We start from the raw sequence: 57,194 nt of genomic DNA on the forward strand, positions 1-57,194 counted from the left end.
CACAAGCTGGGCTTTCGCCTGTCCATAGACGATTTCGGCACCGCGCATACTTCCCTGGCCAGCCTCAAGGACCTGAAGATAGATGAACTCAAGATAGACCAGAGCTTCATGCGCAGCATGGCAACCGATGCCAACAGCCGTGCCATTGTGCTATCGACGATACAACTTGCACATAACCTCAATCTCAGGGTGGTTGCCGAGGGCGTAGAAAGTGCCAGGGCAGAACAGCAACTGAAGGACATGGGTTGTGACATCGCCCAGGGCTATCATTATTGCAAGCCCATGCCTGCTGATGTCTTCAACCAATGGGCGCGCTCCTGGCAAATTAACCGCAGGGCAGTGTTGTCTGCCTGAGTGCATCTTTTTGCAATCCCCTGTGAAAAGGCTTAGCATGCGGGTTCGTCTTTATTAATCCCTAGCTTCCATGCCTTATTCACTGCAAAAGAAAATCAAACAATTCAGCCTGGGTTTGCTGATCTGCCTCCTGTTCATGGCTGCAGCCATTTCTACCCTGGGTTTGCGTGATCAGATCGTGATGGCAGACTTGGTCGTCGTCCCGGGCAATACGGTTAACCCTGATGGCAAACCATCTGAGCGCTTGCGTGGCCGTCTTGATGTTGCGATGCATTTATTTGCAGCACAAAAATGCAAAGCCATCCTGGTCAGTGGCGGCATGGGCGAAGAAGGCCACGATGAAGCTGCCGTCATGAAAAAATACCTGGTTGATCATGGTGTGCCAGATGCGGCTGTGTTTACCGACAACCAGGGTATCACCACGTTTGCCACGGCAAAAAATACCGCCGCCCTGATGCGGGAGAAAAACTGGAAAACCACGATGCTGGCCAGCCAGTTTTTTCACATTGCACGCTTCCAGCTGGCGATGAAAAAATACGGTGTTGAGACTGTAGGACATGTACATTCCACGCATTACGAAGTGCGTGATGCCTATTCGCTGGCACGCGAGGTGGTTGCATATTTTGAGTATACGTTCAGTAATCCACAGACGCAGTGAGCCTGTTTTGTGCGGATCAGCAAAGTACTGCATTGACAATGAAACTTTCACATTGGCTGTCTTGAAATAATTTCTGTAAGCAGATGGACCAAGGCGGCGACTAATTTATATCTGTCGTATTATTCACGTATAAGCACATACCTTTATAGAAAGTCCCTATCGTGAACAAAACAAAATTACTCAGCGTTCTTACTGCAGCCACGCTGGCTGTGGCCAGTTTTTCTGTGTCCGCACAGGCAGGCAAAGATAGCCAGCAGATGAGTTTTCAAGGGGCTGAGCTGAATGGCAAGAAGCTTGCCATCAGTGATTACGCAGGCAAGACCCTGCTGGTCAGTTTTTTTACGGCGGGTTGCAATCTCTGCGCACGCGACTTGAAGCTCATGCGTGAGTTTTATGTTGGCAATATGAAACGCAATTTTGTCTTGCTGGCGATCAATATTGATGCAGACAAGAAAGATTTTGACTCTTATGTACAACTGATCAATCTGGCCGTGCCTGCAGAACAACGTTTCCCCATCATCTGGCGCAATACACCAGGGTATAAGGATAATTTTGGCACTATCGTCAGCCAGCCTACGCATTTTGTGATTAATCCCAAAGGCCAGCTGGTCTTAAAGCGCGAAGGCAGTTTCCAGCCGAATGACTGGGATAATTTGTGGGAATCGCTGGGTTCCTGATTCTTGGCCAGAGGGGGAAAGGCATGGACATGAAATACGAAGTGAGCATAGTTGATACCAGCCAGGTAGAAAACCTGCGTCAGTGCTACACCGTATTTAGCTACTTGCGGCCCCACCTGGATGAAGAGGAGTTTATCAGCCGGGTGCAAACCCAGGTCGCTGAAGGCTATACCATTGCCTGCATCTGCATCGATGGTGAGGTGGTCGCTGCTGCCGGTTATCGCGTGCAGCATTACCTGGCCTGGGGCAAGATACTCTATCTCGATGACTTGATCACCCACCCGCAAAAGAAAAATGCCGGTTTGGGCTCAGCCTTGATGGAATGGGTAAAACATCAGGCAAAGATATTGAATTGCAGTGAGTTGCATCTCGATACTGGTTACCAAAGGCATGATGCACACAGGCTATACCTGAATAATGGTTTCGACCTGAGTTGTCACCATCTTTCCAGAAAAATAATCTGAGCTTATCGCCTGCATTCAAACTCAAAATTCCAGCGGCAAACTCCAACTGGTAGGTATGACATCATGCCTGACCACGGCGCGCTGTTGCTGGCGGCGTTGCAGGCTGTCGGGACTCCAAGTTTTTTCCCAGCCAGGTGGATAAGCCAGACCTTCACCTTGCCAGTCAGGCAGACGCTGGCGTACAGCGATCACGGGCAGGTGCAATGGCAAGGGCTGCTCTGGGCTATCTGCCCCCAGGCTATAGGCATAATTCGGCAGCAAGGCATCGCAAACCGCCGCAAACCAGGCAGTGTGATCTTCATCCTGACCCAGTGCATTCGCCAGGCCAGCCGGATCAAAGCGCGCCAGGGTCTCTATCAGTTCAGCCGTACTGGCACCGGGTGCATCGCCCCAGCCCATGACAGGGTTGAAATTGTAATCAGCACCTGAACCATACCAGCCTTCACGCCAGGGTCTTTGCATCCAGTTGCGCGGGCCTGTGAATAACTGCCAGCGCCAGTGCAGGCCAGACGCCTTGGGCCAGCTATACAGATAGAGTTTTTGATATCCAGCAGCATGCAAGTCCCTGACCATGGCCATCAAACGCGCATGCGGCATGCGTTCTGGCGGGGTACGGCGAAACAGTATGGGTTCGCCATCGGCATGCTGGACTTCATCTGTCGACAAGTTCAAATCCAGGGTACGTTTTTCATCACCAAAACGCGCTGCCACCCAGCCACTCAGCAAGTTGACGGCAGTCAGCACGCCATAGCCACGATGGCGGTGAAAAATAACGGTTCCGGGGGCAATCGGTTTCATATATCTCTGGTGTATCTGGGATGTATCAACAAGCTGTATGCGATGAAATGCAACAGCTTAGTGTAGCAGTTTTCACTGGCCCCCTATGCGCGTTACAATGTGCCTAATCTAAAAAAATTTTTCAAATTCTTCATCTACAGAGACAAGACCATGACATTGCGCATCATCGCCACTGGCGGCACTTTTGATAAACATTATGATGAACTGGCCGGCAAGCTCAGCTTTGCTGACAGCCACCTGCCCGAAGTGCTGAAACGTGCACGTCTGACGATACCAGTAGAGCTGGAAGTCTGCATGCTGGTGGATTCGCTGGACATGAATGACAGCCACCGCAATACCGTCTTGCAGGCTTGCCAGCAATCGGCAGAAAAGGCGATTGTCATCATTCATGGTACCGACACCATGCGTGAAACGGCAGAAGTTTTGGGTGCTGCCAATCTGGGCAAGACCATCGTGTTTACCGGCGCCATGATCCCTTACGAAATCGCCAATTCCGATGCCTTCTTCAATCTGGGCTTTGCCTGCAGCGCAGCGCAACTCTTGCCAGCTGGTGTGCACGTCGCCATGAATGGCAAGGTCTTCCCCTGGAATGATGTACAAAAAAACCGTGAAGCTGGCGTATTCGTGAATAAGTAAACCCGAAGTAAAATCCGCTAAGACTGGGTAAGGCTAATAGAGACGAATTGAGACCACCATGAAACTGCTGCTGGCGACATTATTGCTGTGTTTTTCCACCCTGACGCAGGCAGCAGAAACGCGTTTTGATTCTGTCTATTTTTTCCAGTCGCAAGCCGAGCTGGAAAAAAAAGGCATCAATGTCGATACTTTCGGCCGTTATACACGTGCCTTGCAAACACAGATTTACAAGGCCCTCAAAAAAGCCAAGATGCCTGAGAGCGCAGGTTACCTGGTCGTGGCTGTACGCTCAGACGGTGAAGTCACCTGCTGGCTCGACATGACCCCCGCAGTGCATGAATATTACGACAACCAGATTTATGAAATCGTCAAAAAAATCCCGCCAGTCGATGTACAAAGTGGCATCCTGGTATTTGGCATGAAGATGGCGATAGACACTGCCGTGCATACCAAAAAACCGTACCCGCCCCTGCCGACTGGGCAGAGGCTAAAAAGAAACTGAATGACCCGAATAATATAGAAGAGCTGGTGTTATCCAGATGGCCTGAGTGAGCACTTTTCAGCCTTGTTTTACCAATAGTTTTAAGGCCGCAAGCAGCGCAGTACTTTCATCATCTGTACCTATGGAAATGCGCAAAAATTCATTGATGCGCGGCAGTTTGAAATGGCGCACGATGATGCCGGACTGGCGCAAACCCAGGGCGATTTCTTCTGCCGCAAAACGAGGGTGACGGGCGAAAATAAAATTCGTCGCTGATGGCAAGACTTCAAAACCCAAATCCCGCATAGCTGCCGCCAGCCTTTCGCGCGTCGCCATCACTGCCTGGCAAGTTTGCAAAAAATAATCCTGGTCTTCAAATGCCGCAATCGCGCCGGCTACTGCCAGCCTGTCCAGCGGGTAAGCATTGAAACTGTTTTTGACGCGGTTCAAACCTGCAATCAAATCTGCATGCCCTGCCGCGAAACCTACCCGCAAACCAGCCAGGGAGCGGGATTTTGACAGGGTGTGAACGACCAGCAAATTGGGGTAGCGCTTAATCAGCGCAATCGCTGTCTCGCCACCAAAATCCACATAAGCTTCATCAATGACGACTACCGTATCGCGATTGTGTTGCAGCAGGAATTCGATTTTTTCCAGCGGCACGACGCAGCCAGTGGGGGCGTTAGGATTGGCAAAAATAATCCCGCCATTTTCTTGCAGATAATCTTCCACATTCAGTTGAAATTCTGCATCCAGTGGCACGCTGCTGTAGGCTATTTCATACAGGCCACAATAAACAGGATAAAAGCTGTAGCTGATATCGGGGAAAAGCAAAGGCCGCTGATGCTTGAGCAGGGCCTGGAACACATGGGCCAGCACTTCATCCGAGCTATTGCCGACAAAAACCTGGTCTGCCTGCAGGCCATGATAATTGGCGATCACGCTACGCAAATGATCTGAACCGGGATCAGGATAGAGACGCAAATCAGCATTGGTGGCTTGCTGTATCGCCGCCAGAACACGGGGTGAAGGCGGGTAAGGGTTTTCGTTGGTATTGAGTTTGATGAGCCTGGCCATCTTTGGTTGCTCACCAGGGGTATAAGGATTCAGCTTGTGGACAACTTCACTCCAGTATTTACTCATGATCTGACAATTCTGCTTTAAGGAAAAAATCTTTAAGATCCGGTGTTCAGATTAACTTGAACTCTTCGCAAGAGTTGCAATAACTCTTGCTGCTCATTGCTGGCCATATCTTTCAATGCCAGGGTATTCAGACGTTTGGCCTGTTGGCGTAATGTTGTCAATACGCTTTGCCCATCTATAGTCAAAGTCAGCCTGACATTGCGCTTGTCTGCTTCATCGGCAACGGCATCAAGCAAGCCCTGGTCACGCAAGCCCTTGATGAGTCTTGCCAGTTGCGCCTTGTCGCGGCCACTATGCTTGGCCAGCTCACTCTGGGTAGCACCGGGATGATGGCCAAAAAAACTCAATACCTTGCCTTCCATGTGGGTGATGTCATGCGGGCCATCGCGCAGGGCCTGGTATTGCTTGGAGCGGTATTGATGCATGACCGTATGGATAAGGTCCAGCACCCCATCCTCATTATTTTCTTGAGAATGGTTGACATTGTCATTTGTTTTGCGCATTATAGTAGATATTGTCAACTAATTTGATGGGTGAATAAATGAGTATAGCCTCTGAAACCAGCCGCGTACAACGCATACGCCATGAAATCAAACGCCGTAATCTGCAAGTTGTCCGTGTTGAAAGCCCGACCCCGCACTTCCGCCGCATCACTCTCAGTGGTGCTGACCTGCCGGGTTTTATCAGTGCCTCCTTTGATGATCATCTTAAACTGATACTGGGTGCTGACAGTGACAATGTTGTCATGCGTGATTACACACCCAGGCATTACGATGCCGCCAAAGGCGAGCTGGTGCTGGAATTTTCCATACACGGTGATGGCCCCGCTGCCGCCTGGGCCAGCCAGGCAGATGTTGGCCATGGAGTCACTGTCGCCGGGCCGCGTGGTTCTTTAGTCATTCCCACCGACTATGAATGGCATTTGCTGGCCGGTGATGAAACCGCCTTACCAGCGATATCGCGACGTCTGGAAGAATTGCCAGCCGGGGTGCGCGTCATCGTCATCCTGCAAGTGCCACCAGCCGAGCGCCGTGAATTAAGCAGTGCGGCAGATATCAGTATAGTCTGGGTAGATAGCGCACAAGAGTTTCTGGATACCCTGCGCGCGCTGCCTTTGCCAGCGGGCGATGGCTATGCCTGGTGCGCCGGTGAAGCTGCCACCATGGCTGCAACACGCCGCATACTGGCAGAAGAAAAAGGCCATGCTGGTACTGCCATGAGGGTGGCGGCTTACTGGAAGCGGGGTTTGATTGCGCATCATGAAAACCTGGAAAGCTGATCAATGACGAAATCCGGCTACCACCGGATTCTCATTTGAACTCTTCCACCAAAAAATCAATCAATGCCCTGACCCTGGCAGGTTGCTGGCGGCGGCTCAGGTAATACACATACAGGTCAGCCGCTGGCAAGGTATAGGCGGGTAAGACTATCTGTAGCCTGCCACTCTCCAGGTATTTATTCAAATCCCATTCCGAGCGCACCAGTATGCCGTGGCCATCGAGTGCCCAGTTCAGCACCACGTCCCCATCATTGCTGGACACCGCGCCGCGCACCTTGACCAGTTCTTCCTTGCGTCCTTTTTCCAGTCGCCAGGTGCCATACACATCATCATTTTGCCTGTGCAGGATGCAGCGGTGACGATGCAGATCTGCCGGTGTCTGCGGATGCCCGGCCTGTTTCAGATAGGCGGGTGAGGCGCATAAAAAGCGCCGGTTGCTCATGAGCTTGCGGGCACCCAGGCGCGAATCCGGCAATTCGCCAAAGCGTATCGCCAGGTCATAGGCTGCTTCCACCAGGTCTATCGGACGGTCAGTCAGTTGCAATTGCACTTCGACTTCTGCATGCAGATGGGCAAAGCGTGACACCAGCGGTGCGATGTGAGTACGGCCAAAGCCTGGCGTGGCATTTACCCGCAGCAAGCCCTTGGGTATGCCGCGGCTGCTGGATACCGACTCTTCCATGTCGCGGATACTGTCCAGAATATGTCTGGCTTGCACCAGATAGGACTCACCTTCACTGGTCAGGCTGAGGCGGCGTGTGGTGCGGTTAACCAGACGCACGCCCAGGCGTTGTTCCATCAGCATCAGGCGCTTGGTCACCGCAGGCGGGGTGATACCCAGTTCGCGCGCCGTCGCCGACAAACTGCCCAGCTTGGCCAGCAGCACGAAAAAAGTCAGTTCAGGGGCAATATCAATATTCACTTGAAGTAAATAATGGTTTCAATATGAGTGAATTATATCTCTTAAAATGAAGAGTAAGCTTTGGACCATACAGCTTCCCTTTTACACCTGTCAGGACAAAGCCAAATGAAAATCGTAGAAATCCGCGAACAAACCGTTCCCATCAGTTCACCCATACGCAATGCCTATATTGATTTCAGCAAGATGACGCTGAGCCTGGTCGCTGTCGTGACGGATGTGGTCAGAGATGGCAAGCGCGTCATCGGTTACGGTTTCAATTCCAATGGCCGCTATGGTCAAGGCAAGCTCATGCGCGAACGCTTCATCCCACGTGTGCTGGAAGCTGAACCAGAAAGCCTCATCAATGAGGCAGGCGACAACCTCGACCCGCACAAGATATGGAACTGCATGTTCACCAATGAAAAACCCGGTGGTCATGGTGAACGCTCGGTGGCTATCGGTACTATCGATATGGCAGTCTGGGATGCTGTCGCCAAGATAGAGGGCAAGCCGCTATTCCAGTTACTGGCAGAGCGCTATGGCAACGGTACGCCAGACCGCAATATCTTTGTCTACGCAGCAGGTGGTTATTACTACCCCGGCCAGAACCACGACAAACTCAAGGATGAAATGCGCAGCTATATTGACCGTGGTTACACCGTGGTCAAGAAAAAGATAGGTGGCGCCTCGCTCGATGAAGACTTGCGCCGCATTGACTCCATCCTCAGCGTACTCGGCGATGGTCAGAAGCTGGCGGTGGATGCGAATGGTCGTTTCGATCTCGACACTGCTATACAGTATGCCAAGGCGCTGTCGCAATACGACCTGTTCTGGTATGAGGAACCGGGTGACCCGCTGGATTTTGAATTGCAGGCCACGCTGCGCAATTACTACCCCAATCCCATGGCGACGGGAGAAGACCTGTTCTCCATGCAGGATGCCCGCAATCTCATACGCTATGGTGGCATGCGTGCTGACCGCGACTGGCTGCAATTCGATTGCGCCCTCAGCTACGGTCTTGTCGAATATCTGCGCACGCTGGACATGTTGCGCGAACATGGTTGGTCAGCCAAACGCTGCATCCCCCACGGCGGCCACCAGATGTCGCTGAATATCGCCGCAGGCCTTGGCCTGGGTGGCAATGAATCCTACCCTGACTTGTTCCAGCCCTATGGCGGTTTCCCGGATGGTGTCAAGGTTGTCAACGGCCACATCATGCTGCCAGAATTGCCTGGCATAGGCTTTGAAGGTAAGACAGATTTGTATGCAGAGATGCGCAAGCTGGCAGAGTAGTGGGTTGAGGCGGGCGACACAAATTTAACGACTGGGTTCTGTTGCTGTATAGTGGCGCACCGCATTTTATTTGGCTTCAGCATGTACAAATCCAAGCTTTTTTCACCCGCAGGAAGCAGGCGATTGCTCACTCTATTAGTGTTGCCCTTACTCCCAGCTTCTGTTTTCGCAGGCGACATCCTCAGCTGCAAAGATGAAAATGGCAAAACCATCTACACAGACAGCGCGGCGAAGTGCGAAGGGCAGGTGCAAAAATTTCAGGGACATGATTCTGCCACTTCGGGCAAGGCAAATTTTAGCTCGCCCCGCCGCAGCTACCAAACCATCGCTGGCGACTGGAAGATACTGGTCGAGCAGGATATGGCCGCCGCTGATCCCAAGCTCACTACTGCTGCAAGCAACAAATTACAGCAAGCACTGACTGAGATTCTGGGCAAATTGCCCACAGCATCACACCAGCATGTCAAGTCGCTTAATTTTTACCTGATGTGGGGTGAAAAATCTCCTAAAGGAGGAGAGAAATCAGGTATGCGTGCCGTAAAGCGGGTCGATCCTCTTAGGTTGCCTTTGTACGATCCTGCCTGGAAGGATGCAGTGATCATTTACAGCGCAACAAATCTGATGTCACTGGATGAGCTGTGGACTAAAAAAGCCCTGACCCACGAGATAAGTCATTCCTGGCATTTGCGCGACTGGCCAGCCAAACATCCGGAAATCACCGATATCTGGGAAGCGGCAAAACGTGCCAGTTTGTATAAGAATGTGGAAACCTATAAAGGCAAGACGCTGGCCACTGCTTACGCACTCACCAATGAGCGTGAGTATTTTGCCGAATTGAGTGCGATGTATTTTGTCGGTGGTGACTACCAACCCTATGACAAGGCTGGCTTGAAAAATTATGACCCTCTGGGTTACAGGATGGTAGAACAGTATTGGGGTCTACGCTGAGATTTATCTGGCAGCTCAGCAATACCAGCGCCAGGCTGCCAACATCTGACGGGCGTCTGCACTGCCAGCCAGTAGCTTATCCAGGTCACGAGTGACTTGCTCACGTGCGGCGGCTGTCAATTCATAGGTGTCATCAAAAGCCTGCTCATCCAGTTCTCGCATGGTATTTGCGACGCAGGCGATGGCGGCAAAGGCTGTCAGCAAGTCCGGTGCAAACAACTGAAAGTCAGGTTTGCCACCGGCCAGGGCAAAATACACTTGCCCTGATATGGTATCAAGCATGAAGGGATTGCTGCCTTCGGTCGCTATCACCAGCCAATGCTCTTGCCACTCAGGCAAACGCTCGCCAGTATTGCCATGCCAGCGATAGCAAGCCTGGCGGGACCAGAGGTTTTTGAGTATCGGTATATCAACAGGATTACCGCCAGCACTCAGTGATAGACCAGTAGGCCCGACTTTTTCGTGGACTATTTCACCCCAGGGACCCAGCTGTTCATAGAAGCTGGCAAGAACCGCTGGCAGGGCTATTTCGCCCTGCCAGTCACTTGCTGCTTGCGGGCGCAATTCTCCCCAGGGTGACAGCAAGTCACGCAAGACAGCAATAGTGATCGTGCTTATTTTGTCACCCCATCTTCCTTGAACATGGTTTTCAAACCACGCAAGGCCTGGCGTATGCGCGACTCATTTTCAATTAAGGCAAAGCGCACATATTCATCGCCATATTCACCAAAGCCTATGCCGGGTGAAACGCAGAGCTTGGCTTTTTCCAGCACCTGTTTGGAAAATTCCAGCGAACCCAAATGGCGATAATGCTCAGGGATGTGTGCCCAGATATACATCGAGGCCTTTGGTTTTTCCACCATCCAGCCCAGTTCATGCAAGCCTTTGACAAGCACATCACGACGGCGCTGGTACTGGTCACGGATTTCATTGACACAGCTCTGGTCACCTTCCAGTGCGGCAATCGCCGCCACCTGCACAGGTGTGAAGCTGCCATAGTCGTGGTAACTCTTGATACGGGCGAGTGCTGCGACCAGTTCCTTGTTACCGACCATGAAGCCTATGCGCCAGCCGGCCATGTTGTAACTCTTGGACATCGTGAAAAACTCGACGGCAACATCGCGCGCCCCAGGCACCTGCATGATGGACGGGGCTTTCCAGCCATCATAGGTGATGTCGGCATAGGCCAGATCATGCACCACCAGGATATTGTGTTCCTTGGCCAGCTTGACTACCCGCTCGAAAAATTCCAGTTCCACACATTGCGCGGTGGGGTTGGATGGGAAGCCAAAGATCATCATCTTCGGCTTGGGATAAGTTTCGCGTATCGCTCTTTCGAGTTCGGCAAAAAAATCCACGCCCGGGCTCATGCGTATGGAGCGTATATCGGCACCGGCGATCACTGCGCCATAGATGTGGATGGGGTAGCTGGGATTCGGCACCAGCACCGTGTCGCCCTTGTCCAGCGTCGCCAGCATCAAATGCGCCAGACCTTCTTTCGAACCTATGGTGACGATGGCTTCGCTGTCAGGATTAATATCGACTTCGTAACGGGTCTTGTACCAGTGCGCAATCGCGCGGCGCAAACGTGGAATGCCCTTGGAGGCAGAATAACCGTGGGTGTCAGGGCGTTGTGCCACTTCGACCAGTTTTTCTACGATGTGCGCAGGAGTTGCACCATCGGGATTACCCATGGACATATCAATGATATCTTCGCCACGACGGCGCGCGGCCATCTTCAGCTCGGCAGTGATATTGAATACGTAAGGGGGAAGGCGGTTGATACGAGCGAAAGAGAACTTTGTTGCAGGCGTAGAAGAGCCTTCAACAGCAGAACCCCGGCCCGGCGGAGTAGTTGTATTTGTCATCATCTGAATTGTACGTAGCCCTTGTAGTCCATACAGACTGCAAGAACGGGCGCCCGGAACCGTCCGAGCGACGTTGAAGCGATTTGCTTCGCGTTTGATTGTAGCGAGCAATCTCAAAAATAACAAGCTGCGGTGTTGCAGGATTCCAGCGATACTTCAATATAATACGATTTGAAAAAATCCGGCACCGCGACGGCACTTTTTGTCGAATCGCATCTTTGCCGGAATCAGAAATATCGCTGCCCATGCTTATACAAACAAGAAATCTGGTTTTGCGTGACTTCTCCGCGAAAGATATGGCACCGTATACGGCATTGCGCAGCCATCCAGAATTTCAGCGTTATTACAGCGAAGCAGATGTCACTACCGAAAAATCGGTTTTCCTGCTTGAACTTTTTATTCGGCAAAGCCAGGAAATCCCAAGGAAAAAATTCCAACTTGCTATTTGCAGCAAGGAAGAGGTACTCATGGGTTCTTGCGGCATCAGGCTGGAGGCACCAGGGTTGGCATCCCTGGGCTTTGAATTGGGCGTGGCATGGCAGGGTAAGGGCATGGCCAGAGAGGCAGCGCAGGCCATGCTGGAATTTGCTTTTCGTAAATTGCAGGTACAAAGAGTGTATGCCGAAACCCTGCTTGAAAATCAGGGAGCAACTACTTTGTGCAAATCGCTCGGTATGCGTGTTTCTGAAGCAGAAATCGGAAGGACATATTTCAAGGGCCGCAATTGGCAAACTGTAGTTTTTGAAATTTATGCGCAAGACTTTATTTCAAACGCGTCTCATCCCCGTGATGGAACGCGTTCTGGCAAGCAATGATAGCTTTAATTAATCGGGAGCAGTACATGAACTTATTCCAGGAAGGCATATTGCAGGCAGTCCCTGCCCATGCCGTTTATCTCAGTCTGAATATTAAGGCAGGTGCTAATGCCGTAACTGTCAGGAAGGTAGTACACGATCTTGCAGACAAGACTGATGGTCAGAATCTGGTCATCGGTTTCGGTGCCAGCCTCTTGCAGTTATTGGGCAGTGAGATCACAGGCATGAAAGAATTCCATGGCATAGAGGGTAGCCGCATGCGCCTGCCTGCGACACCTGCCGCATTGTGGTGCTGGTTGCGTCAGCATGAACGCGGTGATCTGGTGCGCCAGTTACACCAACTTCTGTCTTTGCTGGCACCGGCATTTGAAGTACAACAGCAGGTCGATGCCTTCAAATACAAGGAAGGCCGAGACCTCAGCGGTTATGAAGATGGTACCGAGAATCCGCATGACGATGCCGCCATCGCTGCTGCTTTTGTGGCGGGTGATACGCCTGGTTTGGCAGGTTCGAGTTTTGTCGCCATCCAGCAATGGGCACACAAATTTGATCGCTTTGATGCCATGGCAACAGCAGACCAGGACAATGCCATAGGCCGCCGCCGCAGTGATAATGAAGAACTCGAAGATGCGCCAGAATCAGCCCACGTCAAACGTACTGCGCAGGAAGATTTCACGCCTGAGGCCTTCATGCTCAGGCGTTCCATGCCCTGGTCTGCGCAGGACAAGGCTGGCTTGTATTTTGTCGCCTTTGCCAATTCCTTCTACCCGTTTGAAGTGCAGTTGAAACGCATGTCGGGTGCTGAAGATGGTGTCACTGATGCCCTGTTCCAGTTCACTGTGCCGCAGACGGGCAGCTATTTCTGGTGCCCGCCCATGCAGGATGGCAAGCCCGATCTGCGCTTATTGAACCTGGTCTGACTCCGGCGCTTTTAACAAGGCGAGGAAGCCTTCCAGTGGCAAGGGTTTGGAGAAGTAATAACCCTGGAAGGCATAGCAATTATGCGCAATCAAAAATGCCCGCTGGGCACTGGTTTCCACCCCTTCGGCAATCACATTCAAACCCAGGTTAACGCCCAATGAAATAATCGCGCGGACGATGGTCGCATCGTTTTCATCGTGGCTGAGATCGCGCACAAAAGACTGGTCTATCTTCAACTGGTTCAGCGGCAGGCGTTGCAAATAGGCCAGTGAAGAATAGCCAGTGCCAAAATCATCCATGGAAAAAGCAATACCGAGTTTTTTCAATTCATGCATTTTTTCGGTCGTGGCATCGACATTGTCGAGCACGGTACTCTCCGTCAATTCTATTTTCAGGCGGGTTGGGTCTATCTTGTGACGCCGGATGATTTCACTGAGGGTATCAACAAAATCGACTTGCTGGAATTGCTTGGCGCTGACATTCACCGCCAGGGTCAGGTGACGGGTTTCCTTGCTGCCTTCCCATTGCTTGATCTGGGCGCAAGCAGTTTCCAGTACCCATAAACCTATGGGTATAATCAGGCCGGTTTCTTCAGCCAGCGGGATGAAATCTGCCGGTGAAATAAAACCACGGTCAGGATGTATCCAGCGCAGCAGGGCTTCTGCACCGATGAGCTTGCCTTCGGAATTGACTTGCACCTGGTAGTACAACTGGAATTGATTATTCGCCAGTGCCACGCGCAAATTCGATTCCAGCAGCATGCGCACTACGAGTATGGCTTGCATGGCCGGGTCAAAAAAGCGCACCGCATTGCGGCCTGCGGTCTTGGCTTCATACATGGCCGTATCGGCGCGCTTGAACAAATCCTTGACCGTGATATCACCCCCCTGGAACAGGCAGACACCTATACTGCTAGACCCATGATGTTCAAAGTCGGTGATCTGATAGGGCTCGCTCAGCAACTTGCGTATTTTTTCGGCAATGCGGTCAGCCTGGCGCAGAGCATCTTCTTTTTCTACACTCAGTTCTTCGAGCACCACGACAAATTCATCGCCACCGAGGCGTGCCACGGTGTCACTGTCGCGTACACAGGTTTGCAGGCGGCTGGCAGTTTCTATCAAGAGCAGATCGCCAGCATCATGACCACGGGTATCGTTGAGGGTCTTGAAATTATCAAGGTCAATGAAAAGGATGGCGCTATGATTGTCCTTGCGGTTGCTGACCGAGATCAGGTGTTGCAACCTGTCCATCAGCAAACGGCGGTTCGGTAATTGCGTCAGCGGATCATAAAAAGCCAGATTGCGTATCTCGGCTTCATAACCTTTGTGGCGGCTGATGTCATTGAAAGAACCTATGTAATTGCTGACTTCGCCACGGCTATCGGTGATCGCTGTCAGAGTCACCATTTGCGGATAAATTTCCCCATTCTTGCGGCGGCTCCATAGTTCGCCATGCCAGTAGCGGTGTTCTGCCAGTGAGAGATTGATCTGCTCAAAAAAATCCCTGTCCTGTTGCTTGGTCTTGTGCAGGGGCGGGCGCCTGCCTACCAGGTCTGCTGTCGTATAGCCAGAAATACGGGTGAAAGCCTGGTTCAGTCTCAGCATGATCCAGTTGGCATCCGTGACGAAAATACCTTCCTGTGACTCAAAGGTACAGGCAGCAATGCGCAAATCCTGTTCGGCCTGTTTGCGGTCGGTGATGTCGGTGATAAAGCAATGCCATAACATCGAACCGCCGGGCTCGGGCTCAGGCAAGCCATCGAGATACAGCCAGCGTACCGTACCATCCTTGCGATGCATGCGGAATTCGCTTTGCCATGGTGCCAGGTTGCGCATGGCTTCACGTATCAGTTCAGTGCCCTTTTCTATATCCTGCGGGTCTATGCGATTAAACAAATGCAGGGCATCGTCCCTGACTTCTTCATGCGTGACTTCAAACATCTGCACGATGGCATCGCTGGCAAAAGGGATGCTCGCACTATGGTCAGGCCGTATGCGGTATTGCATGACCAGGCCAGGCAGGCGCGAAGCGACTTTATTGATACGTTGATAAGCTTCCTGTATCTGACGGGTGGCGTCTATGCTTTCTGACTGCAGGGCAGTGATGATCAGGGTGATCAGCACCATGGTCGTCATATAGGCCCACAATATCAGCAGGTTGGCCTGGCCACCGTCATAAAACGGCCCCATGCTGTGCGATGTTGCCCAGGCCGAGAACAAAGACGTGATCAGCACTGCGCAAGAGGCACCGGTAATGCCAAAGCGCATGGCTGCCCAGATCATGATGCCCACCATGATGAAGGTCAGGTGCAGGTGGCTGTAAGGGGACGCAAAGATCAGCCAGTTGGCCAGTGCAAACAAGAGCAGAAAGCCAAAGATTTCCTTCCTGCGTCTGGAAAAGCCAGACAAGGATTTCAGTGAAAAAGACAACAACAGTGGTGCTGCCAGCAAGGCACCTACAGTGTCCCCTGCCCACCAGGTCAGCCAGACCGCCGCCGGATCAACGTTCAGGCCATGCAGCCACAGCGTGAGCGTACCACCGGTCGCCGAGATGCACATGCCCAGCATGACAGCCACGCCAAAGCCGATAACGTCACGCCGTCTTGAAAAATCACGCCTGAAACCCTGTTTGCGCAATAACCATTTACTCAGCACAGGCCCCAACGTATTCCCTATCGCCAGACTGCCAGCCACCAGCACACTGAAACCTGCCGACATTTCCAGCAGCCAGGCCGCGATGAACACCGCTGCCGAGGCCAGCTTGCCATAGCGCAGCAAGCCAGTGATGGCAATGCCGGTTGGCAGCCAGATCAGGCTGACATTCGGGTTGACGTAGGGAATGGACAAACCTATGCGACCGGCACCAAAGTAGGCCAGCATGATCAATAGAAAATGCCCCAGCCTTAGTTCCTGGCGAAAGTTTCTTGTATTGGCAAATTGCTCTGATTTATGCATGGATGAGGACTATAAATGGCTTGAGCAATTATGCGGCAAAGGCAGGGACGCATTGGTTAACTTTTGATAAGTCAACATTCCATATCAAAAAGTCGCGGGCTGGCAAAACCCCATGCAGCAGCCTTTGCTTAACTTTAGATCAATATCCATCGTTCTTCCAGGCTGAGATGGAAAACGCCCACCCTGGCAAATTTTTACATCTTGTTTACGCCGCCCATTTAAGTCTTTACGAAGTTTTTACATGCTTCTGGCTATGCTTCAACGTGTAAAAACGAGGAGCGAAGCATGGAATATCTGATGGAATTTTTATATCTCGCAGGCATGGGAATGTTCTTCCTGCTGATCTGGGCTTTGGTGCTGGCCTGCGACACTTTGGGAGCAAAAGCATGAATCCCTTCTACATCCTGGGCACGGTGGTGGCTGCCGCCCTGTTCGTCTATCTGATCGCAGCCTTGTTGAATGCCGAGGAGCTGTGATGACTACGCAAGCAATTGTTTTATTGGTATTGTTCCTGGCCGTATTATTGATACTTTCTTATCCTTTAGGCCGTTATATCTCCAGGATAGCCGATGACAAGGCGAATGTACCCGGCATGGGCTGCTTGCGCTGGCTGGAAAAAGGCCTGTACCGTGTCGCAGGTGTTAAAGCAGAAACCGGCATGGGTTGGAAGCAATATGCGATAGCCCTGCTGATCTTTAATACCCTGGGTGCGTTGCTGGTGTATGCAGTGCAGCGCCTGCAAGTCTGGCTGCCTTTGAATCCGCAAAACATGGCGAATGTCAGCATGGATTCTTCCTTTAATACGGCGGTCAGCTTTGTCGCCAATACCAACTGGCAAGGCTATACCGGTGAAGCCACCATGAGTTACCTGACCCAGATGCTGGTGCTGGCCGGGCAAAACTTCTTTTCCGCAGCGACCGGCATAGCAGTCGTGTTTGCGCTGATACGCGGGTTCAGCCGTCATTCAGCCACATCCATAGGCAATTTCTGGACTGATATCACTCGTTCTACCCTGTATTTGCTGTTGCCATTGTCGGTAATATTCGCAGTCTTCCTCATGGGCCAGGGCGTGCTCCAGAATTTCTCTGGCTATAAAGATGTGCAACTGATCGACCCTGTGACTTATAGCCAGCCCAAGCTCGGTCCTGATGCGCAGCCTTTGAAGGATGACAAGGGTGCACCCATCATGGAAACCCTGACGGCAACTACCCAAACCCTGCCCATGGGCCCGGTGGCTTCGCAAGAGGCGATCAAGATGCTGGGTACCAATGGTGGTGGCTTTTTCAATGCCAACTCGGCACATCCTTATGAAAACCCCAGCTACCTGAGCAATTTCATGCAGATGATCGCCATCTTCCTGATCCCTGCTGCGCTGTGCTTTGCCTTTGGTCACATGGTCGGTGATATGCGCCAGGGCTGGGCAGTCTTGACGGCAATGACAGTCTTGTTCGTGGCCATGACGCTGACGGTGATGTTGTCTGAACAGCAGACCCATCCTGTGCTGGCCAGCATGAATATCGACCAGGCCACTTCAGCCCTGCAAGCCGGTGGCAATATGGAAGGCAAGGAAACCCGCTTCGGTATCAGCGCCTCCAGCCTGTTTGTGGCTGTGACTACCGCAGCATCTTGCGGTGCGGTGAATGCCATGCATGATTCCCTCATGCCTATTGGCGGTCTGGTACCTATCGTACTCATGCAGTTTGGTGAAGTGGTGTTTGGTGGCGTAGGCAGTGGTCTGTACGGCATGTTGATCTTCGCGATACTGGCCGTGTTTATCGCTGGCCTGATGATAGGCCGCACACCAGAATACCTGGGCAAGAAAATCCAGGCGTATGAAATGAAGATGACTTCCATCGCCATCCTGGTGACACCGGTCCTGGTGCTGGCAGGCACGGCCATTGCAGTGATGTCAGAAGCAGGCAAGGCTGGCATCCTTAACCCCGGCGCCCATGGTTTTTCTGAAGTGCTGTATGCCTTTACTTCAGCCGCCAACAACAATGGCAGTGCCTTTGCTGGCCTGAGTGCGAATACACCTTTCTACAACATCATGCTGGCAATCGCCATGTGGTTTGGTCGCTTTGCCATGATCGTGCCTGTGCTGGCGATAGCCGGTTCACTGGCAGGCAAGAAAAGGCTGGAAGCCAATGCTGGCACCATGCCCACCCATGGCCCCATGTTCATCGCCTTGCTGGTGGGTACGGTGGTGCTGATCAGTGTGCTCAATTATGTGCCTGCCCTGGCCCTGGGCCCGGTGGTTGAACATCTGCAACTGATAGCGAAATAACGCACGAAATAATTTGGGAAACTTGAATGAGGCCATGCCTGATGGCGCATGCTCATTCAGACCCACTCGTAGTTTAAGGGGATTAACATGTCTAGTACCAGTATACAAAAGTCGATAGACAGCAAAGTCAATACAGCCGCCAAACCTGGCGCTGGACAAGCTGGCGACTCCATATCAGGCAGCAAGCCACGCTTGTCGCTGTTTGACAGCAGCCTGATCATGCCTGCCGTCATCGATTCATTCAAAAAACTCAGCCCACGCACGCAATTGCGTAGCCCGGTGATGTTTGTCGTGTATGTAGGCAGCATCATCACCAGCATGCTGTTCGTGCAATCCCTGATGGGTCAGGGTGAAGCCAGCCCTGGCTTTATCCTGGCGATTTCCATCTGGTTATGGTTCACCGTCCTGTTTGCCAATTTTGCCGAAGCGCTGGCAGAAGGCCGCAGCAAGGCCCAGGCCGCTTCCCTGCGCGCATTGAAGCAAACCGTGATGGCCAAAAAACTGACCATACCAAAACATGGCACGACCTGGCTGCCAGCCCAGGCCAATGACTTGCGCAAGGGCGATGTGGTACTGGTGGAAGCCAATGATGTTATCCCTATCGATGGCGAAGTCATAGAAGGCGTGGCGACGGTGGACGAAAGCGCCATCACCGGTGAATCAGCACCCGTGATACGTGAATCTGGCGGTGACTTTTCTGCCGTCACCGGCGGTACCCGCGTCTTGTCTGACTGGCTGGTGATGCGTGTGACATCCAACCCAGGTGAAGCCTTCATCGACCGCATGATCGCCATGGTAGAAGGCGCGAAACGCCAGAAGACCCCGAATGAAGTCGCCCTGACCATTTTGCTGGTGGCCCTGACCATCATCTTCCTGGTAGTGACTGTGACCTTGTTGCCGTTCTCCCTGTTCAGCGTTGATGCCGCCAAGGCTGCGGGTTTTGCTTCTGCGCCTATCTCTATCACGGTGCTGATCGCCTTGCTGGTTTGCCTGATCCCCACCACCATAGGCGGCTTGTTGTCTGCCATTGGTGTAGCTGGCATGAGCCGCATGATGCAGGCGAATGTCATCGCCACGTCTGGCCGTGCGGTGGAAGCTGCGGGTGACGTTGATGTATTGATGCTTGATAAAACCGGCACTATCACCCTGGGTAACCGCCAGGCATCTGACTTTTTCCCTGCACCTGGTGTGAGCCTGCCACAACTGGCTGACTCTGCCCAACTGGCTTCCCTCGCAGATGAAACACCAGAAGGCCGCAGCATCGTTATCTTTGCCAAGCAAAAATATAATTTGCGTGAACGTGAGATGGCCAGCCTGAACGCGACTTTCGTACAATTCACCGCACAAACCCGCATGAGTGGTGTCGATATCGGCAATCGCCAGATACGCAAGGGCGCTGCAGATTCCGTCAAGAAGTTCGTGGAATCGCTCGGTCGCCCCTTCCCTGCTGAACTCAGTAAAACCGTGGATGATATTTCACGCCGCGGCAGCACGCCATTGGTCGTCGTCGATGATGGCAAGGTCATGGGTGCGATAGAGCTCAAAGATATCGTCAAGGGCGGCATCAAGGAAAGGTTTGCCGAGCTGCGCCGCATGGGCATCAAAACCATCATGATCACCGGTGATAACCGCCTGACTGCCGCAGCGATTGCCGCCGAGGCCGGTGTCGATGACTTTCTGGCAGAAGCCACGCCAGAAGATAAACTCAAGCTGATACGCAGCCATCAGGCTGAAGGCCGCCTGGTTGCCATGACGGGTGACGGCACCAATGATGCACCGGCACTGGCACAGGCTGACGTGGCAGTCGCCATGGCATCCGGCACACAGGCGGCAAAAGAGGCAGGCAATATGGTGGACCTGGATTCCAACCCTACCAAACTGCTGGAAATCGTCGAGATAGGCAAACAGATGCTGATGACACGCGGTTCGCTGACGACGTTCTCGATTGCGAATGATATCGCCAAGTATTTTGCGATTATCCCGGCAGCCTTTGTCGCCACTTATCCACAGCTCAAGGCGCTGGACATCATGCACCTGACCAGTCCTTCATCGGCCATCATGTCTGCGGTGATCTTTAATGCCCTGATCATCGTTTTCCTGATCCCGCTGGCTTTGAAGGGCGTCAAATATCGCGCCATTGGTGCATCGCTGCTGTTGCGCCGTAATTTGCTGATCTATGGCCTGGGTGGCATCGTCCTGCCTTTTGTTGGCATCAAGCTCATTGATGTCATCCTGGCCGTGTTGCATCTTGCCTGAATTTATATCGCTCAATAAGGAATCATCATGAGTACTATTACAAACAATGATACGGGCAATTCTATCTTCCGCCCTGCCATCGTCCTGCTCGCCGGGCTGACACTGGTGGTTGGGGTCTTCTATCCCTATGCCATGACAGGCGTTGGCAAGGTGCTTTTTAGCGATCAGGCAGAAGGCAGCTTGATTACGCAGAATGGCAAGACCGTTGGTTCTTCCCTGATAGGTCAGGCTTTCACGTCACCCAAGTATTTTTGGGGCAGGCCATCTGCGACTGGCCCCATGCCAAATAACGCTGGTGCGTCCAGTGGTTCTAACTTCGGTCCGACTAACGCGGCGCAAATAGATGCCATCAAGGGCAGGGTCGAGGCACTGAAGGCGGCTGACCCTGGCAATACGGCAAAAATCCCTGTCGATCTGGTGACAGCATCAGCCAGTGGGCTTGATCCTGAAATCAGCCTGGCGGCTGCCAATTACCAGTTGGCCAGGGTGGCACGCGAACGCAAGCTGCAAGAGTCGCAAGTCAAGGCTATCATAGACCAGTTGGCGCAACATCCTGCCCTGGGTTTGCTGGGTGAGGCCAGGGTCAATGTGCTGGCTTTGAATCTGGCACTGGACAAGCTCGGCAAGTAGTTTAAAAATAAGATCAATATGGCCACTAATAGCGAACAACGCCCTGACCCTGATGTCTTGCTTGCCCATGTGCAGGAGCAAGAACGCCGGGCCACGCGTGGCAAGCTGCGTATCTATTTTGGTGCATCCGCTGGCGTAGGCAAGACCTACGCCATGCTGACTGCCGCACGCAAGCTGGTGGCCGAAGGCCAGCAAGTGTTAGTTGGCGTTATAGAAACCCATGGCCGTGATGAAACCGCCGCCCTGGTCGATGGTCTCGAAGTCTTGCCACCCAAGGCCATTGCTTACCGCGACAAGACCCTCAGTGAATTCGACATAGACACAGCGCTGGAGCGCCATCCACCCTTGATACTGATGGATGAACTGGCGCATTCCAATGCTGCCGGTTCACGCCACCCCAAGCGCTGGCAAGACGTCGATGAATTGCTGAGTGCCGGTATCGATGTTTACACTACCGTCAATGTCCAACATCTGGAAAGCCTGAATGACGTAGTTGGTGGCATTACCGGCATACGCGTCAATGAAACCCTGCCAGACAAGGTGTTTGATGAGGCTGATGAAGTTGTGCTGGTGGATATTCCGGCTGACGAATTGCTGGCCAGGCTCAAATCTGGCCGGGTTTATAAAGTACAGCAGGCAGAACGGGCTGCCAAGAATTTTTTCCGCAAAGGTAATCTGATCGCTTTGCGCGAACTGGCCCTGCGCCGCACCGCCGACAGGGTCGAAGATGATGTACAGGCCTATCGCATAGAAAAGTCCATAGGCACGATCTGGAAGACTGATGCCGCCCTGCTGGCCTGCATAGGCCCACATGGTGATGCCGACCACCTGGTACGCAGCGCTGCCCGCCTGGCCAGCCAGATGAATTCTGAATGGCATGCCGTGTATGTAGAGACGCCGCAATTGCAAAGGCTGCCATCGGCGCAGCGCGAACGCATTTTAAAAACCCTGAAGCTGGCGCAAGACCTGGGTGCAACCACGGCTGTGCTGACTGGTAAGGATATTGCGCTGGCGATAGTTGATTATGCGCACAGCCATAATTTTTCGCGCGTGGTGCTGGGGCGGAGTAAGGCAAGCAAATGGCGACTTGCCTGGTATCAAACGACACATCTGAAAGACATAGGGAGCTATGCACCTGATCTGGACGTGATCGAGGTTGGACAAAGCCGCTCCGGTGCTGCAGAGAATGAGAATAGAAAAAACGCGTCTGATGGCACAGCTGACTTGCCCAGTCCACGAGTACCAGCACGGCATTGGCGATATTTTTATGCGCTACTGGCCAGTATAGCCACCGGCCTGATAGCTACACCTCTCTTTGAGATATTCAATCTCGTCAATATTGCCATGCTGTTTTTATTGACGGTGGTGCTGGTGGCGGTCAAATTTGGGCGCGGCCCTTCGGTGCTATCTACCATCGTTGGTATTGCCGTATTCGATTTCTTCTTTGTACCACCGCGTTTTTCGTTTGCGGTCAGCGATTTGCAGTATTTGCTGACCTTTGCCGTCATGCTTTTGGTGGGGCTGATCACCGGTCATCTGACTGCTGATCTGCGGTATCAGGCCAGGGTGGCATCGCACAGGGAATCGCGGGCGCGTGCCTTGTATGAATTCGCCCGTGACTTATCCGGTGTTTTATTGGCCGAACAGATTTCAGAAACCACTCAGCTCATCATACAAAGGGCTTTCCGCGCCCAGGCAACCCTGTTATTACCGGATGATAACGGCCGTTTGCAACCACCTGCCGCTGCAGTAAGCGGCCTGGACATGGGCATTGCGCAATGGGCTTTCGACAAGGTAGAAGCCGCAGGCATAGGCACCGATACCCTGCCCGCCAGTAACTTCTTTTACCTGCCGCTGGTGGCACCCATGCGCACCCGTGGCTTGCTGGCGATACAGCCAGAGAGCAAGCGCTGGATCATGATCCCTGAGCAAAGGCAGCAACTCGATACCTTTGCCGCCCTGGCAGCGATAGCATTGGAGCGTGTGCACTATATCGAAGTCGCACAAGATGCCCTGATCCACATGGAATCTGAACGCCTGCGTAACTCCCTGCTGGCTGCGCTGTCACATGACTTGCGCACGCCGCTGACTTCGCTGGTAGGCATCTCGGAATCCCTGGCTATGTCCAGACCCGCACTGGCAGATGCGCAACTGCACATGGCGCAGGCCCTGCGTGACGAGACCCTGCGCCTGTCTGCCCTGGTGACCAACCTGCTCGACATGGCGAGGATAGAAAGTGGTGAAGTCAAACTGAATCTCCAATGGCAAACTTTTGAAGAAGTGGTCGGCACTTCCCTGCGCATCTGCAGCGCGCAACTGCAAACACATCAAGTGGAAACCAGGCTGGAAGCTGCTTTGCCTCTCATCAATTTTGATGCCGTACTGATAGAGCGGGTGCTGTGCAACCTGCTGGAAAATGCCTGCAAATACACGCCAGAAAATTCACTCATCACGATCTCGGCAGAACTCAATGGCAGCATGCTGGAAGCCAAGGTCTACGACAATGGGCCGGGTTTGCCAGCCGGGCGTGAAGAAGCCATATTTGAAAAATTTACCCGGGGTGAACGTGAATCTGCCCTGCCCGGCGTTGGCCTGGGGCTGGCAATTTGCCGTGCCATTATCACGGCCCACAAGGGCAGCATGCATGCAGCGCAGTCGCCCAATGGTGGAGCCTGCTTTGTATTTACCCTGCCTTTAGGCACGCCACCGGCGATGCCTGATCTTGAAGAATAAGCACACGATGACTACTGCTACTCAAACAACACCAGTCGCCTTGCTGGTTGAAGATGAACCACAGATACGCCGCTTCGTGCGCAATGCGCTTGAAGAAGAGCAATGGCAAGTCCATGAATCAGTCAACTTGCAACGTGGTCTCGTCGATGCCGGTACACGCCAGCCTGACCTCATCATCCTTGACCTGGGTCTGCCAGATGGCGACGGCATCGATTTCATCCTCGATGTACGCAAATGGTCTAACGTACCCATCATCGTCTTGTCTGCCCGCGTCAGTGAACAGGACAAGATCAGGGCGCTGGATGCCGGAGCAGATGATTACCTCAGCAAGCCTTTTGGTGTCGGCGAATTGCTGGCACGCGTACGCGCGACCTTCCGGCGTCAGCGCCAGCCTGGTGTCAATCTGGATGGCATAGTCCAGTTCGGTGATGTCAAGGTCGATATGAAAGCCCGCCTGGTGACCAAGGCCGGGGCGATGGTGAAGCTGACACCGACAGAATTCCGGCTGCTGATGGTGCTGGTCACCAATGTTGGCAGGGTCGTCACCAACCCGCAATTACTGCGTGAAGTCTGGGGCCCCAGCCACTCCGAAAGCGGCCATTACCTGCGCATCTACATGGGGCATTTGCGACAGAAACTCGAAGATGACCCGGCACAGCCGCGTTATCTCTTGACGGAAACAGCGATAGGCTACCGCCTCTTGCTCCCAACTTAAAACCACGTAGCAATATGAATAACCGGCAGCTTCCTGGCTCGCCGGTGGGACTTTTGCATCCTTAAATTTTGCAAATACTTTTTTGAGAGGACTCAAATGAAAAAACTCATCATGGCAGCAGCCATCAGCACTGTCTTTTTTGCCACATACGCCAGCGCAGAAGATGCCAAACCTGAACATGAAGTCAGCTTCAATGCAGCAGTGACTTCTGACTATCGTTATCGCGGCATTTCGCAAACACGTCTGCAAGCTGCATTGCAGGGTGGGGCTGACTATACCCATAACCCCAGCGGCTTTTACGCTGGCACCTGGGCATCCACCATCAAATGGACCAAGGATGCCGGTGGTGGTGGCGATGTGGAAATTGATCTGTACGCAGGCAAGCGTGGCGAGCTCAGCAAGGACATCAGTTATGATGTTGGCGTACTCAGCTACGTTTATCCGTCGAATGGCCTGGCTGTGAGCGCCAACACTACAGAGATTTATGGCCAGCTTTCCTACGGCCCGGCCTATGCCAAATATTCACACTCTGTCACCAACCTGTTCGGTTTTGCTGACAGTAAAAACAGTGGTTACCTGGACCTGGGCGCGAATGTGGAAATGGCCGCTGGCCTGACACTGAACCTGCATGCCGGTCACCAGCAAGTCAAGAACAATGGCGCTTACAGTTATACAGACTGGAAGCTGGGTCTGACAAAAGACTTTGGTATCGTTACAGGTGCTGTGGCCGTCATCGGCACCAATGCCGGTGAAGTGGCTTATGCATCGCCAGCCAATGGCAAGTTCCTGGGCAAGACAGCACTGGTCGTCACGGTTAGCAAGACATTCTGAATAAGTCCTGATTAGCATCGTAGGGTACGCATGGCGCACCCTACAAAACTCAGATCTCTTTTTTTACTAGGTTTATTTTTGAATATGGAACAAGGCAATCACGGCAAATAGATTGCCCTGTAAAGCTGTGTCATCGGCATATCATTTGCTGCATCGAGGTAAATAAATTTGATATGCGAAAGTTGCTGCGACAACTGGCTGACAAATTTCTGGCTCTGCATACAAGCGATTCTATCTATTGTGATCAGCACTGGTAAATCCTTATTTTTACTGCGTGCCAATCTGATGCATTTATAGAGTTTCGCCTGTTTTTCTTTATCCCATGTCTCCAGTTCTGTATGGCATATCAGCAAATCACAGCAAGATAAAGCAGTGGCTGCATTTGCATAAAATGGTTTCGGAATATCCATCACAATATCGTGAAAATCTGTATGTTCAGACACCAGCTCTTTGGTCATGGCATCGGTGGAAAGTAAACTGGATATGGCACCCGCTTTTATCTCCAGGCGTGACCAGGCAATATTTTCAGCTTCATTCCGGTATTGGTTCGCCTGCTTTCTCTCGCAATTTTGTTTGAGCAGCAAGACGTTCCTGCCTGAATGTGCCCGGCGTTCAGCCAGCCTGGTTGCAGTGCTAGAAGTTGCTGCTGCAAAGTCTGCAGTCACTATTGCGACTATCATGGCAAGTGCACTCCTGAAGAAAAATGCACATGCATGCCAGTCAGCAGTTCCTGTGTTGCCAGCATGATTATTATCAGGGCCAATAATTTTTGAAAACTGATGAGTAGCAGCGCGTAATTGTTTTGACGGGGTCGCTGCTGACCCGGGAGTGCCACCACTATCTGTATGAAACTGGTAAAGACAAGCATCAGCATAGCTTCTATCAACCAGCTCTCGGTATTCGTTTGATACATTGCGATTGAAGACAGAGATGCTGTGGCCACCAAGCAAATTGAGATGCCAAAACCCTGCTCAGTTTCTTTATTCTTTTGCTTGATCCCCATGAAGATGCAGATAGCAGTTGCGAGCAGTATCAATCCAGCAATTATCTGTAATCTCAGGTCTTGTATCTGTAAATAGGCAAGCACTGCAAAGCCAGACAAAGTCATGCTGCTGTATGCAGCCAGCGCAATAAGCAGGCGTTTCATTACGTGCGGTATATATCTCAGTGATTGGCAAAAACCTCGCTGGATAATGCCTGCATGGCCTTGATCGTCATGGGATGGGCAGCAGGGTATTCACAGACTGACAAGCCATGCTGATAGGCCTGATGGAAACTGCCACCGCAGAATAAGGGATAGGGAAATAACTCAGCAGCGTCCAGCTTGCTGACAAAATCCTTTACCCTGTTCACTTTATCGGCGGTAGCCTGTACGTCACTGCAACTCATGACGACCAGGGTGCGCATGCGCGGGTTTTCTGCCTGTGCAAACTGTATGCGCATACTCAGTTCCTGCTCTTGTAATTGCGCGAGTTGATCAAGGTCAATCACCAGTATCGTGACATGAGCCGCTTGCAGGGCGCTGCGGCTGCCCATGCAGTCGCGTGCTTCTGCATCGATGACGATATCCTGGTAATGAAAACCGAGGTTTTCCAGTTCTGCCTGCATGCCCTTGCCGCTGACCCTGCGTACCGTGACTGGTGTGCAATCCATACTGCGGCGGCGGGCGCGGCTCCAGTCCAGTGATGAATGACGGGCATCGTTATCGAGCAAGATAAGTTTGCTGCCTGATAGTGTACGCAAGGTAGCGAGATTGTCGGCCACGATGGATTTGGCGCAATCTCCCGCGCCATGTGCAATGGTGATGATCATGTTGTATATTGATGAGAGTATTCAGCGCACCATGCGCAGGGTACGGACATTGTGGATGACAGGAGCAGGCAAGCTCCTGGCTTTGACAGGCAGGGGCAAGTCTGCCAGTCTCTCCAGCTCTTGTGCGAGTTTGATTTTCCCTGCAAGCGACATGGCTGTCATGGGCAGGCGCATTTCTTCCTGTATCAGACCCTGCATTGCCAGGGCTGCCTTGACGGGTGCCGGATTGGATTCAGAAAACAGCAGGCGTACGAGATTTTGCATTTCGGCAAACAGAGCCTGTGCTTCAGGAAAATAATCGGCGCGCATGAGTTCATACAATTGCACGAACAGATCAGGCCGCACATGCGCCGCCGCAGAAATAGCACCCTGGCCACCCATGCTCAAGGTATCCATCAACATGGCATCATCACCGCATAAAACCTTCAGGTGGCTGCAATTTACCAGACCCATCATTTGCGTCAGATTGCCACTGCTCTCTTTGATAGCGACGATATTCTTTTGCTTTTCCAGTGCAATGACGGTGCTCAGGTCTATATTGACGCCGGTTCTGGCTGGCACGTTATACAGGACGATATCTTTCTCAGTCGCCCTGGCGATAGTCTCTAAATGCAGGCGCACACCTTCTTGTGAAGGACGCAGATAAGATGGTGCGCTGACCAGAAAACCTTGCAGATGCTGGTCATCATAAGCTTGTACTTTTTCTGCCAGCGAACGTGTATCGCTACCGCTGATACCCATCAGTACAGGACAAGAATTTTTCGTCACTTCCAGCACGGCAGCCAGCAACTGTTTTTGCTCATGCTCAGTCAGTATCGCCGCTTCCCCAGTCGTGCCACAGACCACCAGGCCATGTATGCCTGCTGCCATCAATTGCGTAGCAAGTTGCTGTATTTTATCGAGCTCAGGTTTGCCATTCTTAAATGGCGTGACAAGCGGAACCCAGATGCCTTCATAGATAGACATAGTGTGATCTCTCTTTAAAAATGGGAGTGAATGTGGTGTTGTAAATCAGACCGCCAGCAGTGGTGTGATTTTCCCGAATTCAGCTTGCGGCAAGGCGCGCATGATGTGACTGATGACAGTATCGACTGAGGACTTACTCAGACACAGCCATACCTTCATTTTACTCGCATGGTCTATCGGTTTGACGCGCATGACGAAATCATTTTGTACTAATTTCGCTGGCGTCTTATAGATAACCAGGGGTTGCTGTAGCGCATAGGCGCTTTTGCGTTGACGATGATTTTCAAATAAAAATTTCTCGCGTTTGCAGGACTTTAATACGTCTGAATAATTTTCAGAGCTGTGGCCGGGATGATGATTCATCGTAATCTCGTGTTGTTTGACACAAAACAAGATTAGCAGCCACGGCGTAAAGATTCTCTAAAAAATGAGGGTGAAAATCGTAAACAGCATGTAAATTCTTTGCATCCCTATCTTATTAATTATTCTTACTCTTTCGTCTCGCTCAGTAATTGTTTGAGGTTCAGATGCAGGTTTTCTGCCTGTATGGGTTTGTGCATCAAGGTCAGCGCTGCCGTCTTGGCAGCTTCTGACAACTGTGGAGAGATATTGCCGGTGATGAGTATGGCGGGTATCTGCAGATTGAATTCTTCACGCAGCTTGGCAACCAGGTCTATGCCGTTTTCATTGGAACCGAGGCGGTAATCACAGATCAGCAAATCAGGAATCTTGATTTCTTCACTGCACAGTGCCATCGCCTCTTTGCCGGACGTGGCGGTAATGACGCGGGCGTCCCAGAGTTCCAGCAAGGCACGCATGGCCGTTAATATGCTCTCGTCATCATCGATGACGACAATCAGGGCTTGCAGCAGGGAGGCGCTGTTGCTGGCCTTGCTGCGGCCATGTTTGTCTGTTACATCCTGGCTGGCAGCCAGGGGCAGACTGATTGCAAATGTCGAGCCCTGGCCAGGCTGTGATTGCAATTTGATGGGGATGTTTAAAAGTCGCACCAGTCTTTGTACGATGGCCAGGCCCAGCCCCATGCCTGCGGTGCTGTGTCGGGATTCAGATGCTGACCCTACCTGGAAAAATTCTTCAAAGATGGTTTCCTGGTCATGTTTCGAAATACCTATGCCGGTATCTTCCACGGCGATATGCAACTGCTGGTCAAACTCCAGGCACTTGACCACGACCTGGCCTTTTGGGGTGTAACGCAGGGCATTGGCAATCAGGTTGCGCAGTATCTGTTCGACCAGGTCGGCGTCGCTATTGACGATGGCCATGCTGTGGTGGATTTCAAAATGCAGACCCTTGGCGATTGCCTGGGGTGTGAATTCCACATCGAGTTTTCCCAGCACTTCGGCAATCGCAAATTCCTGCAATTGCGGTTCGACGATTTGCGCATCCAGGCGTGACAGGTCGAGCAGATTTGCAAACATGTCATCCATGGTACGTGCGCAGTTTCTGAGATTGTTCACGACAGGGCGCACAGCGGCTGGCAGTTCAAAACTGAACAGTGCACCGAGATAGAGATTCAGCGCATGCATGGGCTGGCGCAGATCATGGCTGGCAACGGCCAGAAAGCGTGTCAGTTCGCTTTGTTGCGCTTCTTGCCGTTTATTCACTTTCAGCAAGGTCTGGTTGATTTTTTCGAGTTCTTCTTTTTGCGCCTGTATTTCCGCAGTCCTGAGCCTGATTTCAGTTTCCAGTGCCCGCTTCTGCCGTTTCAGAGCGCGCACGTGCCAGGTATAAGCCGCAGTAATGATAGCCAGTGCCACCAGGGTCAGGGTCAGCCAGAACCAGATGTCTTGCCCGTGGGGTGATGTCAGGTCAGCGGCAGGCGCGGCTGCTCCGGCCACTTGCCAGGGATAAGCCAGCATGGCAAAAACTGTCAGCAGGCAGTTGCGGAAATTAAACATCTTGAGGGCATGCGAGGCAAATAAGATGAAATAAGGCTTCAGTATACAGCCTGGAGCAAAATTCCTGCCTTGAATGCAAAAAAGCCCCACATTGTTGTCCAATGCGGGGCTGTCTTCGGCTATGAACGGTTTTTAATACAGCCAGAGCTTGTCGGCATCAAGTTGCAAATAATACTCACCCGGATTCAGCTTGAATGGAGAGTATGCACGCAAGCCATCTTCGGCGTGACCGAACAGGCATTCCCAGCGGTCACCAAGATACATGCAGGTCGTCAGCGGCAGTTTGATGGCGTTGTCGCTCTGGCTGTCAGTGATCTTGACTTTTTCCAGACGGATGATGGCAGTCGCTTCTTCACCGACATTCTTGCCACGCACAGTCGCTTTCAATTGCGCGCCATTGACACTGATGGTTGCGGTGTCGCCATTGCGCTGGACTACCTTGCCTTTGAGCTTGTTATTGCTGCCCATGAATTCAGCTGTGAACAAGGTGTCCGGCGTTTCATACATGCTTTGTGGTGTGCCCTGCTGTTCTATGACACCGTTGTTCAATAACAGGATACGGTCAGAGATTGCCATCGCCTCACCCTGGTCATGCGTGACCATCAGAGCCGACAGATTCAACCTGACGATCAGTTCACGCAAGAAGGCACGTGCTTCTTCACGCAGCTTGGCATCGAGATTGGACAGCGGTTCATCCAGCAGGATGACCGGCGGGTTATATACCAGTGCCCGCGCAATCGCCACGCGCTGTTGCTGGCCACCTGACAGTTGATGCGGGAAACGCTCACCCAGATGACCCAGCCCCAACTGGCCCAATACATCCTTGACCTTGTCACTGATTTCGCTGCTGCCCAGCTTGCGCAACTTCAGGCCGTAGGCGACATTGTCGAATACGGTCTTGTGTGGCCACAGGGCATAGGACTGGAATACCAGACCCAGGTTGCGCTGTTCTGCAGGTACTTCCAGGCCTTTGCTGCCATCAAAAATGGCGCGTTCACCCAGGGTGATGGTGCCGGTCTTCGGTGATTCCAGCCCAGCTACGGCGCGCAGCAGTGTGGTTTTGCCGCTACCCGAAGGGCCCAGCAGGGCGACCACTTCGCCACGCTGCAAATTCATCGACACCCCTTTGAGGATGGGGTTGGCAGTCGCACCGGAACCGTATTCCAGGGTCAGATCTTTTACGCTTAATTCAGACATAGTGTGCTCTCGTATAATTTTTTAGGGCTATGTAATGTTTTTGTTCTTGCCGCGCTATCAATGGCTGGTTTAGTGGCTGGCTCAGTGACTCAGTTTCACGCCAAAGCGCAGGGCCAGACCCAGACCTATGGCAACCAGGGTGATATTGATGAAGGACAACGCCGCCACCAGATCGACAGAACCACCCGCCCACAACGAAACGATAAGCGCACCTATGACCTCAGTACCCGGTGACAGCAGATACACGCCAGTTGAATATTCACGCTCAAAAATCAGGAAGACCATGAGCCAGGCACCGAGCAAACCAAACTTGACGAGGGGCAGGGTTACGTCCCGTGTGACCTGGCCACGGCTGGCACCAACAGCACGCGCCGCTTCTTCGAGTTCAGGGCCAACTTGCAGCAAAGCGGTGGAAATCAAGCGCAAGCCATAGGCCATCCATACGACGGAATAGGCTATCCATACCGAGAAGATGGTCGAACGCAGAGCGCGCATTTGCGGGATGACATTTTCTATGAGCCAGACGCAGAAGGCATTATCGAATCCCTTAAGACCACCTTCGAGCCAGCTGGGCACGAACAGGAACACCCACAGGAAAGAAAGACCAGCCAGCAGACCGGGGACTGCGCGTGGTACCAGCACGCTGTAATCGAGTAGACGGGTAATGCCGTCCGGTTTGCGGTGCATGGCCAGGGCGATACCGGCATAGCAGATCACGGCCAGCGCACCACCGATAATGCCGATCAGCACAGTATTGAAGATACCGCGCATCAGCGAAGGCTGCTCCAGGATGTCCCTGAAATGCTGCAGCGTGATCACGTCAGCCAGTTTGACACCTTCCCCCCAGTAAGAGACAAAGGCACGCAGGACGATGCCGGACAAGGGCAGCACGATAGTAAAGATCAGCCAGGCAGCCAATACAGCAAAGGCCAGCCATTTCCATTTACCCAGCGGCAGCGGTTTTTGGCGCGAGCCCTTGCCCTTGATCGATACATATTTATTTGCTGACTTCAACAACCAGCGCTGCACCATCACCAGCGGCATGGTCACCGCCACCAGGCAGACAGCCGCTGCCGCCATCAGGTGATACGAGGGTGTGCCCAGTTTATTAGTCAGCTTGTACAAATAAGTCGCCAGCACCAGATGGCCTTCAGGATCACCGAGCACCAGCACCAGGCCGAATACTTCAAAACCAAGGAAGAACACCAGCACGGCAGCAAAGGCCAGCGCAGGCATGATCATCGGCAGGGACACATGCATGGCTACCTGGAAAGGTGATGCACCTGCGACACGCGCCGCTTCTTCCACATCCGAGCCCAGGCTCTTCAGCGCAGCAGATGAATACAGATATACGTGTGGCACGTGAGTCAGGCCAGCGATCAGGACGATGCTGAAGAAGGAATAAATATTCCAGGGTTCAACTCCTGTCAATTGCTTGACCCACAGGGTATAAAAGCCGACTGGCCCCATAGCCACGACATAGCCAAAGCCCATGACCATGGGTGAGACAAAGATAGGCACCAGCAGCATCGGCTCTATCCAGCTACGGCCTGGCAAGTCAGTGCGTATCATCAGAAATGCCAGCAAGCCACCGAGAGGAACGGCGATGCCAGCGAGACCGGAGGCGAGGATAAGGCCATTCCAGAAAGCCTGACGGAAGTCAGGGTCGTCAAAAATAAAGCGATACGAATCCAGTCCCAGTTCTTTTACCGGAGAAAAGAAGGGAGCGTTCAGAAAACTCTGGAACAGTATCAGTGATAGCGGCGTAAAAATCGCCAGCAGCGTCAGTATCACAACCAGATAGCGTGGCCAGTTGAATTGTGACAATTTGCCGCGCGCAGGAAGACTCAAGGTGCTCATGCCAGGCCCATTAAAATATTGAAATGCGGTCAGGGTGGAGAAAAGTCCCACCGGGGAAAAAGCGGCAGCCCGGGCAATCAGCCCCGGCTACCGCATCATGCTTATTTTTTACCTGCAGTTTCTTTCCATTGTTTCAGGAAAGCGAGGCGTTTGTTTTGATCAAGATATTGCAACAACATCGGGTTGACTGGCAAAGGTTTGAGGCCGATACCGATGAGTTTTGCCAGATCGGAATAAGTGGTTTCACCCTTGACGTCGGCACGTATGGCATACAGCTTGGCTTCATTCGCAATCATGGTCTGGCCGCGTTTGGACAGGGTGTAATCCAGCCACAGCTTGGCCGCATTCGGGTGTTTGGCTGCCTTGCTGATGAACATCACGCGTGACAGAACCAGGGTGTAATCTTTAGGGATTTGCACGCCTATCGACGGGTCCTTGGCAGCACGTACCAGGGCGTAAGAGCCGAGGATGTTATAACCGAGCAGGTTCTCGCCGGAAGACAGGCGTTCCAGCATGGTGCCGGTAGAAGACTGTACACGCACGCTGGCATTGCCAAAGGCTTTCGCCAGGTCCCAGAACTCCTTGTTCTCACGGCTGTCCTGGGTGATGAACATGAAGCCTACGCCGGATTTTTCTATGTCGTAAGTGGTGACCTTGTTCTTGAATTTATCCAGTTTGCTGTTAATGAGCTTGGCAAATTCGGCATGGGTTTTTGGTACTTCATCTGCTGTTACCAGGCGCTTGTTATAGACGAAGACCGCTGGTTCAAAAGTTGTGCCGTAAGCGGAATTGTTCCAGATCGCCCATTGTGGTATGCCGCTGATTTCTGGTGATGCATATTGCAGGCCATAACCGTCAGATACCAGCTTGGTCTGCAAATCCATGGCAGATGACCACATCAGGTCGGCGCTATTGCCACCAGCAGCCATTTCCGAGATATAGCGGTTATACACTTCGGTGGAATTCATGTCATTGTATTCAACCTGCACGTCCGGGTACATGCTGCGGAAATCCTTGATCAGCGGTTCCACGGCCTTGGTGTCGGTCGCGCTATAGATGACCAGTTTGCCTTCTTTCTTGGCACCGTCGATGATCTTGCTGTAGTCAGCGGGGTAACCGGCTGGTGCCTGCGCTTGGACCGAATCCTGGGCCATCAGCATGACGCTGCCAGTTGCCAGTGCCAGCATGCTCTTGACGAAAATTCTTTTTGTTTGCATTTGTCTTCTCCTGTTATTGTTTGTACTCTAGTACCAAGTGATGAGGGTTATAGGATTTATACGGTTTACTCATGACAGGGCACTAACGCACCATGCCAAATTCTTTTGCCTGCAGACGGTAATTATTGACGGCTTTCTGTATGTAATCGGTCAGTTCCTTGCCTGTCATGGCAAAGGGAAACAGGCCGTGGATTTTTCTTTGTTCATCAAAGGCTGGGGTATTCATGGCTTGCTGGAAGTAATTGACCCACTTTTGATAATCCTTGTCACTGACCTGCGGGCCCATATAGACGCCGCGTATGATGGGCCAGGTCACATCGAAACCCTGTTCGCGCGCGGTAGGCACATTCGCCAAAGGGCCGGGCAGGCGGGCATCGGACAGCACAGCCAGCACACGTATCTTGTCATCCCGCGCATGCAGGCTGGCTTCTGATGCATCACCGGACACTGCCTGTACATGGTCTGCCAGCAGGGCGGTGAAAGATTCGCCACCGCCTTCAAAGGCCACCAGGCGCATGCTCTTGGGGTCTATGCCTGCCTGTTTGCCGACCTGGGCCATTTTCAGCCAGTCCTGGCTGCCAACAGTACCACCAGCACCGATGGCGATATTCGCGGGCTTGCTCTTGATCGCATCCATTAGTTCGCGCAGGTTCTTGTAGGGTGAATCCTTGCGCACCGCGATCATGCCGTAATCAGTACCGATGGCTGCGACCCAGCGTACATGGCTGGCATCGGATTTGCCAAACTTGCCTTCTGCCAGGTTCAGCAGCGAGCCGCCGGAATAGGCAACCAGGGTATTTGCCTCGGCTTTTCTTTGGGTAATGATGGTGGTCCAGGCAATCGCGCCGACGCCGCCAGGCAGGTAATTGATCTGCATGGGCTGGCTCACGGTTGCCTGCTGTGCCAGCTTGCAGGTCAGGTCCATGCCTCCACCGGGTTTGGCCGGGACTATGCAGGTGGCTGCTTCATGCTTTTCTGCTGCTTCCGGCCTGGCGGCAAACGCCTGCAGGCTGGCGAGCAGGCTGCAGAGCAGGAAAGTCAGTTGGGCAGGCCGGATATGCATGTTAAGACCATAGGCTAAGGGTTACATGGATCATACCGAAGTGAAACTTTCAGTAGGCTTTCACGAAATACTGGTATAGCTTATCTTAATATGATGCCATTTTTACCAACAATGGTCAGCTCTACAAAATGTGAGCCATCATGGTCCTTGGGACCATAGCTGACTTCTACCCCGCCCAGATCGACATTGCGCATGCTCTCCAGCGCCTGCAGCAGCTTTTTGGAATCTGGATTATTGCCAGCCCGGCGCAAGGCTTCTGCCATTAATTTTGCAGCAACATAACCCTCCAGTACAGCATAGGACAAAGGCGGAGGATTTTTGACCGATTTCAGTACTTTTTGCAGTTCCCTGACCACAGGTATACCTATGTCACGCGGATAAGGCATAACCTGCATGACGCCTATGCCACGTCCTTCTGCCCCCAGGGATTTGAAGAAATCATCAGAATTGACGTTCGACAGCATCAAAAATTGCGGTCTTTGCCCCAGTTTCTGCATTTGCCGTATGAAGTCGGCGCAGGCGGCTGGGGTACAGGCCATTAATACTGCCTGCGGCGATGCGGCCGCGATACTGGCAACGGCAGCATCGACTTTCATTTCTTTCCTGTCATATTTGGCGATGACGGCGGCACGCATGCTGCGTTTTTCCAGGTTGCTGACAAAACCGTTCAGGCCATCTTTACCAAAGCTGTCATCCTGGTGCAGGATGGCCAGTTTGCTGAGCTTGAGTTCCGCCAGCGAAGCCACCATCCTGGCAGCCTCATCCTGATAGCTGGCACGCAGGTTGAATACCTGGGCATGCAGCGGCTGGTGCAGGCTTTGCGCACCGGAGAAAGGCGCAATCAGCGGTATCGCATGCTTTTCCAGCAGCGGCAGTATGGCTTCTATGGTCGGCGTGCTGCGGTAGCCAAACAGGGCAATCGCATGGTCTTCATTGATGAGTTTCAGGGTATTTTCTTTGGTCAGCGCTGGATCGCGTTTGTCGTCATAGCTGATGAATTCTATGCTTTTTCCATGAATGCCACCCTGGCGGTTTAGCGCATCAAAATACAGTTGCGCCCCTTCGCGGTTCTCTTTTCCGGTGGCCTGGCCGGATAATTCTACCGACTGGCCGATGACGATTTTACCGTCTGCACTGGCGAGGGTGGGGCAGATCAAACAGGCGAGCAGGAAGAAACTGAGGCGTAAGGGCATCATGATGGTAGTCTCCGGAATTTTTTTTGTAAGGGAGCATAGAACCGGGGAGCTTTCAGTTTGCTTGCAATGCTTGGGCTTTTGGGAGATTTGTGATGTTTGGCTATTTGAATGTATGTGCGTATATAAGGGGCATTCTTGTTAACGTCATTCCTGCATGCTTTTGGCAGGAATCCAGCGGCGTTCTTAGCATGCCATGCAACGTATTACATTTATATTTTTAAATACTTTCATACGTAATTTACGAATGCAGGCCGGTGGTAGACCGGCAGCTACTCCCTTTTCTTGTCTCGCCAAGAAAAGGAAGCAAAAGAAGGCGACCCAGGCGTCGTCGCCCCCCTGAAGGGGGTTCCCGTTTGTGCGGTACAAAAAATGGGAAGGTCCGGAACTCGCCTGCGGCCTTGCCCTAAGGAACATGCGCTTGCAAGCGCATGCCGTTACGCAGGCGGACAGCATGCTGTCCGAAACCCCTGCTACACCTCAAACAGCGGCCCCTCTTTTTCCATTTTCTGTACCGCACAAACGGCGTCGACACATGGGAACTGCAAAGTTCAAAAGCAACGTCAATACAAGCTTTACGCATATTTGCTTATGTGCAGTTGTTCAACATGTTAAAAAGGGACGCTTGCGCGTCCCTTGGTTACTTGCAAAGTACCGCTTTCCTACAACTTAAACACACTCACCGTCTGCACCAGTGCCTGCGATTGCTCCTGCAAGCCTTCGGCAGCGGCAGCGGCCTGTTCTACCAGCGCAGCGTTTTGCTGGGTCATTTCATCCATCTGGGTGATCGCGTGGTCGATTTGTTCTATGCCTGTGCTTTGCTCTGCCGTGGCGGTGACGATTTCTGACATGATGCCGGTGATGCGTTTGACGCTGGCGACGATGTCGTTCATGGCCTTGCCTGCGTGACTTGCCAGCTCATTACCGGCATCGACCTGTTCCACGCTGCTGCCTATCAGGTCCTTGATTTCGCGGGCGGCGAGAGCGCTGCGCTGGGCCAGGTTGCGGACTTCGGCAGCGACGACGGCAAAGCCACGGCCCTGTTCACCGGCACGGGCGGCTTCGACGGCGGCGTTCAGGGCCAGGATATTGGTCTGGAAGGCGATGCCGTCAATGACACCGATAATCTCTGAAATCTTGCGCGAGCTGTCATTGATGGCTTCCATAGTATGAATGACCTGGCTGACGATGCCACCGCCATCAGTGGCGGCCTTGCTGGCATCATTGACGAGCTGGTTGGCCTGCCTGGCGCTATCGGAATTCTGTTTGACGGTACCTGTCATCTGTTCCATCGATGAAGCGGTTTCTTCGAGGCTGGATGCCTGGGTTTCCGTACGGGCTGACAAATCCACATTACCCTTGGCGATATCGTGCGTACCATTATTGATGTTTTCTATGCTGTCCCTGACATCGCCGACTATGCCTATCAGGCTCACGCGCATATCCTCCAGTGCCTGCAGCAGGCGTCCGGTTTCATTCTGGCCGCTGACATCGGCCGGGAAACGTAAGTCACCGCTGGCGATATGCTGGGCGATTTCTATCGCATGTTCCAGCGGCACACTGACCGAGCGTGCAATCGCCCTGGCAAACAGGCCAGCCACGCAGATCAGCGCCAGCATGGAAATAATCATGGTCCACCGGAGCTTGTAGAAATCACTGATGCGCTGGTCAAGTATGCTGTGCAATTCCTTGCTGGCGTCAGCATTGAGCTGGAACTGGGTGTCTATCGCACGGGTGGTCACCTGTACGTATTCGACGGATGAAAATTCCAGGGTCTCGGCCTTGGCGATTTTTTCGGTTGCCAGCTTCATCGCATCCATGGCCTGTACGGTCGCTTCTTTCATGACGGCACCGAGTTTTTTCTCTATGTCAGGATTGCTGAGCACCGCCTTGTTGAAGGAATTGTTCATTTGCAGGGTGCGGTCATTCGATCTTGCGATCAGGTCCGAGACGACCATCTTGTCTTCCAGTGTCGCTTCTTTCTTTGCCAGCAGACCAGCTCCCTTGGCACGCATGCGTCCCAGTTCTTCGGTCAGGTAAGGCTGGACATAGTACATGGCCTGTATCAACTGGTAACTGTCTATATTCGGGTCCAGGCTCAGGCCGTAGTAGTCACCAATCAGGTCATTCACCAGCAGCAGCTTGGGTACCAGCGCACTATGGGCCTTATAGCTGTCAGGTACGCTGATGGTGGCTTTCGAGACTTGTTCGCGCAGGGTGTTCCAGTCAGCCTCAGCCTTTTTCCAGGCATCGGTGATGGCTTTGTCATTGATGCTTTTGACCATGGCAGTCATGCTGGCATAAGAGGTATCGGCTTCTTTCTGTTTGGTATCCCGTTTGTCTTTTTCACTGGCGACACCGCCCAGTACCAATGCAGAAAGGCCACGGTGCTGTTGTGTCAGCTGCACGGTCTTGAGTATCTGTGTCATGACAGGCAAGCCCTGTTTCTCTGCCAGGGCTGCATCAAGATTCTTGGATGATTCCAGGTGGTACAGGACTGCGGGAATACCCGCCAAAACCAGAGCAATGGCGCTCAATAAAACAAATTTTTGCCAAAGTAGCAATCTCGCTAGGACGGATGTCATGTTCATTCTACCCTCCCTGTTGTTGAATGCACAAAACTCTCTTGGTTTATGGCAAGCTCATGGATTTATCTTAGGTCAAGCTGATCAGGAATGCGATGTGCTTAAGTGAAAAACAGACAGATTTCATGTGAGAAATAGTTACAGAAATAGTGACGCCTTTGAGTCAGGCTGGTAGCCTAGCGTGTATCCGGAGCAAACAGGCTGTGTATGCGCATACTATTAGTTGAAGACCATATCGAGTTGTCCCATTGGCTGGCCAAGGCTTTGCGGGATGCCCACCTGACCGTGGAAACCGCGATGAACGGGGCAGATGCCGATGCGCTCCTGCATACTCAGGAATATGCGCTGGTCATCCTGGACCTTAGTTTGCCAAAAATGGATGGCATGGAGGTGTTGAAGCGCATGCGTGCGCGTGGCAGCAAGACGCCAGTACTCATTTTGACGGCCCGAGGCGGCCTCAATGACAGGGTGCAAGGTTTGAATTCCGGTGCCGATGATTATCTGCCCAAACCTTTTGAGCTGGCTGAACTCGAAGCGCGTGTCAAAGCCCTGTTGCGCCGTGCCCAGGGTAATGAAGCGGTCACCCTGACTTGTGGTGCCTTGAGTTTTGACACCGTCATACGGCAGTTTCATTATGAAGGCCAGCCCCTGTCACTGACGCCGCGTGAATACGCGGTGCTGGAAACCCTGATCAGCCGCCCTGGTCAGGCAGTATCCAAGGATAAGCTGTTCGATGAAGTGTTTGCCCTCGATGATGATGCCAATCTCGATGCCATAGAAATCTATATCCACCGCCTGCGCAAAAAACTGGATACCGTCAGCACCGGCAAGGTTGTCATCGTTACCCTGCGTGGCATAGGTTATCTGCTGGAAGCACGCTGATGGAGCGGCCTTACCGACTGGGGAGTTTGCGCGGCCAGTTCTTGCGCTGGTTGTTGATACCCCTGGTCCTGCTGGTAGCCCTGAATGCATTTTCGGTTTACCGCAATGCCCTGGATGCGGCTGACCTGGCTTACGACCGCTCCTTGCTGTCGTCGGCCAGGGCGCTGGCAGAAAGAGTACAGATCGTTGATGGCAAGGTGGTGGCGAATGTGCCCTATGTTGCCTTAGACAGTTTTGAAACCGATACCCTGGGGCGTTTGTATTACAAGGTCACCGGCGTCAATGGCGAGTTTGTTTCTGGCTATGAAGACTTACCGGATTTACCGAAGAATGTACCACGTTCAGAAATCTACCCTGCCCTCGTGCATTTCTTCCATGCCGATTACCAGGACCAGCCTGTGCGCATCGCTGCCCTGCACCAGCCTGTGTATGACGACCAGATGCGTGGTATTGCCCTGATAGAGGTCGGTGAAACCCTGGATGCGCGGCGCGGCCTGTCGCGCAAAATCCTCATTGATACACTGCTACGCCAGGCCGCACTGGTGCTGGCGGTGGCACTCATGGTCTGGGTGGCTTTGCGCTTTGTACTGGCCCCCATCATGCAATTGCGCGCTGATGTAGAGGCACGTGAGCCGACTGATTTATCCGGCTTTGACCCGAATGTCGTGCACAAGGAAATACGCCCGCTGGTGAACGCCATGAATGCCTATATGGAAAGGCTGCAGACCCTGATCAACGGGCAAAAACGCTTCATCGCCGATGCCTCGCACCAGTTGCGCACGCCATTGACAGTATTGAAGACCCAGGCCGAGCTGGCGCTGCGTGAAAACGATGTAGCCGCCATGCGCCAGATCGTCACCAGCATTGCCCAGACTACCGATGCCACCGTCCATCTGGCAAACCGCCTGCTGACACTGGCGCGTACTGGCCATGGTGCGGCAGCGGCAGAGCTGGATGACATCTTGCTCAACCAGCTCGCGCAAGAGGTTTGCCTGGAATTGGCCATGCCAGCCGTGCGCAAGCAACTGGATCTGGCGCTGGAGGCAGATCAGGCTGTGCCCTACCGTGGCAACACGCTGCTGCTGCATGAAATGCTCAGCAACCTGCTCGACAATGCCATACGCTATACGCCAGAAGGTGGCCGCATCGTGCTGCATGTATACCAGCAGGATGGTCAGGCGCATATTGATATCCAGGATACCGGGCCGGGCATCACAGAGGCCGAGCGTGAAAAAGTATTCGAACCCTTTTACCGCGCCTCTGCCAGCTCGGTTGCCAATCCCGGCGGCACCGGCCTGGGGCTGTGCATAGTGCATGACATCGTCAAGCTGCATGGCGGCGAGATCAGCCTCGACGATGCCAGCCTGAATACACTAGCCACATCTGAAGCACCGGGCCTGCGTGTGCATATCCGTTTCCCGCTGCCAGCCTGACTGGTGTAGCATACTCGGTAGTAGTATAAGAAGAATACGCAGAGACTTCATCAACATCGCGAAGGAGCATTTTCATGGCAGATACTCCCCCACTGAAGATAGTGCAAGGCACGGCTTTGAACGATCAGCAGAAAAAAGACCTGCTACACCGTCTGGCCAGGGTGGAAGGGCAATTACGCGGCGTGCAAAAACTCATCGCCAAGGCAGCCGTACCGGCTGATTGCGAGGCAGTAGCGCAACAGATGTCCGCCGCCCGCAAGGCACTCGACCGTTCTTTCGTGACCTTGCTGACCAGTGCGGTTGTCACCCATGCAGAAAAGGCCGAGACGACGGAAGAAGCTGTCGCCAGCACGCGGCGCCTGGCGTCCTTGCTGGAAAAATTCGCCTGATGCCGGATTAAACGCAAACAGGTGCCACATGGCCATCCTGGCAAAAACAGTAGCAAGCAAGTATATGCGCAGACTCTGGCAGCCTGTGCGGCTGGGTGTGCGCTTGCTGCTCCTGTCCTCGGCCCTGTTGATTGCCACTCCCGGTTCAGCGACAGAAGCAGCAAAGCAGGACAAACTAGTCTTGCTGATACGTGAGTTGCGTAATGAAGCTGGTGACATCGTTCCGATACGCGATGAAATCCGGCAGTTGCTGAATTATTTTGAGCATCACCTGCAAATCAAATTTGAAATTCGCCGCTATCCGTGGACACGCCTGCTGGTGAATGCCAAAAACGGCGAGGGCATTATCTTTGGTCTTTCAAAAAACCGTGAACGTTTGCAGACCTACCAGTTCTCTGAAGCCATCTATGCAAACTATGTCTGGCTGGTCACGCGCAGTGATTCCAGCTTTAGCTATAACAGCATGCTGGACCTGAAAGGCAAGACCGTCGGTGTCATACGCGGCACCAGCTACGGTGATGAATTTGACAGCCAGCGCAATGTCTTGTTCCAGGTTGAAGAAGATGTAGGTTCACATGGCGCGCGCCTCAAAAAACTCATTAATAAAAGAATGGATGTCATGATCTTCGGTGACCGCCGCGCCCAGACAGACGAGATCGAAAAATTATTGATACGCATACTGCGCAAAGAATCCAATAGCAGCGACAAGGCCCTGGAACAGGCCTTCAAGGTTTTGCCCAAGCCCATGCTGGTCGATGAATTACATTTCGCGGCGGCTGGTGCGCAGTATGAAGAATGGATACGCAAGCTCAATGCCGCGATACTGGCGGGCAGAAAATCAGGCGAGATCAGCCGTATACTGATCAGTGACAAATGAGCGCATGCAAGCACCTGCAAAATGCCGAATACAAATGCCAACTACAGGGAAGACGCCACATTAGTCATGTTTGAAAATATCTCTCGCAACCTGCCAGGCAATCCGCATTGGGAGGGCAGTTTTTATGAGCAGCTCACCGAGTACGGCATATGGGACAAGAAAGAGTTTTGCTTGCTGCACCGCGACCTGATCCTGGCCGCCAATCAATTCAAAGACAGTGCAGCTATAGATAAGCAAGTCGCATGCGCAATTGTCAGGCTACAGTCAAATGTCAACAGATTATTTGCTGCACATTTTAATGAGAATGATGTTTTCAACATCCTCGATTTGAGCAATGATGAATTGCACGCCTGCAAGGAAAGACTGGATGCGGCAGTAGTCAGTGTTTTCTCTGGCGAACTTCTTACAGAAGACGCATTTGAGCTGGCCGATCCATTACGCTAGCCGCTACAGCGAGTACTGACCAGTAGTGCTTTGGCAGAATTACGCATCAAGCCGCCAGATGCCGTGCCTGCCTTTGTGGCAAAGCCTTTGCCACTACTTCCCTGGCAGCTTCTTTCCTGGTCTGTCTTTGTGGTGCAGATGGGTCAGCTTTGTTGCCTTGCCTGTGCATGGCCAGACCGGCATAGTCCTGCGAAGCCGCAGCTTGCACTGCTTCGCTGCTTACGCCATGGACTTCCAGCAGCCACTTGTTGACGAGTGCGGCCAGCTTGTCGAGGGCGATGCGGTGCGTTGCATCGGTATTGGCAAACAGCCAGTCTGACAAGGTCATGAAGTTTTCAAAAGCGGCATCTGCCAGTATCAGCGGCAGGCTGTGAGGGAAGCGTCCTGAATTGGCAATCAGGTCCCAGTAACGGGCGAAGCGTATCAACCTTTGCATGTCACCAAAGGCAATGTCCTTGTTCGCCAGGATGGTGTAAGGTGGTTGCGGATCAAAAGCCAACTGGTAGGCTTCTGTGTGGCGGATAATCGGTGTGCCGCGCAGGCGTTTCAAGATGCCGAACTGTATCTCATGCGGGCCCAGGGCCACCAGTTTGTTAAAGCCTGCGGCAAAACTCTGCATGGTTTCACCCGGCAAGCCAGCGATCAAGTCCACATGCAAATGCGCATGCGAATGTTCACACAGCCAGCGTATGTTCTCGGCTGCTTTGTCATTGTTTTGTTTGCGGCTGATGAGAGCCTGCACGTCGGTATTAAAACTTTGTATGCCTATCTCAAATTGCAGGCTGCCTTCAGGGAATTTTTGTATGCCTTCTTTCAAGGCATCTGGCAAATGATCTGGCACCACCTCAAAATGGGCGAATACCGGGTCATGCGGTGCTGCTTCGAGTTTATCGAGAAAGAACTGCATGATCTTCAAGCTGGTTTTGATATTCAGGTTGAACGTACGATCGACAAACTTGAACAGGCGGGCGCCGCGCTGGTACAGCACTTCCATCTCTTGCAGGAACTGGTCTATGTCAAACGGCCAGGCCGTCTTGTCGAGTGCAGACAGGCAGAATTCGCATTTAAAGGGGCAGCCGCGTGAAGCCTCCACATACAGGGTGCGGTGACGGATGTCCTGGTCGCTATACAGATGGTAAGGCAATTGTATGTCGGCCATAGCTGGTTGCAGGCCCGCATGCACTTTCATCAGTGGTTGCGGACCGTGCAGGATTTGCTGGCACAGCGCAGGGAAGCTGACATCACCCCAGCCGGTAATCACATAGTCAGCCAGGCGTATGATTTCCTGGTCGCCGGTTTCGTGCGACACCTCGGGGCCGCCTAATATTACGATGACATCAGGTGCGACGCGTTTTAGCACAGCGACGATCTGCGTGGTTTCAACGACGTTCCAGATATACACACCAAAGCCGACGATGAATTTTTCACCAGGCTGGCGTAATGCCAAAATTCTTTCGACAATATCGGTACTGCGCGCACCGGTGACAAATTCCTGTATCCGCGTGACTGGCTGCAGCTCCCCCATATTTGCAAGCAAATAACGCAGCCCCAGCGAAGCATGGGTATAGCGGGCGTTCAGGGTGGTCAGCAGGATGGTCATGGTGCGAAAAGGCGGGAGCAGCTAAAAGTAGCTATTGTACGCCTCAACTGCAGGCATCCTGCCATGATTACTGTGCATCGCCGCGCGACGCCAGACGGTCGCGCATATGCTGGTGAAGAAACTTACTTATCTGGCACTGTATGCCTCAGACCTGATTCAGCTATAAATTCGGTCTGTAAATTCAGCCCGTATAGATACTACTTGTGTGCAATTACTAATTACTACTGATGACAGCATCAGACTCAGTCAGTCAGGGCAGCAGTCAACATCACGATAGTTGCCAGTATTTGAGCAAAAACGATAGCGGTGATCATGTTTATTTCCTTGGTTGATTAAAAACAAGTTCATGATACTGGCTGGAAACTTGTTAATCCAATCACATGATCAGATGTCTGTTATATGAAATGTGAATGTCATTGTTAAGTCATATTTCCAATTCACATGGATGTAATATGACATTCCTTATCTATTGACAGGCGAGCAGCCGCCCGTACCTACAGACTTGCGGTCTGATCTTTCTCATCGCTTTCGCATGTCGTGCAGGATATTGCCAGCACTTGTCCAGCTTACCTGAGCCAGCCATTCAGCCCTCTTGCCTGCCGTTTTCCCACATCAAATTCTCCGGCGAAAAAAACGTTGAAGAGGTGTTTTTGACACTTCAATCTCCGTTTCCTGCATTTCGTCGCATGCCCCTCGCGGATTGACAGCGCAAGCTCTAAAGTACACACATCAACCAACCACAAAGAGGAAAACGAAATGAAAAACACTATCAACAACACATTTAAATCTGGCCTGATTCTTTCTACAGCATTGCTGACAGGCGCACTGGCAATCACTGCTGCTTTCACTCAAGGCAAAGCAGAAGCAAGCATGAATATCGCTAGCGTAACGATCTCTGCAAAACGTATGACTGAAGAGCAAAAAATGGCGTATGACGCCACACAAAACGCAATGCAAACTGTGTTGATCAGCGCCAAAAGAATGACTGATGAAGAAAAACTGGCGATGGATGAAGCTGAAAAATTCCAGCGTCAGCAAGTGGCACAAAAAGCCGCTCGCAAAAATATCCAGGGCTGATCAGCATGTGTTTTTTGCGCGATAGTAATCGCCAGAAACGCGCGGGATGCCAGAGTCTGCAAGCGGTTTTTTTCTTGACGACAGCCCGTTTTTAAAACAAAGATTTTCTATATTTTCAGGAAGTTTTTGTTTTGAAAATGGGCCAGGAAAATAAGCTCTAGGCCTCATCCTTCTCCTGTACATGCAGCGCCGTAAAACAGCGCTGCATTTCTGCGTCTGCAGCCAGGTGCAGGTCTTCATCGTCGTCACTGATGACAGCGGCATTCACCAGCAATCTTATTTTGCTGATGTCGCCCGCCTGCTTCAACACCAGGCCCAGATCCTGTAACGGGCCATCATGGCTGACCTGGTCTTTCAGGGCTTGCATGACGGCATCAGGAAAATCCCATTCCTTGGCGATGCGGTAAGACAGGATATGTGCCATGTGTAAAAAGCGCAGGCGAAATTCCGTCGCCAGTGGCATGACCGGTGCCACCATGATCTGATCGAGGCTGCGAAACGCAATGATCAGGCCGATGTTTTGCACCAGACCGGCGAGATAGGCATGAAAGCCATCAAGCCCGCGCTCCTGCGCCAACAGGCGGCAAGCCTGCGCACATTTTTCTGACTGTTCCCAGATCAGCGGTGCAACCACGCAAGTGATACGGCCAGACTGCAGTTGTATCAGCGGGCGGAAAGCCGTGCGCGCCACCAGCAGGCGCAGGCCGTTGATGCCGAGCAGGCGTATCGCATTGTCGAGGCTGCTGATCTTGTCTGCCGGGCTGTAATAAGAGCTGTTGACTTCAGAGATGATCTCGGCGACCAGGCTCACATCCCTGCCAATATGGCTGGCCAGTTCATCACCAGAGACATTTTCATTGCGCAGGCTCTTCAACAACTGCGGCAGCACGCTGGGTACGCGCGGGATATGGCGGGCATCGCTAAAGTCGGCCCTGACCAGGCGTTCCAGTGCAATCAGTAGTGGTTTATCTGAGCCATGTTGTACCTGCTTGCCATAAGCACCGAGCAGCCACGGGTAAAACCGCGAATCGACATCAAAGCCAGCTTGCCAGGCCCCTTCTTCGGCGACGATATCTTCAGGTGCGCTGAAGACAGTGGCTGCCTGCAGTGCTTCTGCATCAGCCGCAGCAGAACCTATGCCCAGCCGCTGGCATAAATTGCGCAGCAAGCCTAGCACCTTGCCTCCTGCTGGCAGTGGCAAACAAAAACGAAGGGGGACAGCAAGACAGTTGTCATCATGTCTGAAGCACTCCTGTAGTGGTTGCCTGCTATATTCGCATAAACCCGGTCTTGCATCCACGCCTGCAACACGTACTTGCCCCGATAATGTTACTTTGCTTTACAAGTTGTTGCATAAATAGACTAGTGCAACTAGCGCCGGATTTTTTAAGATAAGGGCTTATGCTGGTCCCGCCCTGATGTTAAGGAGTTTCATGATGCCCAAGCCTGCCGATATGACCACCCCGCCCCGCTATGCCTTGCAAGCGACAGCCGTTTGCCTGGGCTTTTTGCTCGCCTTGCCCCTTATTGCTTCGACTGCTGCCAACGCTGGCACCCTGCGCGACAAAATCATGGAAAGACGGCAGGAAAGAAAAGAGCAACGGGCTGAGCAGGCGGCAGAAAAAAATGAAATGACTGAGGCAGAAACAACAGACCTGGCACCGCAAGGCCTGCCAGCTGGTACCAAAGTCTTGCGAGATATTGCCTATGGCAGTGACAAGCGCCAGACCATGGACGTATATCTGCCCGCCAATGCTGCCGCGCAAAAATCCATGCCTGTCATTTTCATGGTACATGGTGGCGCTTGGAAAATAGGCAGCAAGACCGCACGTGGCGTGGTCGAGAACAAGGCCGCGCACTGGCTGCCCCAGGGCTATATCTTCGTCTCCATCAATTACCGCATGTTGCCTGACATCAAACCGCTGGAACAGGCTGACGATGTCGCCAAAGCCCTGGCAACAGCGCAAAGCAAGGCGGCAGAATGGGGCGGGTCGGGCAAGCGCTTCATCATCATGGGCCATTCCGCCGGGGCGCACCTGGTTGCCCTGCTGGCCAGCAACCCATCCATTGCTGCCAGGGCAGGCGCCTCTGCCTGGCTGGCGACCATTGCGCTGGACAGCGCCGCTTATGACATCGACAAGATCATGGGACAAAAGCATTACCGCTTCTATGATGAAGCCTTTGGTTCTGATCCCGCTTACTGGCAAGCCAGTTCACCCACCCTGCAATTGAAACAGGCCGCAGCCCCCTTTGTGGCCGTGTGCTCCAGCATCAGGCCAGACAAGCCCTGCGCCCAGGCGGGTGTGTTCATCGACAAGGCCAGGTCACTGGGTATGCAGGCCATGCTGCTGCCGCAAAGCCTGAGTCATGCCGAAATCAATAAAAATCTGGGGCTGGATAATGGGTATACCACCGCTGTTGATAATTTCATCAAGCCGCTCGTTGCGGCGCAGACCATTCCATGACAAACAAGATCAAGCGCGGTGACATTTACTGGGCCAGCCCTGATGAAGAACGCAGTACTATTGCTGGCCTGGCACACCCGCATGTAGTCGTACAGGATGATGTCTTCAATCAGTCGCGCGTCACTACCACCGTCATATGCGCCCTGACCAGCAATCTGAAGCGCGTGACCGAACCGGGTAATGTCATGCTGGAATTGGGCGAAGCTGGTCTGGACAAACAAAGCGTGGTCGTGGTGTCACAGATATCTTCCATCCCTAAAAATCAGCTCGGCGAGTTCATAGGTCATTTGTCTGATGAGCGGGTCATGCAGATACTGGCGGGTATCAGGTTTCAGCAAAGGACTTTTTTCGAAACCTGATTCTGAACCTGGTGCAAAAATATAAAAGGCTCAGCAATGGCTTACGACCTCGTAGTTGGCAAAAGCAGCAAAGTAAAAGACGCACCGGATATCGTAGGTGGGATAGAGTTTGATGAATTGCCGCAGATTGCCCGTTTATTGAAAAGGGCAGATATTTCCTTTTTACACCGCATTTCCAATCTCTTCGAAGACCAGGCATTTTCCGAAGATGAAATAGAACAGGCTTTAAGCTCTTTGTTGCCTTTGCTGCTACTCGACCTGCAAGCAGGTGAAAGGCAATTCCTGCAAAAACTGATTTCTGTCCTGACTTATGCAAAATGGAAACAATCATGTCTGTGTTGTGTTGCAGATTGATTTTTAAATCTTGTTTCTCATTAGGACTTGAATTGTCCTAATACCAGTTTATGCTGGTCTCCACGGCGTTAATCATTTCTGGTTACGCGATTAATTGTCTTGGAGAACAGCAAATGAACACCTCTGCCATTGCCCTGATGGGTGCTGCACTATTGGGAGCAGTCACTACGCCCATCGCTGCTGAAGGGGTTGACAATGACGCCAGCGGTGAATGCTGTAATGTTATAGAGCTGCGCCAGTATGTGACTTACCCAGGCAAACGGGATGTACTGATCTCACTGTTTGAGAAGCACTTCATAGAAAGCCAGGAAGAAACCGGCATACGTGTGCTCGGTCAGTTTCGCGATATTAACGATCCCTATCGTTATACCTGGTTGCGTGGCTTTCCCAATATGGAAGCACGCAAGCAGACGCTGACGGATTTTTATTCAGGCCAGACCTGGCAGACTTACCGCAACGAGGCCAATGCGACCTTGTACGATAACGACGATGTGCTGCTGCTGCGCCCTGCCTCCGCTGGCAGTGGCTTCAAGCCGGGTTCGCGTATCAGGCCTGCACCTGATAGTACAACTCCACGTAACGGCTTCGTGGTGGCAACGGTTTACCATTTCGCGCAGGAAGTGACGCCAGACTTCATCAGCAAATTCAATGAACGCTTGATGCCCATGTTTGAGCGCCATGGGGCACATATCATGGGACGTTTTGTCACTGAAAAAAGCCGCAATACCTTTGAGCGCCTGCCCGTGCGTGAGAATGTGAATGTATTCGTCTGGTTTGCTTCCTATGCAGACCGTGCAGCTTATGAATCCTGTCTGACAAAATTAGCCGGAGACGCGCTGTGGCGGGATCAGGCATTTGCTGACCTGTATAAGTCATTGCAAGGCTGGCCTGAGATCATCATGCTGGAACCAGCGTCGCGTTCGCTTTTGCCTTGATATGTGCATTAATAATGCATCCCACCCGCCAGATCAACTTCTGCAGTCTTTTCATGCAGGTTCTTGTATAGACTGCGCAAGAGGCTGCCCTCTTCATCATCCTGCCCGAGGTGCCAGAACATGGCACCTGCCAATTTGTATTTCTTCAGGTAGGCGACTTTATAAGTGAATGATTGTTCATCGTCATAGCTGATAAAAATTTTCTTATCCGCGTTATAAATCCAGGGCACCTTGGTCTCTTTACTGAAATAGGATTTGTAACCGAGATTGGCAGCCAGCAGTTTTTTGATTTCAGCATAGCCAGGCGTGCGTGGGTCTTTGCGGGCGATACAGGCATCACAGCCTGTGAGTAGCGTCGGGTCGCTTGCATAGACATCGCCTGCCAGTGTCTGATGGCTTTGATACAGGCCATGGCTTTCGCCGGCTTCTACCGCAAAGTAGGCACGGCCATAAAATGGCAGACCCAGCACAAGTTTGCTGGCAGGTACACCGGCACGCAGGTATTGCTGCACCGTCGCATCCACCGTCAGAGCCATAGGTGCAGGAAAGCGCTTTTCCAGTTCTGCTGGCGATAGCGCCGGTTTGAATGTCAGCTTGCGCAAGGGGTTGTCATACATATGCTCAGGTGCGTCACCAAACAGGTGTGCGTTATGGTTGGTCTGCTTTTCCCACGCACCATTGAAGTCATAACTCATGAGATTGACGTAATCAACCTGCGCTGCAATCTGTGGCAGTTGCAGATAAGTGCGCGCCATACTGAAAGCACCACCCGCCACGGCAATAGAAAGTTGATTACTCTGTCTGGCGCCCTTCAACTGCTGGCGTATTTCCTTGAGCAGGGCGACAAAATTCTGCGCATCTTCTGCACGTGGATATTCCCAGTCCAGATCCAGTCCATCGAAGCCATATTCACGCATGAAAGCCACACAGGATTGCGCGAGTTTCTTGCGGCCTTCAACTGTCGCAGCGGCCTGGCGGTAACGCGCTACCGTGGGGCTGTCATCATTGGTATAAGCCCAGCCACCTATGGAAAACTGCAAACGTAAAGCGGGATTATAGTTTTTGAGGCCTTGCAATTCGCGAAATATCTTGCCTGCTGCCTGCAAGTTTGTTCCCTCTTCCAGCGCACATTTGCCATCTTCGCTGAGCGTCAGGAACGAGAAATTCAAATGCGTGAGCATGCGTGCTTTTTCTGGCGTGATCGCAACAACAGGGAATGCAGTTTTGCCCTCGTCATAATGATTGATGTCATCTTTGCCGAGTGCGTAATAAGCCATGACCACAGGCTTGCCTGCATCCTTTGCCTGAACGGCAGGCGCGGAACATAAGACCAGTATGCCTGACAGGCATGACAATAAGAGACGTGATGGGAGTTTGGCAATTTTCATTCGCATAGCATGCAATCAGGGACAAAGCTGGTCAACAGGTTTTTATGCGATATCGAATTGGAACATACCACTTGCACGCTCAGCTTCTCAGACAGACATACCAGTCCACTAAAATACCAGACTGGTATGGCATACTGTAGGCCTGATTTCACAGAAAGCCGCATCATGACGACAGAAGAAAGACTGATAGACCTGGAAATACGCCTGACCCGTCAGGATGATCTGGTCGATACTCTGAATACCCAGGTATATCGCCAGCAAAAGAAAATCGATGAACTTGAAGCGCTGTGTGCAGCGATGGCTGCCCGTCTAAGGGAAGTGGCAGTGGCTGCCAGCCAGCGTACTGCCGTGGTGGATGAGAGGCCGCCGCATTATTGATGCTAATCGCCAGGGTCTTTTAGCTTTATTTCACCAGTAGTTCACCAGCAGCTAAGAAATGCGGGGTGTATTGCAGTGCCATGTAGGTAGTCCATACACTTTGTCTTGCAATACTCCCCTGTGCATGCAAGGGGTTTATTTAAAACTGATCGCCTTGTTCAATTTTGCCATCACTTCGTCAGGCACATTCTTGCTGCAAATAAGATATCTTTCCCCACCGTCAGGCATATCGCTTGCCTTGAACTGGCTGAACTTGTCCTTCGCCATATTGGATTGCTCAATCAGGTAATTTGCTTCTTCTGGTGCTGCAAACATCAGGTCGGCAGATTTGCTGGCAACCAGTTGCAGCATCTGGGTGTTGGTGCCATTGGAAACTACCGTCTGTGGTTTGATCTTTCCCAGTGCCGCATCTATGTAATGGCCGTAAGAAAATTTTTCCTTGATGAGTACCTTGATGCCCGGCATCGTCAATACTTCTTCCAGCTTGGCATTGTCCTTGATCTTGAAACTGCTATTGACGATCATGACAGCAGGTTTATCGCGGTACAGCGCTTTACTGAACTTGGCGAAACCTTCACGTTCTTCGGTTTTATACCAGCCTATGGCACAGGTTTTTTGTGTGTTTTCCTGCACCATGGCAAGCTGGCGGTTGGGAGGCGCCTTGGCCCAGGTGAATGCCACGCCAGCACTTTTGAAGGCATTAGCTGCCGGGCTTGCCGTCAAGCCTGATGCAGAACCATCAGGCTCTTCGACGATATAAGGTGGCCGCACATTGTAGTTAAGAACGATCTTGTCGTCAGCCTGGCTGGTCGTAGCAACAGCCAGCATGGCTAGCGTACAGAATTGAAAAAGAGTTTTGTTGTTCGCTTTGTTGTTCATCCTGGTCTCTCAAATGTGATTTCATTAAAAGTTGCCCGAACAGCTTTTCAATACCTACAAACATCTTCTACATCCTAGCCGACAAAGCCGGATAAATCCATGTGCAGTCTTGCTATTTTATTTCAGCAAATCTTGCAGCGTACGCGCAATGACCTTGGTGGCTTTGCGTAAATCCTCCAGATTCAAACGCTCATCCGCCCGTTTCGCATGGGACTCCAGCACGGTACGTGGCCCAGCACCATAGATAACGCCAGGTATGCCCGCTTCCGAGAACAAACGCACATCGGTATACAAAGGCGTACCCAGCGCAGGAATGGCCTCACCAAATACTGCGCCACCATGTTTTTGTATCGCCTCCACCAAAGGTGTATTACCCGGTAGTGGACGCATGGAATTTGCCAGCAAGATGCGTTTGACATCGACGCTGATGCCAGGCAAATCTGCTGCCGTATCGCTGATGAGTTTGCGCAAAGTCGCTTCGACTTCTGCCGGGTTTTCTTCCGGTATCATGCGGCGGTCCAGCTTGAACGTCACGCGGCCAGGGATGACGTTGGTATTCGTGCCACCTTCTATCGTGCCCACATTCAGGTAAGGATGGGTAATGCCTTCTACTTTCGATGTGACTTGTTTGTAGAGAGTGTTTTGCGCATACAGGGCATTCAATATCTTCACCGCTGCCTGCAATGCATCAACGCCAGAATCAGGGATTGCTGCATGGGCCATCTTGCCATGTACCGTCACTTCCATTTGCAGGCAACCGTTATGCGCCGTGATGACCTGGTAAGAGAAACCTGCGGCTATCATCAGGTCAGGCTTGATCAAGTTGTGTTTCAACATCCAGCCGGGGCCGACTTCGCCACCGAATTCTTCATCATAGGTAAATAACAATTCCAGCGTGCCTGCTGTTGGTTTGGCCACTGCTTCGAGGGCGCGCAGGGCAAAAGTGTAAGTCGAGAAATCGCATTTGCTGACAGCCGTGGCACGGCCATAGATATTGCCGTTTTCTATTTCACCACCGTAAGGGTTCTTGGTCCAGCCTTCGCCAGGTGGCACCACGTCACCATGGGCATTCAGCAGCACAGTCTTGCCCGGGCCATACTGGCGGCGTACCAGCAGGTTGGTGATGCTTTGCAGGCCTGCTTCTTTGACTTCATTGTCTGGTACAGCATGCTTTTCTGCGCTGATACCCATGTCCTGCAACAGATCGGCGGTGCGTTCTGCATGCGGGGTGTTATTGCCGGGTGGCGTATCAGTTGGCACGCGTATCAGTTCTTGCAGGAATTTGACCTGCTCGTCAAAGTGACTGTCTATCCAGGCATCGAGTTGTTCGTAGTTATTCATAGTCTGTTCACTTTCTTGATTTATTTGGCACCAGCCTGGAACCAGGCACCGACGACTGCACGTTCTTCTTCCGTCATTTGCGTCATATTCCCTATAGGCATGGCCTTGAGTTGCACTGCCTGCATATTGACCTTGACCGCATTCTGTTTGATCAGTTCTGGTGTATCAAGCTTGATACCAGCAGGTGCAGTAGCAAAGCCAGGCTGGGTCGGTGCGGCTGAATGGCAAGACGCACAACGCTGCTGGATGATGCCCTGTACTTTAGTGAACTGGGCCTTTTCTGCTTCTGCCGCCGACAGAGCCGGGTCAGGCGCTGCCACTTTCGCTGGTGGCTTGGGGGCAATCGCAATTGCCACTGCCAGCAATAAAGCCACGCCTGCGGATGGATAAGCCCAGTTGGTAATACCCTTGTGGCGCAGGTTGAAAAAGTGACGTATCAAGACACCCGCCGCCATGATGGTCGCCAGCACCAGCCAGTTGTATTCATGGTTATACGTCATTGCATAATGATTGCTGATCATGATGAACAGCACCGGCAGGGTGAAGTAATTATTGTGTACGCTGCGTTGCTTGGCTTTCTGGCCGTGGATGGGGTCAGGCGATTTACCCTGCTGCATGGCTTCGACGAGTTTGCGCTGGCCGGGGATGATGAGCATCAGCACATTACCGACCATCATCGTGCCTATCATGGCACCAACGTGAATATAGGCAGCGCGGCCACTGAGGAATTTCGACAACACAAAAGCTGTCGCCACAATGAACACGAACATGATGATGCCCAGCAGGCCTTCACGCTTGCCCAGCGGTGAGCGGCACAGCAGGTCATACACAGTCCAGCCCACCAGCAGCGTTCCCAGGCCAATACCTATGGCTTGCCAGCTCGTCAGGTCAGCGACGGACTTGTCTATCATCATCGCAGAGGCATTGAAGTAATACACGATGAACAACATCGCAAAGCCAGACAGCCAGGTGACATAGGCTTCCCATTTGAACCAGTGCAGTTCTTCCGGCAATTCCTTGGGGGCGATCAGGTATTTTTGCGGGTTATAAAAGCCGCCGCCATGCACAGCCCACAATTCGCCAGACACACCCTTGTTGGCCAGTTCAGAACCAGGCTTGGGCGGGCGGATATTATTGTCCAGCCAGACGAAGTAGAAAGATGCACCTATCCAGGCGATGCCGGTGATCAGATGCAGCCAGCGGACGATCAGGTTCAGCCACTCAGTGCCATACGCAAGTAAAAAAGCTTCCATGTTTTCTCTCATGTTAGAAGCTCGTCTGCCTCCGCGGGCTCTTCAGACGAGAGGGATATAAAAATATCCCAAAGTGGTCGCGAACCGAAGCTCCGCTGCGACCGGTGTTATTAAGGAATATACCTTCCCATTATTCACGATGTGAGTGCTAAAAAACCACAAAATGCATCCAACTGCTGCAAATGTCTCCCATTACCGCAGTTAGACCAAGGGCAGGTAATGTTGGATCATGAAAGTCCAGCATTAATAGCAAAAAACTTGGTGAAGTCTGGTAACGATAAACTTTTTCCCTACAAACTTCATTGAAAACGAAGTATATTAAAAATACGGATTTCGATATACGTTTGAAGACAGGCATCAGCATGGCACAACTACCCAATCATCTCGATCTGCATCTGATACGCATTTTGTATCTTTTGCTCAGTGAGAAAAACGTCTCCCGCGTGGCTTTGAAGCTTAACCAGCCCCAGCCTTCGATTTCTGCCTCACTACGCAAACTCCGCGAGCTGACTGGTGACCAATTGCTGGTGCGTGGTGGTCGCGGCATGGTGCCTACACCCCATGGTGAAACCCTGCTCAAGCCTGCCAAGCGCATACTCGATGAAACCGAGCTCTTGTTTGAACGCAAAGTCCCTTTCGTAGCCCAGCAAGAGAGCAAGACCTTCCACATCGCTGCACCAGATTCCCTGCACGTGCAATTCCTGCCCAGCGTGGTGGAGCGCCTGCGCCGTGAATCACCCAAAAGCCGTATCGTTATCCATGGCCTGGGGCGGAAGTTGATTATGTGCGCCACCTGTCTGACGGCGATCTTGACCTCGTCATCGCCAACTGGGATGAGCCACCGCAGCATTTGCACCTGTCCAAGCTGTTTGAAGACCCCATCGTCTGCGCCATGCGTGCCGACAGCCCGTATGCCAAGCGCACCGGCACCGACGAGATGACGCTGGAAGACTACCTGAGCCTGCCGCATGTCGCGCCTTCGCAACTCTTGTCCGGCTATCACGGCGTTATCGATGCCCATCTGGAACGCCAGCACCTGCGCCGCAATGTCGTTGTCGAATCGGCCTACTTTGGCCTCATGCCGCATATGCTGACGCAGTCCGACATGGTGCTGACGACAGGCAAGCAATACCTGAGCTTTTATGAGAAAAGCCTGCAACTCAAGACTTTTTCCATCCCCATCAAATTCCCGCCACTGCGTTTTTACCAGCTCTGGCATGAACGCGTGCATCATTCACCAGAACACAGATGGCTGCGCGAGCAGATAGCCCAGGCAGCCAAGTCTTTGATGTCCAAATAATCCTGAGTTATGCAGGGGTTTAGCTACCCCTGTAAGTCGAGTACGCCCATGGCGACACCACCAGTGGCACATGGTAATTCTGGCTGGCATCAGCCACCCCAAAAGCCAGGGTCACGCGGTCTATGAATTTGGGGCTGGGCAGGTCTACGCCCTGCTTGTCGAAATAGTCACCTGCTGCAAACACCAGCTCATACAGACCAGTCTTGAGACTATCGCCTTCCAGTAGAGGCGCATTGCAGCGGCCATCATTATTGGTGGTCTCTGTCTTCAGCAGGGTTTTCTCACCTGCATTGACGGCATATAACTCCACCTGCACACCCACGCCGGGTTTGCCAACGGTGATATCCAGCACATGTGTACTGAGCTTTCCCATATTGATCTCCTATATT

General features: G+C 52.4%; 54 protein-coding genes and 1 pseudogene (1 of these 55 cut by a window edge). 30 read left to right on the plus strand and 25 right to left on the minus strand.

Annotated features, from left to right (window positions below; all coding sequences use genetic code 11):
- From UNDYM_RS28040 to UNDYM_RS28055, 4 genes are all read left to right on the plus strand, one after another.
- Positions 1–354, plus strand: the 3' end of a protein-coding gene (locus UNDYM_RS28040) for a bifunctional diguanylate cyclase/phosphodiesterase (protein WP_162044093.1). The gene continues 459 nt to the left of window position 1, outside the view; the window shows 354 of its 813 coding nt (coding positions 460–813); the start codon falls outside the window, past its left edge; its stop codon occupies positions 352–354.
- A 70-nt stretch (positions 355–424) separates the two neighbouring features.
- Positions 425–1,012, plus strand: a complete 588-nt coding sequence (locus tag UNDYM_RS28045) for a YdcF family protein (protein ID WP_162044094.1) — start codon at positions 425–427, stop codon at positions 1,010–1,012.
- A gap of 161 nt (positions 1,013–1,173) precedes the next feature.
- A complete protein-coding gene (locus UNDYM_RS28050) occupies positions 1,174–1,689 on the plus strand; it encodes a TlpA disulfide reductase family protein (RefSeq protein WP_162044095.1) in 516 nt (171 codons plus the stop codon).
- Positions 1,690–1,712: 23 nt separating this feature from the next.
- The gene (locus UNDYM_RS28055) at positions 1,713–2,153 is read left to right on the plus strand and encodes a GNAT family N-acetyltransferase (protein ID WP_197740958.1); all 441 of its coding nucleotides are present in this window, start codon (positions 1,713–1,715) and stop codon (positions 2,151–2,153) included.
- A gap of 21 nt (positions 2,154–2,174) precedes the next feature.
- Here UNDYM_RS28055 and UNDYM_RS28060 read toward each other — a convergent pair whose 3' ends face one another.
- Positions 2,175–2,951 (minus strand): L-asparaginase, encoded by a 777-nt coding sequence (locus UNDYM_RS28060; protein WP_232063623.1) that lies wholly within the window; start codon positions 2,949–2,951, stop codon positions 2,175–2,177.
- 150 nt (positions 2,952–3,101) lie between these two features.
- On the opposite strand from UNDYM_RS28060, the gene UNDYM_RS28065 reads away from it, so the two are divergent.
- Positions 3,102–3,587, plus strand: a complete 486-nt coding sequence (locus tag UNDYM_RS28065) for an asparaginase domain-containing protein (RefSeq protein WP_110254445.1) — start codon at positions 3,102–3,104, stop codon at positions 3,585–3,587.
- A 58-nt stretch (positions 3,588–3,645) separates the two neighbouring features.
- On the plus strand, positions 3,646–4,089 hold the full coding sequence (locus UNDYM_RS28070; protein ID WP_162044096.1) for a hypothetical protein: 444 nt from the start codon (positions 3,646–3,648) through the stop codon (positions 4,087–4,089).
- 57 nt (positions 4,090–4,146) lie between these two features.
- On the opposite strand, the gene hisC is transcribed toward UNDYM_RS28070, so the two are convergent.
- Together hisC and UNDYM_RS28080 are read right to left on the minus strand one after the other, a co-directional pair.
- Positions 4,147–5,211, minus strand: a complete 1,065-nt coding sequence (gene hisC, locus UNDYM_RS28075; RefSeq protein ID WP_162044097.1) for a histidinol-phosphate transaminase — start codon at positions 5,209–5,211, stop codon at positions 4,147–4,149.
- 32 nt (positions 5,212–5,243) lie between these two features.
- Positions 5,244–5,714 carry a MarR family winged helix-turn-helix transcriptional regulator gene (locus UNDYM_RS28080; protein WP_162044098.1) on the minus strand — a complete coding sequence of 157 codons (471 nt, stop codon included), beginning with the start codon at positions 5,712–5,714 and terminating at the stop codon, positions 5,244–5,246.
- Positions 5,715–5,752: 38 nt separating this feature from the next.
- Here UNDYM_RS28080 and UNDYM_RS28085 point away from each other — a divergent pair, with 38 nt between their 5' ends.
- On the plus strand, positions 5,753–6,490 hold the full coding sequence (locus UNDYM_RS28085) for a siderophore-interacting protein (protein WP_162044099.1): 738 nt from the start codon (positions 5,753–5,755) through the stop codon (positions 6,488–6,490).
- Between the two features lie 31 nt (positions 6,491–6,521).
- Here the strand turns inward: UNDYM_RS28085 and UNDYM_RS28090 are convergent, their stop codons facing one another.
- On the minus strand, positions 6,522–7,412 hold the full coding sequence (locus tag UNDYM_RS28090; RefSeq protein WP_162044100.1) for a LysR family transcriptional regulator: 891 nt from the start codon (positions 7,410–7,412) through the stop codon (positions 6,522–6,524).
- Positions 7,413–7,517: 105 nt separating this feature from the next.
- Here UNDYM_RS28090 and UNDYM_RS28095 point away from each other — a divergent pair, with 105 nt between their 5' ends.
- Complete coding sequence (locus tag UNDYM_RS28095) at positions 7,518–8,684, plus strand: mandelate racemase/muconate lactonizing enzyme family protein (protein ID WP_162044101.1); 1,167 nt, start codon at positions 7,518–7,520, stop codon at positions 8,682–8,684.
- Between the two features lie 123 nt (positions 8,685–8,807).
- Complete coding sequence (locus UNDYM_RS28100; RefSeq protein ID WP_162044102.1) at positions 8,808–9,632, plus strand: DUF4124 domain-containing protein; 825 nt, start codon at positions 8,808–8,810, stop codon at positions 9,630–9,632.
- Positions 9,633–9,647: 15 nt separating this feature from the next.
- On the opposite strand, the gene UNDYM_RS28105 is transcribed toward UNDYM_RS28100, so the two are convergent.
- Positions 9,648–10,226, minus strand: a complete 579-nt coding sequence (locus UNDYM_RS28105; protein WP_162044103.1) for a hypothetical protein — start codon at positions 10,224–10,226, stop codon at positions 9,648–9,650.
- A gap of 20 nt (positions 10,227–10,246) precedes the next feature.
- Positions 10,247–11,500, minus strand: coding sequence for an alanine transaminase (gene alaC / locus UNDYM_RS28110; RefSeq protein WP_162044104.1), 1,254 nt, complete (start codon positions 11,498–11,500; stop codon positions 10,247–10,249).
- A 245-nt stretch (positions 11,501–11,745) separates the two neighbouring features.
- Here alaC and UNDYM_RS28115 point away from each other — a divergent pair, with 245 nt between their 5' ends.
- Both UNDYM_RS28115 and UNDYM_RS28120 read left to right on the plus strand, forming a co-directional pair.
- Positions 11,746–12,315 carry a GNAT family N-acetyltransferase gene (locus UNDYM_RS28115; protein ID WP_162044105.1) on the plus strand — a complete coding sequence of 190 codons (570 nt, stop codon included), beginning with the start codon at positions 11,746–11,748 and terminating at the stop codon, positions 12,313–12,315.
- 26 nt (positions 12,316–12,341) lie between these two features.
- Positions 12,342–13,235 (plus strand): Dyp-type peroxidase, encoded by an 894-nt coding sequence (locus UNDYM_RS28120; RefSeq protein ID WP_162044106.1) that lies wholly within the window; start codon positions 12,342–12,344, stop codon positions 13,233–13,235.
- Here UNDYM_RS28120 and UNDYM_RS28125 read toward each other — a convergent pair.
- Complete coding sequence (locus tag UNDYM_RS28125; protein ID WP_162044107.1) at positions 13,218–16,190, minus strand: EAL domain-containing protein; 2,973 nt, start codon at positions 16,188–16,190, stop codon at positions 13,218–13,220. The two genes, UNDYM_RS28120 and UNDYM_RS28125, sit on opposite strands and share 18 nt — an antisense overlap.
- Positions 16,191–16,576: 386 nt before the next feature.
- Between UNDYM_RS28125 and kdpF the strand changes: the two genes are divergently transcribed.
- The 7 genes from kdpF (at position 16,577) to UNDYM_RS28160 (ending at position 25,639) form a co-directional block, all read left to right on the plus strand.
- Complete coding sequence (kdpF, locus tag UNDYM_RS28130; protein WP_110254457.1) at positions 16,577–16,666, plus strand: K(+)-transporting ATPase subunit F; 90 nt, start codon at positions 16,577–16,579, stop codon at positions 16,664–16,666.
- The gene (kdpA, locus tag UNDYM_RS28135) at positions 16,666–18,474 is read left to right on the plus strand and encodes a potassium-transporting ATPase subunit KdpA (RefSeq protein WP_162044108.1); all 1,809 of its coding nucleotides are present in this window, start codon (positions 16,666–16,668) and stop codon (positions 18,472–18,474) included. Before kdpF ends, kdpA begins: the two co-directional genes overlap by 1 nt.
- 219 nt (positions 18,475–18,693) lie before the next feature.
- Positions 18,694–20,730, plus strand: a complete 2,037-nt coding sequence (gene kdpB, locus UNDYM_RS28140) for a potassium-transporting ATPase subunit KdpB (protein ID WP_232064281.1) — start codon at positions 18,694–18,696, stop codon at positions 20,728–20,730.
- Between the two features lie 27 nt (positions 20,731–20,757).
- Entirely contained in the window at positions 20,758–21,360 is a 603-nt protein-coding gene (kdpC, locus tag UNDYM_RS28145) for a potassium-transporting ATPase subunit KdpC (RefSeq protein ID WP_162044110.1), read from the plus strand.
- An 18-nt stretch (positions 21,361–21,378) separates the two neighbouring features.
- Positions 21,379–24,093 carry a two-component system sensor histidine kinase KdpD gene (gene kdpD / locus UNDYM_RS28150; RefSeq protein ID WP_162044111.1) on the plus strand — a complete coding sequence of 905 codons (2,715 nt, stop codon included), beginning with the start codon at positions 21,379–21,381 and terminating at the stop codon, positions 24,091–24,093.
- Between the two features lie 7 nt (positions 24,094–24,100).
- Complete coding sequence (gene kdpE, locus UNDYM_RS28155; RefSeq protein WP_162044112.1) at positions 24,101–24,808, plus strand: two-component system response regulator KdpE; 708 nt, start codon at positions 24,101–24,103, stop codon at positions 24,806–24,808.
- A gap of 96 nt (positions 24,809–24,904) precedes the next feature.
- Positions 24,905–25,639 (plus strand): TorF family putative porin, encoded by a 735-nt coding sequence (locus UNDYM_RS28160; protein ID WP_162044113.1) that lies wholly within the window; start codon positions 24,905–24,907, stop codon positions 25,637–25,639.
- 98 nt (positions 25,640–25,737) lie between these two features.
- Here the strand turns inward: UNDYM_RS28160 and UNDYM_RS28165 are convergent, their stop codons facing one another.
- The 11 genes from UNDYM_RS28165 to UNDYM_RS31280 form a co-directional block, all read right to left on the minus strand.
- A complete protein-coding gene (locus UNDYM_RS28165; protein WP_162044114.1) occupies positions 25,738–26,589 on the minus strand; it encodes a hypothetical protein in 852 nt (283 codons plus the stop codon).
- A gap of 214 nt (positions 26,590–26,803) precedes the next feature.
- Complete coding sequence (locus UNDYM_RS28170) at positions 26,804–27,451, minus strand: hypothetical protein (RefSeq protein WP_162044115.1); 648 nt, start codon at positions 27,449–27,451, stop codon at positions 26,804–26,806.
- Between the two features lie 21 nt (positions 27,452–27,472).
- Positions 27,473–28,417, minus strand: a complete 945-nt coding sequence (dapA, locus tag UNDYM_RS28175; RefSeq protein ID WP_162044116.1) for a 4-hydroxy-tetrahydrodipicolinate synthase — start codon at positions 28,415–28,417, stop codon at positions 27,473–27,475.
- 45 nt (positions 28,418–28,462) lie between these two features.
- A complete protein-coding gene (locus tag UNDYM_RS28180) occupies positions 28,463–28,780 on the minus strand; it encodes a hypothetical protein (RefSeq protein ID WP_162044117.1) in 318 nt (105 codons plus the stop codon).
- A 125-nt stretch (positions 28,781–28,905) separates the two neighbouring features.
- Positions 28,906–30,336, minus strand: a complete 1,431-nt coding sequence (locus UNDYM_RS28185; RefSeq protein WP_162044118.1) for a hybrid sensor histidine kinase/response regulator — start codon at positions 30,334–30,336, stop codon at positions 28,906–28,908.
- Positions 30,337–30,468: 132 nt separating this feature from the next.
- Positions 30,469–31,533 (minus strand): ABC transporter ATP-binding protein, encoded by a 1,065-nt coding sequence (locus UNDYM_RS28190; RefSeq protein ID WP_162044119.1) that lies wholly within the window; start codon positions 31,531–31,533, stop codon positions 30,469–30,471.
- A gap of 81 nt (positions 31,534–31,614) precedes the next feature.
- Positions 31,615–33,393, minus strand: a complete 1,779-nt coding sequence (locus UNDYM_RS28195; RefSeq protein WP_162044120.1) for an iron ABC transporter permease — start codon at positions 33,391–33,393, stop codon at positions 31,615–31,617.
- Positions 33,394–33,494: 101 nt separating this feature from the next.
- Complete coding sequence (locus UNDYM_RS28200) at positions 33,495–34,595, minus strand: ABC transporter substrate-binding protein (RefSeq protein ID WP_370529494.1); 1,101 nt, start codon at positions 34,593–34,595, stop codon at positions 33,495–33,497.
- A 97-nt stretch (positions 34,596–34,692) separates the two neighbouring features.
- A complete protein-coding gene (locus UNDYM_RS28205; RefSeq protein ID WP_162044121.1) occupies positions 34,693–35,673 on the minus strand; it encodes a tripartite tricarboxylate transporter substrate binding protein in 981 nt (326 codons plus the stop codon).
- Positions 35,674–35,753: 80 nt separating this feature from the next.
- A complete protein-coding gene (locus UNDYM_RS28210) occupies positions 35,754–36,869 on the minus strand; it encodes an ABC transporter substrate-binding protein (RefSeq protein WP_162044122.1) in 1,116 nt (371 codons plus the stop codon).
- A gap of 659 nt (positions 36,870–37,528) precedes the next feature.
- Positions 37,529–39,451 (minus strand): methyl-accepting chemotaxis protein, encoded by a 1,923-nt coding sequence (locus UNDYM_RS31280; RefSeq protein WP_162044123.1) that lies wholly within the window; start codon positions 39,449–39,451, stop codon positions 37,529–37,531.
- Positions 39,452–39,658: 207 nt separating this feature from the next.
- Here UNDYM_RS31280 and UNDYM_RS28220 point away from each other — a divergent pair, with 207 nt between their 5' ends.
- From UNDYM_RS28220 to UNDYM_RS28240, 5 genes are all read left to right on the plus strand, one after another.
- On the plus strand, positions 39,659–40,333 hold the full coding sequence (locus UNDYM_RS28220; protein WP_162044124.1) for a response regulator: 675 nt from the start codon (positions 39,659–39,661) through the stop codon (positions 40,331–40,333).
- Entirely contained in the window at positions 40,333–41,766 is a 1,434-nt protein-coding gene (locus UNDYM_RS28225) for a sensor histidine kinase (RefSeq protein WP_162044125.1), read from the plus strand. Before UNDYM_RS28220 ends, UNDYM_RS28225 begins: the two co-directional genes overlap by 1 nt.
- Positions 41,767–41,840: 74 nt before the next feature.
- The gene (locus tag UNDYM_RS28230; RefSeq protein WP_162044126.1) at positions 41,841–42,155 is read left to right on the plus strand and encodes a metal-sensitive transcriptional regulator; all 315 of its coding nucleotides are present in this window, start codon (positions 41,841–41,843) and stop codon (positions 42,153–42,155) included.
- Between the two features lie 64 nt (positions 42,156–42,219).
- Complete coding sequence (locus UNDYM_RS28235) at positions 42,220–43,032, plus strand: ABC transporter substrate-binding protein (RefSeq protein ID WP_162044127.1); 813 nt, start codon at positions 42,220–42,222, stop codon at positions 43,030–43,032.
- A gap of 21 nt (positions 43,033–43,053) precedes the next feature.
- Positions 43,054–43,476: an Imm41 family immunity protein gene (locus UNDYM_RS28240; protein ID WP_162044128.1), complete on the plus strand. Its 423-nt coding sequence runs from the start codon at positions 43,054–43,056 to the stop codon at positions 43,474–43,476.
- Between the two features lie 46 nt (positions 43,477–43,522).
- Here UNDYM_RS28240 and UNDYM_RS28245 read toward each other — a convergent pair whose 3' ends face one another.
- Positions 43,523–45,076: a B12-binding domain-containing radical SAM protein gene (locus UNDYM_RS28245; RefSeq protein WP_162044129.1), complete on the minus strand. Its 1,554-nt coding sequence runs from the start codon at positions 45,074–45,076 to the stop codon at positions 43,523–43,525.
- Positions 45,077–45,832: 756 nt separating this feature from the next.
- Here UNDYM_RS28245 and UNDYM_RS28250 point away from each other — a divergent pair.
- A complete protein-coding gene (locus UNDYM_RS28250; protein WP_162044130.1) occupies positions 45,833–46,153 on the plus strand; it encodes a hypothetical protein in 321 nt (106 codons plus the stop codon).
- A gap of 157 nt (positions 46,154–46,310) precedes the next feature.
- Here the strand turns inward: UNDYM_RS28250 and UNDYM_RS28255 are convergent, their stop codons facing one another.
- Positions 46,311–47,330 carry an HDOD domain-containing protein gene (locus UNDYM_RS28255; RefSeq protein WP_162044131.1) on the minus strand — a complete coding sequence of 340 codons (1,020 nt, stop codon included), beginning with the start codon at positions 47,328–47,330 and terminating at the stop codon, positions 46,311–46,313.
- 259 nt (positions 47,331–47,589) lie between these two features.
- Here UNDYM_RS28255 and UNDYM_RS28260 point away from each other — a divergent pair, with 259 nt between their 5' ends.
- The 4 genes from UNDYM_RS28260 (at position 47,590) to UNDYM_RS28275 (ending at position 50,266) form a co-directional block, all read left to right on the plus strand.
- A complete protein-coding gene (locus UNDYM_RS28260) occupies positions 47,590–48,618 on the plus strand; it encodes an alpha/beta hydrolase (RefSeq protein ID WP_197740959.1) in 1,029 nt (342 codons plus the stop codon).
- The gene (locus UNDYM_RS28265) at positions 48,615–48,977 is read left to right on the plus strand and encodes a type II toxin-antitoxin system PemK/MazF family toxin (RefSeq protein WP_162044133.1); all 363 of its coding nucleotides are present in this window, start codon (positions 48,615–48,617) and stop codon (positions 48,975–48,977) included. Before UNDYM_RS28260 ends, UNDYM_RS28265 begins: the two co-directional genes overlap by 4 nt.
- 36 nt (positions 48,978–49,013) lie before the next feature.
- Positions 49,014–49,331, plus strand: coding sequence for a hypothetical protein (locus UNDYM_RS28270; RefSeq protein WP_162044134.1), 318 nt, complete (start codon positions 49,014–49,016; stop codon positions 49,329–49,331).
- 113 nt (positions 49,332–49,444) lie between these two features.
- A complete protein-coding gene (locus UNDYM_RS28275; RefSeq protein ID WP_162044135.1) occupies positions 49,445–50,266 on the plus strand; it encodes an NIPSNAP family protein in 822 nt (273 codons plus the stop codon).
- 8 nt (positions 50,267–50,274) lie between these two features.
- Here UNDYM_RS28275 and UNDYM_RS28280 read toward each other — a convergent pair whose 3' ends face one another.
- Positions 50,275–51,654 (minus strand): glycoside hydrolase family 18 protein, encoded by a 1,380-nt coding sequence (locus tag UNDYM_RS28280; protein ID WP_162044136.1) that lies wholly within the window; start codon positions 51,652–51,654, stop codon positions 50,275–50,277.
- A gap of 126 nt (positions 51,655–51,780) precedes the next feature.
- Between UNDYM_RS28280 and UNDYM_RS28285 the strand changes: the two genes are divergently transcribed.
- Positions 51,781–52,032, plus strand: coding sequence for a SlyX family protein (locus UNDYM_RS28285; RefSeq protein WP_232063624.1), 252 nt, complete (start codon positions 51,781–51,783; stop codon positions 52,030–52,032).
- 135 nt (positions 52,033–52,167) lie between these two features.
- On the opposite strand, the gene UNDYM_RS28290 is transcribed toward UNDYM_RS28285, so the two are convergent.
- The 3 genes from UNDYM_RS28290 to UNDYM_RS28300 all read right to left on the minus strand — a co-directional run bounded on the left by UNDYM_RS28290 (position 52,168) and on the right by UNDYM_RS28300 (position 55,505).
- Positions 52,168–52,911 (minus strand): ABC transporter substrate-binding protein, encoded by a 744-nt coding sequence (locus UNDYM_RS28290; protein ID WP_162044137.1) that lies wholly within the window; start codon positions 52,909–52,911, stop codon positions 52,168–52,170.
- A 117-nt stretch (positions 52,912–53,028) separates the two neighbouring features.
- Positions 53,029–54,252 carry an ArgE/DapE family deacylase gene (locus tag UNDYM_RS28295; RefSeq protein ID WP_162044138.1) on the minus strand — a complete coding sequence of 408 codons (1,224 nt, stop codon included), beginning with the start codon at positions 54,250–54,252 and terminating at the stop codon, positions 53,029–53,031.
- A 20-nt stretch (positions 54,253–54,272) separates the two neighbouring features.
- The gene (locus tag UNDYM_RS28300) at positions 54,273–55,505 is read right to left on the minus strand and encodes a urate hydroxylase PuuD (protein ID WP_162044139.1); all 1,233 of its coding nucleotides are present in this window, start codon (positions 55,503–55,505) and stop codon (positions 54,273–54,275) included.
- A gap of 362 nt (positions 55,506–55,867) precedes the next feature.
- On the opposite strand from UNDYM_RS28300, the pseudogene UNDYM_RS28305 reads away from it, so the two are divergent.
- A pseudogene (locus tag UNDYM_RS28305) lies at positions 55,868–56,805 on the plus strand (LysR family transcriptional regulator).
- Positions 56,806–56,824: 19 nt separating this feature from the next.
- On the opposite strand, the gene uraH reads toward UNDYM_RS28305, so the two are convergent.
- Complete coding sequence (uraH, locus tag UNDYM_RS28310; protein WP_162044140.1) at positions 56,825–57,178, minus strand: hydroxyisourate hydrolase; 354 nt, start codon at positions 57,176–57,178, stop codon at positions 56,825–56,827.
- Positions 57,179–57,194: the final 16 nt, after the last annotated feature.

The organism is Undibacterium sp. YM2 (genome assembly GCF_009937975.1).
In the GTDB taxonomy this organism is placed as follows: domain Bacteria; phylum Pseudomonadota; class Gammaproteobacteria; order Burkholderiales; family Burkholderiaceae_D; genus Undibacterium.

What these genes read in the sequence shown, in the direction of transcription:
- UNDYM_RS28045 (WP_162044094.1), top strand. Translation starts at nt 425, where the DNA reads ATGCCTTATTCACTGCAAAAGAAAATCAAACAATTCAGCCTGGGTTTG.
- UNDYM_RS28055 (WP_197740958.1), top strand. Translation starts at nt 1,713, where the DNA reads ATGGACATGAAATACGAAGTGAGCATAGTTGATACCAGCCAGGTAGAA.
- UNDYM_RS28060 (WP_232063623.1), bottom strand. Translation starts at nt 2,951, where the DNA reads ATGAAACCGATTGCCCCCGGAACCGTTATTTTTCACCGCCATCGTGGC.
- UNDYM_RS28065 (WP_110254445.1), top strand. Translation starts at nt 3,102, where the DNA reads ATGACATTGCGCATCATCGCCACTGGCGGCACTTTTGATAAACATTAT.
- UNDYM_RS28070 (WP_162044096.1), top strand. Translation starts at nt 3,646, where the DNA reads ATGAAACTGCTGCTGGCGACATTATTGCTGTGTTTTTCCACCCTGACG.
- hisC (WP_162044097.1), bottom strand. Translation starts at nt 5,211, where the DNA reads ATGAGTAAATACTGGAGTGAAGTTGTCCACAAGCTGAATCCTTATACC.
- UNDYM_RS28080 (WP_162044098.1), bottom strand. Translation starts at nt 5,714, where the DNA reads ATGCGCAAAACAAATGACAATGTCAACCATTCTCAAGAAAATAATGAG.
- UNDYM_RS28085 (WP_162044099.1), top strand. Translation starts at nt 5,753, where the DNA reads ATGAGTATAGCCTCTGAAACCAGCCGCGTACAACGCATACGCCATGAA.
- UNDYM_RS28095 (WP_162044101.1), top strand. Translation starts at nt 7,518, where the DNA reads ATGAAAATCGTAGAAATCCGCGAACAAACCGTTCCCATCAGTTCACCC.
- alaC (WP_162044104.1), bottom strand. Translation starts at nt 11,500, where the DNA reads ATGACAAATACAACTACTCCGCCGGGCCGGGGTTCTGCTGTTGAAGGC.
- UNDYM_RS28115 (WP_162044105.1), top strand. Translation starts at nt 11,746, where the DNA reads ATGCTTATACAAACAAGAAATCTGGTTTTGCGTGACTTCTCCGCGAAA.
- UNDYM_RS28120 (WP_162044106.1), top strand. Translation starts at nt 12,342, where the DNA reads ATGAACTTATTCCAGGAAGGCATATTGCAGGCAGTCCCTGCCCATGCC.
- UNDYM_RS28125 (WP_162044107.1), bottom strand. Translation starts at nt 16,190, where the DNA reads ATGCATAAATCAGAGCAATTTGCCAATACAAGAAACTTTCGCCAGGAA.
- kdpF (WP_110254457.1), top strand. Translation starts at nt 16,577, where the DNA reads ATGAATCCCTTCTACATCCTGGGCACGGTGGTGGCTGCCGCCCTGTTC.
- kdpA (WP_162044108.1), top strand. Translation starts at nt 16,666, where the DNA reads ATGACTACGCAAGCAATTGTTTTATTGGTATTGTTCCTGGCCGTATTA.
- kdpB (WP_232064281.1), top strand. Translation starts at nt 18,694, where the DNA reads ATGCCTGCCGTCATCGATTCATTCAAAAAACTCAGCCCACGCACGCAA.
- kdpC (WP_162044110.1), top strand. Translation starts at nt 20,758, where the DNA reads ATGAGTACTATTACAAACAATGATACGGGCAATTCTATCTTCCGCCCT.
- kdpD (WP_162044111.1), top strand. Translation starts at nt 21,379, where the DNA reads ATGGCCACTAATAGCGAACAACGCCCTGACCCTGATGTCTTGCTTGCC.
- kdpE (WP_162044112.1), top strand. Translation starts at nt 24,101, where the DNA reads ATGACTACTGCTACTCAAACAACACCAGTCGCCTTGCTGGTTGAAGAT.
- UNDYM_RS28160 (WP_162044113.1), top strand. Translation starts at nt 24,905, where the DNA reads ATGAAAAAACTCATCATGGCAGCAGCCATCAGCACTGTCTTTTTTGCC.
- UNDYM_RS28170 (WP_162044115.1), bottom strand. Translation starts at nt 27,451, where the DNA reads ATGATCATCACCATTGCACATGGCGCGGGAGATTGCGCCAAATCCATC.
- dapA (WP_162044116.1), bottom strand. Translation starts at nt 28,417, where the DNA reads ATGTCTATCTATGAAGGCATCTGGGTTCCGCTTGTCACGCCATTTAAG.
- UNDYM_RS28180 (WP_162044117.1), bottom strand. Translation starts at nt 28,780, where the DNA reads ATGAATCATCATCCCGGCCACAGCTCTGAAAATTATTCAGACGTATTA.
- UNDYM_RS28185 (WP_162044118.1), bottom strand. Translation starts at nt 30,336, where the DNA reads ATGTTTAATTTCCGCAACTGCCTGCTGACAGTTTTTGCCATGCTGGCT.
- UNDYM_RS28190 (WP_162044119.1), bottom strand. Translation starts at nt 31,533, where the DNA reads ATGTCTGAATTAAGCGTAAAAGATCTGACCCTGGAATACGGTTCCGGT.
- UNDYM_RS28195 (WP_162044120.1), bottom strand. Translation starts at nt 33,393, where the DNA reads ATGAGCACCTTGAGTCTTCCTGCGCGCGGCAAATTGTCACAATTCAAC.
- UNDYM_RS28205 (WP_162044121.1), bottom strand. Translation starts at nt 35,673, where the DNA reads ATGCATATCCGGCCTGCCCAACTGACTTTCCTGCTCTGCAGCCTGCTC.
- UNDYM_RS28210 (WP_162044122.1), bottom strand. Translation starts at nt 36,869, where the DNA reads ATGATGCCCTTACGCCTCAGTTTCTTCCTGCTCGCCTGTTTGATCTGC.
- UNDYM_RS31280 (WP_162044123.1), bottom strand. Translation starts at nt 39,451, where the DNA reads ATGACATCCGTCCTAGCGAGATTGCTACTTTGGCAAAAATTTGTTTTA.
- UNDYM_RS28220 (WP_162044124.1), top strand. Translation starts at nt 39,659, where the DNA reads ATGCGCATACTATTAGTTGAAGACCATATCGAGTTGTCCCATTGGCTG.
- UNDYM_RS28225 (WP_162044125.1), top strand. Translation starts at nt 40,333, where the DNA reads ATGGAGCGGCCTTACCGACTGGGGAGTTTGCGCGGCCAGTTCTTGCGC.
- UNDYM_RS28230 (WP_162044126.1), top strand. Translation starts at nt 41,841, where the DNA reads ATGGCAGATACTCCCCCACTGAAGATAGTGCAAGGCACGGCTTTGAAC.
- UNDYM_RS28235 (WP_162044127.1), top strand. Translation starts at nt 42,220, where the DNA reads ATGCGCAGACTCTGGCAGCCTGTGCGGCTGGGTGTGCGCTTGCTGCTC.
- UNDYM_RS28240 (WP_162044128.1), top strand. Translation starts at nt 43,054, where the DNA reads ATGCCGAATACAAATGCCAACTACAGGGAAGACGCCACATTAGTCATG.
- UNDYM_RS28245 (WP_162044129.1), bottom strand. Translation starts at nt 45,076, where the DNA reads ATGACCATCCTGCTGACCACCCTGAACGCCCGCTATACCCATGCTTCG.
- UNDYM_RS28250 (WP_162044130.1), top strand. Translation starts at nt 45,833, where the DNA reads ATGAAAAACACTATCAACAACACATTTAAATCTGGCCTGATTCTTTCT.
- UNDYM_RS28260 (WP_197740959.1), top strand. Translation starts at nt 47,590, where the DNA reads ATGCCCAAGCCTGCCGATATGACCACCCCGCCCCGCTATGCCTTGCAA.
- UNDYM_RS28265 (WP_162044133.1), top strand. Translation starts at nt 48,615, where the DNA reads ATGACAAACAAGATCAAGCGCGGTGACATTTACTGGGCCAGCCCTGAT.
- UNDYM_RS28270 (WP_162044134.1), top strand. Translation starts at nt 49,014, where the DNA reads ATGGCTTACGACCTCGTAGTTGGCAAAAGCAGCAAAGTAAAAGACGCA.
- UNDYM_RS28275 (WP_162044135.1), top strand. Translation starts at nt 49,445, where the DNA reads ATGAACACCTCTGCCATTGCCCTGATGGGTGCTGCACTATTGGGAGCA.
- UNDYM_RS28280 (WP_162044136.1), bottom strand. Translation starts at nt 51,654, where the DNA reads ATGAAAATTGCCAAACTCCCATCACGTCTCTTATTGTCATGCCTGTCA.
- UNDYM_RS28285 (WP_232063624.1), top strand. Translation starts at nt 51,781, where the DNA reads ATGGCATACTGTAGGCCTGATTTCACAGAAAGCCGCATCATGACGACA.
- UNDYM_RS28290 (WP_162044137.1), bottom strand. Translation starts at nt 52,911, where the DNA reads ATGAACAACAAAGCGAACAACAAAACTCTTTTTCAATTCTGTACGCTA.
- UNDYM_RS28295 (WP_162044138.1), bottom strand. Translation starts at nt 54,252, where the DNA reads ATGAATAACTACGAACAACTCGATGCCTGGATAGACAGTCACTTTGAC.
- UNDYM_RS28300 (WP_162044139.1), bottom strand. Translation starts at nt 55,505, where the DNA reads ATGGAAGCTTTTTTACTTGCGTATGGCACTGAGTGGCTGAACCTGATC.
- uraH (WP_162044140.1), bottom strand. Translation starts at nt 57,178, where the DNA reads ATGGGAAAGCTCAGTACACATGTGCTGGATATCACCGTTGGCAAACCC.